We start from the raw sequence: 57,671 nt of genomic DNA, 5'->3' as shown, positions 1-57,671 counted from the left end.
GTGTAATGTAGAAATACAGGTCATCGGAGTCGGTCGGCTCAAGGGTAGCCTTGAGCGCCTCGAGCGACGGAGAGCAGATGGGCGTGGGCGGCAGGCCCTCGTGCTTATAGGTGTTATATGGGCTATCGCTCTGCAGGTCGTCGGCGGTAACCTCGCCGCCGGTGACATACATCATGGTCGCATCGCTATTGAGGTAACGCAGGCCATCGAGCTTGCCCGCCAGACGGTTATAGAAAACCGATGCCACATGCGCGCGCTGATCGGCGTTGAGACCCTCGCGCTCGACAATCGAGGCAAGGTTAACGATGTCGTAATCGGACATCTCCACGCCATAGCGCTCCTTGATCTTGGCCTCGCAGCTGGCAAAGTCAAGCGACTTATACTCAGCGTTGAACTGGTCAAGCATGGCGCGAATCACATCATCGGCGCTTGGGTCCTTGCCCAACGAATACGTCTTGGGGAACAGGAAACCCTCGAGCGAATCGTTCGCGGCGCCCTCAAGGAAGCTATAGTCCTTCACATAGTTGGACGCCTTTGCCTGATTGAGGAAGTCTTCCTTCGAGATACTGCCGTATGCCTTGGCCACGCGGTCGGCGACCTGGTCAACCGTCAGGCCCTCAGGGATAGTCAGCGCATCGGAGCCCGCATTGGGACCTTCCATGAGCTGCTGAACGACCTTCGTGGCATCCATAAGCGTGGTAAACGAATACTTACCAGGCTTAAGCGACATGTCGGCGTTAAGCTTTTTGACCGCCGCGTAATAATCCTTGGGATCATCGACGATATGGTTCTCGGAGAGAATCGAAGCGATCGTATCGCCCGAAGCACCATCGGGAATCGTGATAGTAACTTGCTGGCCAGCAGCGACTTTCGCATCCTCGCCGGCAAAGAAGCCCTTGACGGCCGGCACGACAAATAAAACGATCGCGACAAGCGCAAGCACGGCGGCGACGCCACCGACAATCAAAGGCACCGGGGAGCTTTTCTTTTGGGCACCACGGCGGGCGTGCGTGTTATAGCTCGAACGCGTGGCTGGAGCAACGCCGTGCGAGCCATGAGCATGATGTGCGTGGGAGCGTGATTGCGGGGCCTGCCCCTGCGTGCGCTGGGCAGGAACCTGTTGCTTAAAACGAGCGCCGCCAGCGGGCTGCGCGGGACGAGCGGCGGGCTTTTGAGCAGCACGCTGAGTAGGCTGAGCCGAACGCTGCATCGGCTGCGCCGGGCGCTGGCCAGCCTGAGCAGGGCGCGGCGCGGGCTGCCGTGTACGATTCGGCTGGCGCGGATCGAAAGCGCTAGACATGCGAAACCTCCTCGTTTTTGCGATCGAGCCACGTCTGCAAGAACAGGCTGGCGGCGATCATGTCGATCTTGCCCCTCATCTGCTTTTCGTTGAGCCCCTGCTCTCGCAGGATTCGCTTGGCCTCCTGCGAGGACAGACGCTCGTCCTCAAACTCCAGCGGAAGGTCGAGCTCGTCGGCAATCTTTTGGGCCACGGCGGCGACGCGCTCGGCCTGGGGGCCGGGTTCACCGGCCATGGTCAAAGGACGTCCGCTTACCAGGATATCGGGCTCATAGTCCTCGACCAGGTAGCGAAACGTCTTTGACATACCGGTGACCTCGGCAGCCGGAAGCACCTTGACAGGCATTGCCATCTTGCCATCACGGCTCGAGACGGCAATGCCAATCCTGGTCTCCCCTATGTCCAGTGCGAGCGCGACCACAGCGACTACTTAGGTTCTTAGGCGCCGAGCGCGGTCTTAGCGGCCGCGAGGGCATCGGCGATACCGGCGGCGTTCTTGCCACCGGCCTGGGCCATGTTGGGACGACCGCCACCGCGACCGTCGACCAGGCCCGCAATCTGCTTGATCACGTTACCGGCGTGGAAACCGGCCTTCACGGCGTCATCGGAGCCGGCGGCGAGCAGAGCCGGGGTGCCCTTCTCGGTCACGCTGGCAACAACGCAGGCGACGGGGCCGGCGACCTTCTGGTGCACGGTGTCCCAAACGTTGCGCAGGTCGGCAGCCTCAAGGCCCTGGAGCTCAGCGACGACGAGCTTGTAGCCGTTCAGCTCGACAGCGCCGTCGATGGCACTGGAGATAGCGTCGGAGGAGCCACCGGTCAGCGCCTTCTTGAGCTTGTTAGACGTCTCGCGCAGCTCGGCCTGCAGGTTCTCCACGCGGGCAGGAACCTCGTCGACGCGGCACTTGAGCGCAGCGGCAGCGGCGTCAACGAGTGCCAGGCGGTCGGCCATGTAATCGAGAGCGCCCTTGGAGGTCACGGCCTCGATACGGCGGACATTCGAGCCCGTGGAGGATTCGGAGATGATCTTGAACAGACCGATCTCGGCGGTGTTGGCGGCATGCGTACCACCGCAGAGCTCGCGGGAGAACGGCTGGTCCTCGGCGCCCACGGAGACGACGCGGACGACGTCGCCGTACTTCTCGCCAAACAGTGCGACAGCACCGGCGGCCTTGGCCTCGTCGATGCCCATAACACGGGTCACGACCGGCTTGGAAGCGAAGATCTGCTGGTTGACCAGGTCCTCGACAGCCTTGAGCTGCTCGGAAGACAGGGCCTCGAAGTGCGTGAAGTCAAAGCGCAGGTGCTCGGGCGTCACCAGCGAGCCGGCCTGGGAGACGTGCTCACCCAGGACCTGCTTAAGCGCGGCGTCGAGCAGGTGGGTGGCGGTGTGGTTGCGGCGCAGGAAACCACGGCGCTCGGCGTCGAGCGCGGCAGTCACGGTAGCACCGACGGTCAACGTGCCCTCGGCAACGTGCGCGACAAGGGCATACAGGCCGTTGTGGTTCTTGGTGTCGGCAACAGTCAGCGCAACGCCCTCGGCGGAAAGCTCACCGGCGTCACCCTGCTGGCCACCCATCTCGGCATAGAACGGGGTGCGGTCGAGCACGACCTCGACGTCCTCGCCGGCGGCAGCGGACTCAACGGACTCGCCGTTGCGCACGATGGCAACAACCTTGGCGCCCTCGATGACGTCGTTGTCATAGCCGTCGAACTCGGTCGCGGCAACCTTGTCGGAAAGCTCGACCCACACGTCGTTGAAGCTACCCCAGGCATCGCCCTTGGCGTTGGCACGGGCGCGGGCCTTCTGGTCCTCCATGCAGGCGGTAAAGCCGTCCATGTCGACGTCGTGGCCGGCAGCGCCGGCGATCTCGACGGTCAGGTCGATGGGGAAACCAAAGGTGTCGTGTAGCTTAAAGGCAACGTCGCCCGGAAGCACAGCGCCCTCGGCGAGCGCGGCCAGGGCCTCATCCAGGTAAACGCGGCCGTTGTCGAGCGTCGTGGAGAAACGCTCCTCCTCGGAGGCGACGATGCCCTTGACGAGCGCGACGTTCTTGAGCAGCTCGGGATAGGCCTCGCCCATCTGAGCGTTGACTTCGTCGATAAACTTGGTCAGGAAAGCGCCCTCGATGCCCAGCAGGCGGCCGTGGAACACGGCACGACGGAGCAGGCGGCGAAGGACGTACTCGCGACCCTCGTTACCGGGCAGGATGCCGTCCGAGATCATAAAGTCAACGGCGCGGGAGTGGTCGGCGATGATGCGCAGGGAGCGGCTGACGCCGGAGTAATCGTCGGCGTCATAGGTCTTGCCGCTGATTTCCTCACCGAGTTTGATGAGGTGCTGCATTAAATCGCCGTCGTAGTTAGCGGTCTTGTGCTGCATGATAGCGGCCATGCGCTCCAGACCCATGCCCGTATCGAGGTTGCGGTGCGGCAGCTCCGGCATGGAGCCGTCCTCCTGGCGATCGTACTGGGTAAACACGAGGTTCCAGAACTCAAGGAAGCGGTCGCAGTCGCAGCCGGGCTTGCAGTCGGGACTACCGCAACCAACCTCCTCGCCCATGTCAAAGTAGATCTCGGAGCACGGACCGCAGGGGCCGGTGGGGCCAGCGGCCCAGAAGTTGTCGTCCTCGCCCAGACGCGAAATGTGATCCTCGGCAACGCCCAGGGAGCGCCACACGTCGTGGGTCTCGTCGTCCTCGGTAAAGACGGTGAAGTACAGGCGGTCGAGCGGCAGCTTGAACTCCTTGGTGATGAGCTCAAAGGCCCAGGCGCAAGCCTGCTCCTTGGAGACGCCGCCAAAAGAGAAATCGCCGAGCATCTCGAAGAACGACAGGTGACGGCCGTCCTCGCCGATGCAGTCGATGTCGTTGGTGCGGACGCACTTCTGGCAGGAGATCGCGCCAATCTCCTTCATGGTCTTCTTGCCCTGGTAGTACTCCTTAAACTGGTTCATGCCGGCGTTGGCAAGCAGCAGTGAAGGATCGTCGGGGACGAGGGACGAAGAAGGATAGAGCTTAAGACCGCGCTCCTCAAAGAAGTTGAGGAACTTGGAGCGGATCTCGGCCGTAGTCATTGACGGGTAGTCAGCACTCATAGAGGGAATCTCCTCGGTTTCACATCGAAACAGTTCAAACGTAACGATATTACCATCCCGCCGCGCAAGTGCAAAAAAGAGGGTCGCCAAACAGCGACCCTCCAGCGAAAGTGCACGTTATTTAGTACTGCGCGATCCTTTGAAAAAGGACTGCTGTATAATTGCATATAAGATTCACCCGGAAGGAGCGATCGATGAAAAGCAAACGATTTGTCCTGAATGCACTTCTGGTTGTAGCACTTTTAGCGCTCTTAGCCTTCTCATGCTGGTACGCAAACCAACCATCATTTGGATACGTATTGTATACAGTAATGTCCGGCGATAAGGCTTATTACACTCTACGCGCAATTGACGTTCTCTTTTTCTATGTAGCCGGCCCCTTATCAATCGCTTTGGTCGCGTTTCTTGTCATTTACAACTTCAAGAAACGTTAATAGAACCTATTTAGAATCCGAATCGTCCATGGAGCCGTCGATGCCGGTTTTGGTATCGTCGTCCGAGTTGGAGTCATCGTCCTTGGCAAAGGGGTTCTTGAAGAAGCCCGTGGCATCGGGTTGCAGACCCGAGAGCTTGATCCAGTGGTTATCGAGCTCGGGCTTGGGCATGGCCTTGGCCTCGGGCGCGGTCTCGTTGCCGATGAGCTCGGACTCATAGATGAAGGTGTCGTCGCCGAGCGCGTCGTAGGCGGCGACCGGGTTGCCATCGGCATCGCGGTACGGTGTGCCCTTAAACACGGCGCCGTCATAGGCCACAAGCTGGCGGCCGGTCTCATTCTCGAAGTAGTACACGAAGATACCCTTGAGGGCCGCACAAAGCGGGATGGCAATAATCATGCCGATGGGGCCCATGAGTGCCGAGCCAATAACGAGCGCCGTGAGGCTCATGATAGGATGCACCTGTACAGAGCTCTGCATAACCTTAGGCGAAATCACGTTATCGGTGACGTTTTGCGCGACCATCGTCACGACGAGCGTCCATAACGCCAACATGGGGCTGAACATGAAACCGAGCACTGTGGCGATTGCTGCGCTCACCCAAGGGCCGACGACCGGAACCAAATGCATGATGCCGGTAAAGATAGCCATGAGCGCCGCATACGGATGGCCGATGATCATAAAACCGATAAAGGCGAGGAAACCACCGCAGATGGACGTCACGACCATACCGCGCATGTAGCCGCCGACAGAGCGAGAAAGGATGGCGACCATAAAGCGGTACGAGGTCTCCTTCTCCTGACCGATGATGGTGCAAATCTCGCGGTGCATGCGAGGGTAGTCGCAGGCCATCCAGTATGCAAGCACCAGACCAAGGAAGATCACGAACAACTGCGAGGCCGTATTGGTGATGAGCGGGAACACGCCGCGGCCAAGCTCGGCAGCAATCTGAGACACATACTTCGATGCCACGGCAACCAGCGACGACAGGTTGTCGTCCAAATACTCCTTGAGCGGCGTGTTGTTGAGCGTCTTGGCATGCGAGATCATCTCGTTGAGGTCGCCACCCGCAACACGAAGCTGCTCGGGTAGGCGGCTCAGGACTTCCATGATCTGACCAAAGAGAATCGGCGACAAGATGCAAACGACACCGACGAGCACGGCAACAACAACAATAAGCGCGATAAGCGAACCAATGCCGCGATTCACGCCATGGTGCTCGAGCAAGTTGGTGATCGGGGACATCACAAAGGCAATGATGGAACCAACAGCGAGAAACTCGATAACCGGCGCCAAGATGCCCATAAGGTTAAAGATGACAGCGGCGATGACAATGCAGCCGACAACAGCCCAAATGCGAAGCGTCAGAATGCGGGTGTCGCGCAGCACGCGATCGGTTTGTTGGGGGTGCTCACTCATGAACGAATCATCACTCCGTCGGGGTCGATCTTGTCCTGAATCTTCTTAAGCGTGCGGCGCAGCAGACGCGAAACCTGCACCTGAGAAATACCCAGCTTCTTGGCGATCTCGATCTGGGTCATGCCCTTCACAAAGCGCAGCTCGATCACCTCGCGCTCGCGCGGCGAGAAATCACGGATGGCTTCCTCGATCACTAAGCGGTCATCAGTAAAGTCGAGCTCGTTGTCGTCGTCGGCGTAACGGTCGAGAATCGAGGGGGCATCGTCGGAATCGGACGCACCAGGAGCCTCGATGGGCACCGAGGTATAAGCCGAAGACGATTCCATAGCCTCGAGAACCTCATCGACAGTCACATCTAGATACTCAGCGATCTCCTCAACCTTGGGCGAACGCTGCAGCTCGTTGGTAAGTTTGTCAGTAGCCTGGTTGACCTTGGCCGAGAGCTCCTGCAGACGACGCGGTACGCGCACGCTCCAGCCCTTGTCGCGGAAATGGCGTTTGATCTCGCCCAGGATAGTGGGTGTCGCAAACGTCGTGAACTCGAGTCCGCGCTCGGGATCAAAACGGTCGATAGCCTTGAGCAAGCCCAAATAGCCGACCTGCATGAGGTCGTCGAGCGGCTCGCCGCGATTCTTAAATTTGTTGGCAAGAAACCTTACCAGGTTCATATGGGACATGACGAGCTGCTCACGGGCGTCCGGATCACCGGTCTCCTTGTAGCGACGAAACAGCTCGCGGGTTTTCTCCTTGTCCCAAGCGGTCTTACCGCTCCGGGAACGTTCGGTCATATTAGATATCCGCCTTGAGGTCGAGGGAAAGCGTCAGGGGCGCCGCAGTCTTTTCGTAGGAATCGCACACGCTCGCGAGGATGAGCTCGGCATACACCGCAGCCTGGTCGTCTTCATCGACCGTAGCCTGGTCACCAAAGGTAATAGTCATGCCAACGTGGGTCTCATCGACATCGAATTTGATGGTGATGTCGTCGCAGTCGACCGCGGTGCAACCAAAGATGAAAGCCTCCTCGGCAGCCATGCGGATGTCCTCGATGCGATCGACAGACATAGAGCACAGGGCACCAACGTTGGCTGCCGTCATGCGCACAAGGCGAGCGAGACGCGGGTCACCGGCAACGGTCAGCGTGATAGGGCAGGTTGCTTCGCTACTCATCGCAGGACTCCTCAGAGGTCTCGGCGGGCGTATAGGTGTAATACTGAGCCGGCTTGGCTACAGAATTCTGAGCCACATCCGCGCCATCGGCGGCCTCGTCCTCGCCAATTAGGACGCGCTCGGTAGGCTGCTCGGCCTCCGCAGCGGCAGCGGCGAGCTTGCGATCGGCATCGGCTGCAGGAGCCTTCACCTTATTGAAGAGCTTCTGCACAGCACCAGCGGCAGAGTCAGTCACGCTCGACACAGCATTGCTGGCCTCGGCCATGCTGCCCGTAACCTCGGAAATGTCGCGAACCACGGCTTCGACCTCTACGAGATTGGAGGTAAGGGCATCAACTGCCGTCTTGCTCGACTTAAGCAGCGGCTCCATCTGGGCAAGCGCCGGCGTAAGCTCATCGACAGCGCCATCGAGCTTTGCCACCACAGGCTGAGCCTCGGCGATGGTGTTGTTGAGGTCGTTCACGGTCTTATCGAGCGAGTCGACAACGGTGCGGGTCTTGCGCAGGGTAAGCGCGAGCTCAACGATGGCCCACACGCCGGCAAAGGCGAGCAGCAGCAGGGCAATCTGAATGGGACTCATACAAGCCTCCCAAAGGAATCGATATACAGACGGTTTCCATGGTACCCCAAAGGGGACCGAACATGCCAAGAGCAGCAACGTGGGACAAAATTATCAGCAGCTACTTCGGTGCATTCCCGCTGCGGTCACGTTCACTTTGCTCTACGCGCCATTCTTCCCAACCGCGGCCGGCAGGCTGCCAGAACGCGCCGCGCTCCAGTCCCTCGGGCAAATAGCGCTGATCGACCCAGCCTTCGGGATAATCATGTGGATACTTATACATACCGTATTCATCGCTGCCCGGGCGATGGCGATCGCGCAGATAACTCGGCACCTCGCGAAGCCCACTAGAATGGATATCGGCCAGCGCCGCATCGATCGAAGCCTCGCACGCGTTGGATTTTGGCGCCAAGCACACATAGAGAGCGGCCTGAGCCAGGTTAATGCGGCACTCGGGATAGCCAATGACCTCGGCAGACTTAAACGCGGCATGTGCCACCAAAAGCGCCTGCGGGTCGGCGTTCCCAACGTCCTCAGAAGCATGAATCATAATACGGCGTGCAATAAACTTAGGATCCTCCCCTGCATCGATCATGCGCGCAAGCCAGTAGACCGTGGCATCGGGGTCGCTACCGCGCATGGACTTGATGAACGCACTGATGATGTCGTAGTGCATGTCGCCGTTTTTGTCATACGTAAAGCCGCGACGCGGGTTGGCAATCTTTACGTCATCCACGGTGATGGGATAGCGCTCCCCCGCCGCCGGCGCTGGCGTCCCCTCGGGATCGGGACGCGTAACGGCAATCTCGCTCGCCAGCTCAAGTGTCGTCAGGGCCGAGCGTGCATCACCCGCAGCCAGCGTACAAATGGTCTTGACCGTATCAACATCGGCCGAGAACTTTCCATTCAAGCCCTGCGGTGCCTCAAGCGCACGTTCAATAAGCGTGGCGATATCCTCATCCTTCAGATGCTCAAGCTCCACCACACGCCCACGCGACAACAGTGCCGAGTTAACCTCGAAGTACGGATTCTCCGTCGTAGCGCCAATCATAATGACGGTACGGTTCTCAACTGCATGCAGCAGGGCATCCTGCTGCGACTTAGAGAAGCGGTGAATCTCATCGATGAATAGAATGGTGCGGCGGTCGTAGGTATTCAGGCGCGTCTTGGCCTCGTCAATCACGCGACGCAGGTCCTTCACAGTACCCGTGACGGCGCTGACCTCGACAAACTCGCTCTTGGTATGGTTGGCGATAATGTGGGCCAGCGTCGTCTTACCCGTACCGGCCGGCCCGTACAGAATCACGCTCGAAAGCACGTCGTGCTCGATCGCGGCACGCAACCATGAGCCCTTACCGACGGCCTTTTGCTGGCCCACATACTCGTCGAGCGAATTGGGGCGCATGCGCACCGCAAGCGGCGCATTTTTAAAGGAACGCTCGCGCGTCGAGGCAGAAAAAAGGTCGTCCATAGCCATCCCGTGCATCCATCAAAATCGTTGTTCCTCAACAGTATACCGAAAATATACGAACTACCGTTCGTTAATATAGGTACGATGCGGAAACTTCAGCCCCGGGAACAGCTTGCTCGTCAGCTCACAGAAATAGCCGTCCGTCATGCTCGAAATGTAATCCACTACGGTCTGATCTTTATCATCCTGCCATGCATAGGTGCGATTGTAGTAGGAAAGCTGCCGCTCAATGCGCGAAATGTGATGCTTAAAGATATACGAAGACTCGTCGCCTTCGTTTATATCCTGCAGGCAACGGTCATAGAGCTTTTCGAACGCCTCGCGCAGCTCCGTTTCGGAGTCGCCCTCGATGCCGCCCTTGCTATAGATCTTCTCGTAGTTCTCGCGCTTAGCGCGGCGGATTTCCTCGAACAGGTCCTCGCTCATCTCGATGCGCGGCTTGCCATAGCTGTGCTCGACGATATCGATAGAGGCATGCGTGAGAATCCAGCTGTTGTATGCTCCGCCAAGCCCATCGTCAAAAGCGTCGGGTGACAGCAGGCCCGCCGCAATGGCGTCTTGGCGATCACGCCCCGCATAGGCAAGAATATCCGAGATGCGAACGACACAGCCCTCAAGCGTCATGGGGCGCAAGTGCTCAATTGCGCTATAGCCTGTGGCAATGCAATCCTCGACGGTTCGATCGAACTGGTCAAAGGAACCCATGTCCGAGAGCTCGAACACACGCTGCTCGTACTCGCCGTTGTGGCAGAGCACGCCATCGAGCGTCTGAAGCGACACGTTGCGACCGTACAGCGCATCGAGCACGCGGACCGACTGCACGTTATGGAAAAAATAACGACCCGTGCGCTCGTGATAGATATCGTTGAGGAATCGCTCGCCGGCATGGCCGAAAGGCGTGTGCCCCAAGTCGTGACCCAGACCGATCGCTTCAATCAGATCGCAGTTGAGCCCGAGGGCGCGACCGATATCGCGCGCAATGCGCGAGACGAGCTGCACGTGTAGACCACGACGCGACAAGTCGTCGTTGCTTCGAAAGCTAAAAACCTGCGTTTTGCCTGCATAACGGGTGTACGCCGGTAGATGGAGGATTTTTTCGGTATCGCGCATAAACGTCGGACGCATAAGCGTGCCTTTGTCCGCATCGCGATCGACACGACGAATGACCTGGTCGTCGTTGCAACGATACGGATTGACAGTGCCCGAAGCACGATTGGCGGCAATGCGCTCGACGAGCTCGGGCGACAACGCCGAAGGAATACGGTCCATACACGCCTTGATGGCGGCCGTTTCTTGATTAGTTGCCATGGCATGCTCCTTAAGAACGATGCGCAATCGGTTACAGAGTGCAGCCCACGACCTCGATTATGGCAAAAATCGGCACTAAAAACGGGAGCAATGGCAGGGAGCACGATTTTGTGAAGAGGCAGGAGAGGGCCAGGGCCAGGAGTGCGACGGCAAATGCCACGATGCCACCCATAGGGTCGAGCGTGCAAAGCGCGAAGAGTGCTTTGGCGTCCCCCATGCCAATCCCCGGGGCTTGACGAAGGCGCCGCCAGAGCGACTCAGTAAGCACAAGGGCAAGGTAGACGATGACCGCAAGACCGGCATGATCAAGTGCAGTGTTAACGCCCCTGTCGAGCCAAACGCCTGCTAACGCCGCCACGGCACATGCGCCGGCAAGCTCATTGGGAAACCGCCGCTCACGGGCATCAATCCACGCGCCGGCAAAGATGCAAATCCAAAACGGGATATAGATCATCGAAAACCTCCTTGAGCAGCTGCTCAAAAGCAAAAACCACCACAAAGGTGCCTGTCCCCTTTGCGGTGGTTTTGGTGGTGGTTATTTGGCGCCTTGCATGACCTCGTCAAGGGTAACGCTGACGGCGTGCTGCGTCGGGACCCAGTCGACCTTCAGGAACAGCGCGGCCACCGTGATGGGGATATAGCTGAACATAAAGATCGGGAAGGTAAACAGGTTAGTCACCAGACGCCACTTTTGCGCGCAGTGAATGTGCTTGTACTCAAAGATAGTCGTGAGCAGCGCCAGGATAAAGAAAGTCAGATACATCATGGCGAAGGTCATAATGAGCGAAGCGGCACAGGCCTGCATCTCGACTTCGGTAGCCAAAAAGCCGTGCGAGAGTCCACCCACGATCAGGAACGTCGCATTGGCGAGCATCGAGATGAGCGACAGCAGCATACCCGGGGCGATCGTCATGAACATGTCGTAGGCGGCAAAGCGATGGTAGCGGAAGGTCGACTTGACCAGGTGCTTACCGTAAGTAAAGAACACCTGGTAGAAGCCCTTGGTCCAACGCATGCGCTGTTTCCAGGACGCCTTAAACGTCACGGGTTGTTCGTCAAAGAACTCCGCCGGCGCATAGCCAATGCGAATGCCGTGAATGGCGCAGAACGTGGTGAACTGAATGTCCTCGGTCAGCGTGTGGAACCGCCAACCGTGCATGCCCTCGATAACGCTGGCGGAGATGAGGTAGCCCGAACCCGAAACAGCGCAGGACGTCTTGCAGATATTACGCGCGTTGTTGAGGAAGCGCGCCTCGCGTAGATACCACGTGGCATTAGCAGCCGAGATCCACGAGCTGCCGAAGTTCTTGGAATTGCGATAGCTCGTGACCACATGGAAGCCCTGGTCAAAGGCATCATTCATCTTGGAAACATAATCGCGGGAGATAACGTTATCGGCATCGAAGATAAAGTAGCCCTCAAACGTGTCGGGATACTCGTTGAGAATGCGGTCGAAGCCAAAGTCCATGACCCAGCTCTTGCCCTTGCGGGCCAGGTCATTGCGCTCGTAAACAATGGCACCGGCCTCGCGCGCGAGCTGCGCCGTGTTGTCGGTGCAGGCATCGGCGACCACGAAAACCTCGATAAGCTCGGACGGATAATCCTGATCCTTGATGGAGCGAACGAGGTTAGCGATCACGGCCTCCTCGTTATGCGCCGCGATAAAGAAGGCATAGCGGTGAAGTTTTTTGGCCTTGGGAGGCGCGACCTCGCCACGAAGAGCGCCAATGACAAAGAAGACCACCTGGTACAGAAAGCAGACCGTGAGCAGCGTAACCACAATCTGGTTAAAGATCACGATGGGCGTGTTAGTTTGTAAAAAGGCGAGCATGCAGGCTCCCGAGAACGCGTTACGTAAACAACCGTATATCTTACCGCAGGCTTACCGAGTTCAAGAAACCACCTAATACCGGCTAGGCTTCGAGAAGGCCAAGCTGCGGGACGATGTCGTCGCCGGCGGCGGTGCGGCCAAGCGAGCGCGGGGCCAGGTCGTCAAGAACCGCAGCGAGATCCCAAGGCAGCTCGTCGCGGCATTCGATGAGCTCACCCGTCGCGGGATGGTCGAATGCGACGCGCCAGGAATGAAGGAATTGCCTGGTCAGACCCTGATCGGCGCACGCATCGCACTTACCGTAGAGCGGATCGCCCACGCAGGCGTGGTTGATATGGCGCATATGCACGCGAATCTGATGCGTGCGACCGGTAAACAGGTGGCACTCGACAAGCGTGTAGCCGTCGTCGAAACGCGTGGAATCAAAGCGTTCAAGCACCTTGAAGGTCGTGATGGCCTGGCGCGCAAAGGGGTCATCGGAAACCGCCATCTTCACGCGGTCGCGTGTCGATCGGGCAATACCGGTGTTGATGGTGCCCTCGTCCATGGCGATGTGCCCGTGAACGAGCGTGATATAGCGACGGTCGAGCGTGCGCGTACGGATAAGATTTTGAAGTGCGCGCTGGGTGTCGTCGTCTTTTGCCGCGAGCATAAGGCCCGAGGTATCGCGATCCAAGCGATGCACGATGCCGGGGCGGTCCTCACCCTGCACGGTACCAAGATGATCGATACCGCAGTGGTAGACCAGAGCGTTTGCAAGGGTGCCGCTCTCGTGGCCATGGGCGGGATGGCACACCAGGCCGCGCTGCTTGGAGAGCACGATGAGGTAGTCGTCCTCGTAACGGATATCAAGGGGAATGGCCTCGGGAATCACATCAGTGGGATCGTGCGGCTCGGGCAGGTCGACCGAGATGCGGTCACCGGAGCGCACAGCATACTTTTTTGATAGGCAGGTCTCGCCGTTGACGGCAACGGCGCCGCCCTCGATCAAGTGCGCGCAGGCAGAGCGCGTGGGGCAGCCATCGTTGGCGCCCAGATAGGCGTCAAGACGCTGACCAGTGGAATCGTCGGCAACAAGAATATGGATGTCGGCCATTAGCGCTCATTCCTTTCGCGAATCTTGCGGGCACGCTCCCCACGCTGCTTGGCTTTGCGTTTGGCGCGGGCCTCGTCACGGGCGTTGAGCTCGGCGGTCGCATCGACCTCGCGAGCGGCGGGACTCAAGAACATGTAACCGATAAGAGCCAGCACGACACCGACCGTAATGCCAATATCGGCCACGTTAAAGACGGGGAAATCAATGAAGGTAGCGGCAATAAAATCAGTCACAAAGCCCATGGCCAGGCGATCAATCGCGTTGCCGACAGCACCGCCCGCGACCATGGCCATGCCCACAACCTCAAGACGAGCAAGCTGAGGCGCACGCAGCAAGTACACGGCAATGGCGACAATGACCGCAAGCGCCAGCACGGCGAACGCAACGCCATGGCCCTCGCCCATACTAAAAGCGGCTCCGATATTGCGAACAAACAGAAAGTCAATCACACCGGGGATAACGGTCATATGCAGGGCATCGCCCACGGCACGAACCGCAAGCTTGGTCAGCTGGTCAACAAGCAGCACAACAAGCGCTACCCCACCAGCAACACCTAACCGCCAACGCAAAGGCGGCGTCATATCCGCACCACGACCCAAAGAAATCCCCTACCCTAAGAACATCGAATTGCGTTTAACGCAATTAACCATCTTATATTGCCACACGCAGAACGCACGACATATCCACCAACGCTAGCGAAATAATCAGCATAAAACGAAAGCGACATTCCGAAAAACAGAATGCCGCTTGAATATGACACAGGTAGTCGTTGGGGACGTTCTTGTTTGACTAGTCGTTTAAGAACGTCCCCAACGACTAGGTCCATAGAAACGCCGCATTACCGTCGCCAACAGCGAAAACGTCCCTAAGCGAGCAAGGTGACGTGAAAAAGGAGGGAAGCGTACTTTGGTACGCGACCGACGATTGAACGTCAGATTGCCGCTTAGGGGCGTTTGCAGCGTCGGTAGGTTACGGCGTTCTACGAACGCCGTAACCTACAGCGCATCAGCGCAGCGCTTACAGATATGAGCGTGGCCGTTGTACTCGCCAACGGTGGTGCGGTAGTTCCAGCAACGGTCGCAGCACTCGCCCTCGGCAGCTTCAATGGCAACGGAGAGTTCCTCGCCCTGGGTCAGCTCAACATCGGAGACGATGTAGAACTCGGCCAGGTCGACGGCCTTATCACCGGTCAGCAGCGCGTACATCTCGGCGGGAACGACCGCCTTGACGCGGACCTGCTGGCTCTTAGTGAAGGTGCCGGCAGAACGGGCATCCTCAAGGGCCTTGGTCACGGCGCTACGGAGCTCGAGCGAAGCCTCGAGCACGCCCTCAAACTCATTGGCCTCGTCGACCGTGATGGGCGACTTGTACCAATCGAGCAGCGCGGCGTACTTCTGGTGATCGACGCAGCCGGCGGGCGCATATGCCATGGCCTCGTCGACGGTATAGGACAGGATCGGCTGCAGGTCGCGCATGAGCATCGAGAAGAGCTCGGCCAGCACGGTCTGGGCACTGCGGCGCTCGAGCGAGCCGGGCTTGTCGCAGTACAGACGATCCTTCAGGGCGTCGAGATACACGTTGGAAAGCTCGGTAACCACGAAGTCATAGAGCGCACGGTAGGCGCGCGGGAACTCATAGCTGGCGTAGGCGTCGTCGACCTCGGCCTGGACCTGGGTCAGACGGGCAACCATGAGCTTGTCGAGCGGCAGCAGGTCGGCAAAGGCGACGCCGTCGGTCTCGGGCTCAAACTGACCCTCGAGCTCGGAGAGCAAGAAGCGCAGCGTGTTGCGGAAACGACGATAGGCATCGGACGTACGAGCGAGAATCTCATGGTCGATGGAGACGTCGGAGCTGGTGTCGACGGAGGCAACCCAGAGACGGATGATGTCAGCGCCCATCTCGTCGCAGACCTTGTTGGGGTCGATGACGTTGCCGAGCGACTTGGACATCTTGCGGCCCTGGCCATCGAGCGTGAAGCCCTGCGAGACGACCGCCTTGTACGGAGCATGGCCGTTGGCACCCACCGAGGTGAGCAGCGAGCTCTGGAACCAACCGCGATGCTGGTCGGAGCCCTCGAGATACACGTCAGCCGGGTACTCAAGCTCGGGTCGATACTCGCAGACGGCCTTCCAGGACACGCCGGAGTCCCACCACACGTCGAGAATGTCCTTATCAGCCTTGAGGTGATGGCCGCCACACTTGGGGCAAACGCAAGCCTCGCCCAGGTAACTCTCGGGAGCGTCGGTGAACCAGGCGTCGGAGCCCTTCTCGTGGAAGAGCTTGATGACGGCGTCGAGCGTGGCGTCGTTCATGACCTTCTCGCCGCAGTCGGCGCAAGTGTAGCTGGGGATAGGCACGCCCCAGTTGCGCTGACGGCTGATGCACCAGTCGGGACGCTGCTCGACCATGGCGCCGATGCGGTTGGCCGCGTGGGCCGGATACCACTTGACGTTCTCGCGGACCTCTTTGCCAGCCTGCTCGCGCAAACCGGTCTTGTCCATCGAGACAAACCACTGGTCGGTAGCACGGAAGAGCACCGGGTGCTTGCAACGCCAGCAGTGCGGATAGCTGTGCGTGATCTTCTTCTCGAGGACTAGGGTACCGCGCTCGCGCAGGAACTCGATGATGTGCGGGTTGGCCTCATCGGTGTCCATACCGCTGAAGGGGCCACCGGTGCCAAACTCCTCGCCGGTGTAGAACTTGCCGTCGTCATCGACCGGCATGCAGATGTCGGTGATGCCCTCCTTGAGGCAGGCAAAGTAGTCGTCGACGCCGTGGCCGGGCGAGTTGTGGACAATACCGGTACCGTCATCGACACCGACGTAATCGGCCAGCAGCGCCACGCCCTCGACACCGTCGAAGATCGGCTGCTTGTAGTGGATGTGGTGGAAGGTCTCGGCGGGAACCACATAGGGCTTGCCGTCGACCATAACCGGAGTGTACTCCCAGCCAAACTCCTCGCAGCACTTAGGAGCCAGGTCCTCGAGCATGACCTCGGCGCGGCCGTCGTGCTCAACGGCGACGTAGGCGGCGCCGGGCTTGAAGGAAACTGCCTGGTCGGAGGGGATGGTCCACGGCGTGGTCGTCCAGATGATAAAGTCGACCGGGCCGTCGAAGTTCTCGAGACCGGCGGGCTTGGAGGTCATCTCAAAGCGCACGAAGATGGACGGGCTCGTCTCGTCGGAGTACTCGATCTCAGCCTCGGCCAGCGCGGTGTGGCAGTGCTTGCACCAGTGGACGGGCTTGTGGCCGCGATAGATCATGCCCTTGTCGAACATGGCCTTGAAGACCTCGATGTCGGCGGCGTCATGCTGGTGATAGAGCGTCAGATAGGGGTTGTCCCAATCGCCGAGCACGCCCAGGCGACGGAAGCCGGCCTTCTGTAGCTCGATGTTCTCGACAGCGAACTTGTTGCAAAGCTCGCGGATCTTAGCCGTGGAGGTCTGGTTGAACTTCTCGGTGCCGAGCTTCTCCTCGACCTTATGCTCGATCGGCTGGCCATGGCAGTCCCAACCGGGGACATAGGGAACCTCATAGCCCTGCATCATCCAGTAACGGTTGATCATGTCCTTGGAGATCTTGTTCATGGCGTGGCCGATGTGGATCGGGCCGTTGGCGTACGGAGGGCCGTCGTGCAGCACGAACTTCTTGTGACCCTCGTTCTTCTTCAGAACCTGCTCGTAGACCTTGTTGTCCTGCCAGTCCTTGAGTCGCTTGGGCTCGGACTTGGAAAGACCGGCACGCATGGGAAAACCGGTCTTGGGCAGATTCATCGTCTGCTTGTACTCGTTTGCCACGGTACCCCTTTCATGTCGTGGGCGCGCACGCCCGTTGGGCACCAAAAAAGCGCCCGTCCCTACAAGCTGGGACGAAGCGCCACAAAACGGACTGTACGCCCGCAAAAGCTCTTCGTTTAACCACCCAGCTTAGATGCCCTCGCCCGCGTATTCGCGCGCTCGCATCCGTTACTCGGCTGGCCTGTATCGACGACCATCTCGGCGATATCTACTAAGACGAGCCTGTGCGACGCGTCCGTTGGGACCGCAGCTCCGGGGTGATTTTCATCGGTCGCATGCACGGGTTCTCAGCGCTCCCCGCTCTCTGTAACATGCGTACGGCCGACTACTCGTCCCCATCAACGCTTATGCGGAGTATGCTAGCACGTTCCGCGCCGGCGAAAAACCCTCAACACTGGTTTTATACGTTCGAAATTTCTCGCGGCTGTGGACCTTCTCTAGGAGCAAAATACCTGAAAGCACTTTATCGAAAGAAAGAAGGTTGCCATGCGCACGATTGGAATGAGTGATTATACCGTTGGCGAGGATTGCTTTACCGAGCTGCCCGCCGCACTGGCCGAGTACGGAGCGACCAAGGTCGCCATCATTGGCGGCAAGCGAGCCCTGGCTGCGGCGCTGCCGGGAATCGAGGCGGCACTTGAAGGTACCGATGTCGAGGTCCTGGAGACGCGCGTCTATGGCACCAACAGTACGCGTGCCAATATCGCCAAGGTCGTGAACTCCCCTGCCTGCCAGGAAGCCGACGCGCTCATCGCATGTGGCGGCGGCAAGGCACTCGACACCGTGAAGACCGCAGCCATCGAGCTCAAGAAGATCGTCTTTACCGTACCGACGATTTGCTCCAACTGCTCCGCCGCGACCGCCATTGCCGTCGTGTACAACGACGACGGCTCGCTCGAGGGCTATTCGTACCCCAACCGACCGGCGCACATCTTCATCAACCCCAAGATCATCGCCGAGGCACCGGCGGAGTACTTCTGGGCCGGCGTAGGCGATGCCCTGTCTAAGCAGCCCGAGGTCGAGTACGCCACGAGCGCCGGCAATTTGGAGCACACGGCAGGCCTTGGCTTGGCACTCGCCCACACCTGTTCCGAGCCGCTGTTTACCTATGGCGTCCAGGGTCTTGAGGACGTGCGCCAGGACCTGTCGAGCGAGGCTGTCAAGCAGATCGCGCTCGACATCGTGGTCAACACGGGCTATGTCTCGAACCTGACCAACCAGAACGATTACTACTACAACTCGAGCGTGGCACACGCGTTCTACAACGCCACCTGCAGCATTCCGCGTGAGGGCACCTACCTGCACGGCGAGATCGTGAGCCTGGGCGTGCTCGTGTTGTTCGCCTACACGGGCGACACCGAGAACCTTAAGCGCTACGCTGCCTTTAACAAGCAGATGGGGCTGCCCGTGACGCTTGAGCAGGTCGGGCTTTCCGAGGCCGACATCCCTGCCCTGTGCGAGTACGCGCACGCCACCAACGAGTGGAAGCAGGGCAACCCGGAGCCCTTCACCGACGAGAAGTTCGCCGCCGCCATCAAGACCGCCAACGCCTACGGCCACACGCTCTAGACCCAGGCCAAAACCACCACAAGGGAGCAGTGCCCTTGTGGTGGTTTTTTATTGCTCCAGCATGCTGGGGTCGAACTCGCTTGCCGGGATCACACGGTAGCCGTGGCGCAGGAGCAGGTCGACGAAAACACCGTTGCCCGCGGTGAGCGTACTGCTAAAGGTGCCGTCGTAGATGTGACCCGCACCGCACGAGGGGCTGCGGTCCTGAAGGATGCACGCGACTATCTCTTCCGGTCCGCCTGCCTGCTCGCACATATCGAGCGCACGTTGGGCACCCAGGCGAAATTCACGATCAACCGAGATGCCCTCGCAGGTACGAACCTCGCCGTTCACAATCTCGGACGGCTTGCGCGGCGTGAGCAGGCCGCCAAAGACCTCGGGGCACACGAGGAGGACCTCGGTCCCCGTGCGCTCGCAAGCCTCGACCAACGCGCGGTGGTAGTTATCGAGCCCGTTATACTTGCAGCTCTCGCCCATCAAGCAGGCGCTCACCACGATCTTCATTTCCATCCCTCTCAAGCAAAACGCCCCATTTGAGATAGGCACTCAAATGGGGCGTCGATATTTACTATCCCGAACGCAACGCTACTGCTGCTTAGACATCAGCGGATTTTCGCGCGTGAGGAGGTTCATAAACTCCTCGCCCGTGATCGTCTCCTTCTTGTACAGATAACGAGCCAGCTCGTGGAGCTTGAACTTGTTTTCCTTGAGGATCTGCAGGGCGCGGTCGTGCGCATCCTCAATCAACTTGGCGACAATTGCGTCCACACGCTCGGCCGTACCGGGGGCGCAGGTGAGCGACGTATCCTGGTTGAGGTACGCATTCTGGACGGTACCGAGCGCCATCATGCCAAACTCGTCGGACATACCAAAGCGCGTCACCATGTTTCGGGCGAGCTTGGTGGCCTGCTCGATATCGTTGGCGGCGCCAGTCGTCATCTCACCAAAGATGAGCTCCTCGGCCGCACGGCCACCGCAGTAGACGGCGAGCTTGTCCAGGACCTCCTGGCGTGTGGTCAGGAAGCGCTCATCCTCCTCGACCTGCATGGTGTAGCCCAGAGCACCGCTCGTGCGTGGCACGATGGTGATCTTCGTGACCGGCGCAGAGCCCTTCTGGCGAGCGGCAACAATGGCATGGCCGATCTCATGGTAGGAAACGACCTGCTTCTCGTGGTCGGAAAGCACCGTGGACTTACGCTGTTGGCCGGCAATGACGACCTCCACCGACTCCTCGAAGTCGTCCTGGGTTGCACGCTTGCGACCTTCGCGAACGGCGCGCAGGGCGCCCTCGTTGATGATATTGGCCAAATCGGCGCCCGAGGCACCAGGCGTGGCGCGGGCAATCGCGGTCAAATCGATCGGCGGCTGCGTCTTCACGCTCTTGGCATGCAACTCAAGAATGTTCTTACGGCCGGTCAGATCGGGCAACTCGACGGGGATGCGGCGGTCAAAACGACCGGGGCGTAGCAGGGCCGGATCGAGGCTGTCGGGACGGTTGGTGGCAGCGAGGACAACGATACCCTTGTGGTTATCGAAGCCATCCATCTCGGTCAGCAACTGATTGAGCGTCTGCTCGCGCTCGTCGTTGCCGCTAAAGCCGCCGCCATCGCGCTTCTTACCAATGGTATCGATCTCGTCGATAAAGACGATGCACGGGGCCTTTTCCTTGGCCTGCTTAAACAGGTCACGAACCTTAGCAGCGCCGCGACCAACAAACATCTCAACGAACTCAGAGCCCGAAATGCTAAAGAACGGAACACCGGCCTCGCCGGCAACAGCCTTGGCAAGCAGGGTCTTACCGGTACCCGGAGGGCCAACAAGGAGAGCACCGCGCGGCAGCTTGGCGCCAATCTCCTCGTAGCGCTGCGGCTTCTCCAGAAAATCGACGACCTCCTTGAGGGATTCCTTGGCCTCTTCCTGGCCAGCGACGTCCTTAAAGGTCACGCCCACGTCCTTGGAGGCGATCACGCGCGCGCCGGACTTACCCAGCCCGCCGCCGCCAAAACCGCCGCCGCCAAAGTTCATCGACGGGCCGTCATCGCCCATAGCCTTCTTCATGCGGCGGTTGAGCCACCAACCGATGAGGAAGAAAATCGCCATGGGAAGAATGAGTGTGAGCAGGTAGTAGGTCATCAAACCCGAGTTTTTATCGGGAACGACCGACTCCAGCGAAGCGCCAGACTCAAGCACGCGATCGGTAAAGCCCGCATCGTTCGGCACACCGGTCGTCTTATAGGCGATATTCTCGTCCTCGCCCTTCTTGGTGTAATAAATCGAGTAATCGTCCGTGTTGTACTCGACCTTGTCGACACTCTTCTTATCGAGTGCTTTGACAAACGTCGAGTAATCGGTCTTCGTAATCTGCTGCGTGTGACCGATGTTGGGGAACAGAACGGTCGAGAGCACGAGGTAGACGACGAAGGCGATGAGCACGTAGAGGATCATATTCCGTCTACGCTTGTTGTCATCCATCTCCATCTGCTTGAACTCCATCTACTGGGGTTGATAATGGTTTCTAGAATACCCAACCCGAGCGACGATAAACCGACGCCGGGCACGAAAGGACAGAGATGGCATCACTGTAAGTCGGCAAGGTTCAAATCTATACAGGCGACGGCAAGGGCAAGACGACGGCTGCTTCGTGACGCGCGAGGATGTCGAAGCGCTGATCGCGATAAAGCCCGCCACCACGGAACTCGTGCTCACCGGCCGCGGGCTGCTGCCGTTGGCCGACCTCGCGGACTTAGTCACCGAAATACGTCCCATCAAACACTACTTCGACGAAGGCCTCCTAGCCCGCCAAGGCATCGAATACTAATTGATTCGTTTTCCGCCAACACCTACAGCTCATAAGGAAGTTGCGGTGGAATAGTACTTGTTTGACGGTCCGCAAGGGCTTTTCAGGAACTATTTCACCGCAACTTATCAGGGGTATCTGACGGATGAGCTAGGCGGTGGCGCGGCCGAGCCAGTTTCCGCTGTGATGGTAGACGATGAACATGGTTGCGGTGATTACCCAGGTTACGGGGTAGACAAGCAGCAGGTGCTCAAGCGACGGATCGAACGGCATAATCGCAAACACCCAGATCACCCTGAGCACGACGGTGCCAAAAATCGTGAGCAGCATGGGCTGCAAGCTCACGCCGGCACCACGAATGGAGCCCGACGCGTTCTCGATAATCGAGAAAATCGCGTAGAACGGCGCAATGAAATGAAGAATCGTCGTGGTATACGCCGAAATCGAAGCATCGTCGACAAACAGACGCGACAACGGACCCGAGAATACCAGCAGCACGGCAGACAGGCCGCCAATGAGCATAAAGGACAGCACGAGCGACGTATGGTAACCCTTGCGCATGCGCTCGTAGTTGCGCGCGCCAAAGTTCTGTGCCGAGAACGTGGTGATCGACACACCAAGCGCCTCGGTAACCATCCAGACAATGCCATCCAGGCGGCCCGAAAGACCCCACGCCGTGGTGACATCGGCACCAAACGAGTTGACCGACACCTGAATCAAAACGTTGGAAATCGAATACGCAGCAGACTGAAAGCCAAGCGGCAGACCGCATGAGATCATGCTCTTACAAATGCCCGGATCAATGCCGAGTTTGGACAGTGAAAGCCGCCACGCACCCGGTGCGTGCATCATACGAATCACGATCATCGTGGCGTTGGAGCAAATGGTCAGCGCCACCGCGATGCCGCAGCCAAGAGCCTCCATATGAAGCACGGCAACGAAGATAACATCCAGCACCGCATTAACAAGGCAGCCGGAAGCGATGATCACAGCAGGCCCGCGCGTGTCGCCCACGGCGCGCAGCAGTGCCGTCCCCATATTGAGCAGCAGCGCCGCAACCATGGCGGCAAAATAGCAACGAGCATAGGCCACGCCCTCGGCCAATAGTTCATGCGGCGTGTTCATAAGCACCAGCATGGGCTCAACGAACACTATGCCAAGAATCGAGAAAACGATACCGCCCACCAGCGCGAGCGTCATGGCCGTATGGACCGAACGGCTCAGGCGGTCATCATCGTGCTGGCCAAAATACTGACCGGTAATGACCGCGCAGCCGGCGCCGACGCCAACGCAAAAGCCAATGCAGAGCTCGGTGAGCACCATCGTGGCTTGAATGCCACCCAGTGCGAGCTTGCCACCAAACTGGCCGACGATATAGGTACCGATGAGCGTGTAAGCCTGCTGAAAAAACGAACTAAAAAAGATGGGAACGCACAGCGAAAGCAACTGCTGCCAAATAACACCCTGCGTTACATCGATAGCCGTAGATTTCTTAGCCACACGCCCTCCCCAAAAGCGCACGTCAACCGACAAAACAGCAAATTAAGACCAACGCCAATACCAGCTTAGCACCGACCGGCGTCGACCGAAACACCCCGAATCAGAGCCCGGTGCGAACTATCTGCCTAGTGATACAGCCCCGGCTGGTAGTGGTACTCATTACTCACGTGCGGGCACAGCTGCCAAAAGGCGACGGCACTCGCCGCTGCCACGTTAAGCGAATCGACCCCGTGCGCCATCGGAATGCGCACGGCCCGGTCGCAGCCCGCGATAGTCTTGGCACCCAGGCCGGCACCCTCGGTACCCATAAAGATTGCCAGGCGGTCAATCTCCTGCAGCACGGGATCGTCCAGCGATACGGAATCGTCCGTCAATGCCATGGCAGCACAAGAAAAACCGGCTTCGTGCAGTGCCGCCAGGCCATCGTGCGGCCACACGCGAGCCTCGCTGCCAATGCGCGTCCACGGCACCTGAAACACCGTGCCCATGCTCACGCGGGCCGAGCGACGGTACAGCGGGTCGCAGCACGTAGGGCTGACCAAAATACCGTCAACGTTCAATGCGGCCGCCGAACGGAAAATCGCGCCCACATTGGTATGGTCGACAATGCCCTCGAGCACGCACACACGCACCGGACGCTCCCCCGCCGCCTCGACGACGCCGTCGAGAAACTCATCAACCGGAATCTGCCGCGGGCGACGAAACGCCGCGAGCGCACCGCGCGTCACGTTAAAGCCCGTCAATTGCTCCATGAGCTCCATGGAGGCAACGAACACAGGAACCGGACCTGCGCCCTCGCGCACAACCAGGCGCTCAAACAGCGGCATCATCTGATCGAGCCAGCGTTCGCCCAAAAGAAAGCTCACCGGCTGGTATCCGGCACGCACCGCGCGCTCGATAACCTTGGCACTCTCAGCGATAAAGATACCCTTTTGGGGCTCCAGCACGCAGCGAAGCTCGCGCTCGGTCAGTCGCACGTAGGCGTCGAGCCGCTCATCCGTAAGCGAATCGATTCGCAGAACCTCAACGGCATCAGTCATAGCAGCCAGCCCGCACCCTTCTTAACAGCACATCTATACCAAACGAGGCGACGCGAAGCGCCGCCCCATGCATTCAATCAACCCGATAATACCGTTCACGCTAGGCGATTTACGCCTCAACGCGACGATATGTCACGAACTCATAATCGACACCCTCGTCGCCCTCGCCCGAGGCAATCGTGGCAACACCGCCACGCCACGCAATCTCCCACGCGGGATCGGCGTCCAAATCGGGAAAGTACGTGTCCACGGCATGAGTGCAATGGTTGTGCGTGACCTCGGCCTCGGCGCAATACGGCAAAAACTGCCGATAGACATCGCCGCCGCCGATCACCCACGCAACGGGCTCATCGGCAACCGCGGCGAGAGCCTCGTCGATGCTATGCACCACGTCGACGCCCTCGACAGCAAAATCCTCGTCGCGGGTAAGCACGATATTGCGACGGTTCTTGAGTGGACGCCCACCGGGAAAACTCAGCAGCGTCTTGCGCCCCATGATGACCGGGCAGCCCTTGGTGCAGGCCACAAAATGGCGCATGTCGGCGCGATTGGACACCACCATGTCGCCCTCGCACCCAATGCCCCAATCGTCACACACGGCAACGATAGCAGATAGCTTACACGTCATGAGCACCACCTACACCGCAATGGGAATGTTCTTGACCTGCGGACCGTGCTCGTAGCCCTCCACAATCAGGTCGTCGGTCGTAAACGCATAGAAATCATGCACGTCGGGGTTCAGCGTTACCTTAGGCGCCGCAAACTGCGGACGCTCGATAAGCTCGCGGACGATATCGACATGCCGGTCGTAAATGTGGGCATCGGCAATCACATGCAGCAGCTCGCCAGCGATCATATCGACCGACTGCGCGACCATCATCAACAAAATAGCGTACTGGCACACGTTCCAGTTGTTCGCGGCCAAAATGTCCTGGCTGCGCTGGTTGAGAATCATGTTGAGCGTGGGCTTGTCGTCCTGCGGGCGCTGCGTGACGTTATAGGTCACGCTGTAGGCGCACGGATACAGGTGCATCTCGGACAGGTCGCTAAACACGTACGTGTTGGTCATGATGCGGCGGCTGTACGGCGTATGCTTAAGGTCGTACAGCACACGGTCCATCTGGTCAAAGTCGCCCTCGGCGTAATGGCTCTTCTGGCCAATCTGATAGCCGTAGGCCTTGCCGATGGAACCGGTCTCGTCGGCCCACTCATCCCAAATATGGCTGTTGAGGTCATGGACGTTATTGGACTTCTTTTGATAGATCCACAAGATCTCGTCCATGGCAGATTTAAGCGCCGTGCGACGCAGTGTGAGCGCGGGGAACTCCTCGCGCAGGTCGTAACGTGCCGTAACGCCAAAGTTTTTAATGGTATAGGCAGGGGTGCCATCCTCCCACACCGGTCGGACCTTTTGGCCCTCGGTGGTGGTGCCATGGTCCAAGATATCGCGGCACATGGTTACAAACTGTTGATCAGCCTTGCTCATTGACCCTCCCGTCAGTCGCCTATAAGCGAAATTCATTGTAGCCCAGGCGCACGCGACCCCACAGCCCAAACATAAGCCCTCATTTTCTGACATATGCCAGAAATTCCTTGCGCATATCCGCACGTTCGATATTCTATTGTTGACATATGTCAGATTAGGAGAGTGAATGGCAGGGAGACGAGAAAAATTACGCCGCGTTGGGATCATCCCCGAATATCGCGGTTTTACCCCCGACGGCCTTGCCAGCGGAGATGCCATCGACATGACGGTCGACGAACTCGAGGTCCTGCGCCTATGCGACCTGGAAGGCCTCAATCAGGAGAAAGTCGCCCAGTGCATGGGCATTGCCCGCGCCACGGTGGCGTCAATCTGCAGCCGCGCGCATCGCAAGGTGGCAAACGCGCTGGTCAACGGGCGGGCGCTCAGTATCGAGGGCGGCAATATCGCATACTCCCCCATCACCACGACGACGGCCGCATGGCCAGCAAAGGAGGTCGGCACCATGAGGGTGGCAACGACGTACGACAACGGCAACATCTTTATGCACTTTGGCCGCAGCGAGCAGTTCAAGATCTACGACATCCAGGATGGCAAGGTGCTCAACGAGCAGGTCGTAGGCACCGGCGGCACCGGCCACGGCGCCTTGGCGGGCCTGCTTGCCAACGGTGGCGTTGACACGCTCATTTGCGGCGGTATCGGCGGCGGCGCTATCAACGCGCTTGCCCAAGCCGGCATCACGGTCTATGCGGGCGCCCAGGGCAGCTGCGATGCCTGCGTCGAGGCCCTCATTGCCGGCACGCTCGCACAGAACGGCGAGGCCACCTGCGACTGCCATGGACATGATCACGAGCACATCCACGAGCATGGCGAGTCCTGCGGCTGCCAAGGTCACCACGACCATGACGGGCACGAAGGCTGCGGCTGCCACTAGCGGCAAGCACCTCGTCGAGAACGCGCTTCCACGCGTGCGACAACCAGCGAACAAACGGCGAAGGCCGCCTGGAATACCATCCAGGCGGCCTTCGCCATACACGACTCAACTAGTCGTTACTTCTTGTTGCGCATCTGCGCTTCCATCTGGCGCAGCAGGTCCATATCGGACTTGGGGCCGCCCGTTCCCAGGCCGCCCATGCCGCCCAGCCCCATGGCATCCAGACCGGGAATATTGGGCATGCGCATCTTTTTGCCCTTCTTACCCTTCTTGCCCTTCTTGCCGCCGGCCTGTGCCTGATTGGCCATCGTGCGCATGCGGCCCATCATCTTGTTCATCTCGCCCCACTGCTTCATAAGGCTATTGACCTCGGTGGGGGTCACGCCGGCGCCCTTGGCGATGCGGGCACGGCGCTGGCCGTTGATGATGGAGGGGCGAAGGCGCTCCTCCTTGGTCATCGACATGATGATGGCCTCGTTCTTATCGAAGATACCTTCGTCCAGGTTGCCACCCATCTGGTTAAGCGCACGCTGGCCACCGGGGAGCATGCCCAGAATGCCCTTCATGCCGCCCATCTTCTTGACGGCCTTCATCTGGTCGAGCATGTCGTTCATGGTAAAGCCCTCGCGCAGCATGCGCTCGGCAGCCTCGAGCTGCTCGGCGTCGGCTGCCTCCTGGGCCTTCTCGATGATGCCGACAACATCGCCCATGCCCAAGATGCGCTTGGCCATGCGGTCGGGATAGAACGGCTCCAGCGAATCGGGTTTCTCGCCCATGCTAACAAACTTGATGGGCTTGCCGGTCACCTGGCGCACGGAAAGCGCGCCGCCGCCACGGGCGTCGCCGTCGAGCTTGGAGATGATCACGCCGTCAAAGTCGGTGCGCTCGGCGAAGGTCGAGACGACGTTGACGATGTCCTGGCCGGTCATGGCATCGACGACCATCAGCACCTGATCGGGCTTGACGGCCTTCTTGATGTCCACGGCCTCCTGCATCATCTGCTCGTCGATCTGCAAACGACCGGCGGTATCGACGATGACCACGTCACGCAGGTGGTCAACGGCCTCCTGAATGGCGCCCTTGGCGATGTCAACCGGGTGCTCGCCATCGCCACGGAAGACCGGCACGCCAATCTCTCCGCCAAGCGTGGCCAGCTGGTCGGCAGCGGCGGGACGGTAGACGTCGCACGCGGCGAGCAGCGGTGAGCGGCCCTGCTTCTTGAGCAGGTAGGCCAGCTTTACGGCCGCCGTGGTCTTACCGGAGCCCTGCAGGCCCACGAGCATGATGACATTGGGAATGCGATTGCTAAAGACGAGCTTGCTCTCGGTTGAGCCAAGCATCTCGGTGAGCTCGTCGAGCACGATCTTGACGACGTTTTGCGCCGGCGACAGCGACTCCATGACCTCGGCGGTCATGCAGCGCTCCTTGGTCTTGGCGACGAACTCCTTGACGACCTTAAAGTTAACGTCGGCCTCGAGCAGCGCCATGCGAATATCGCGCATGGCCGAAGTAATATCGGCCTCGGTCAGCTTGCCCTTGCCGCGCAGGCGGTCAAATGTGTCGTTGAGGCGATCGCTCAGGGAATCAAACACTAGTCACTCCTTAATTGGACTCGCCCACCAGGGCGCGGCAGAAATCTTTGGCATTGAACTCCTGCAGGTCATCGACCTGCTCGCCCACGCCGACGCGCAGGATCGGGAGCTTGAGCTTCTCGGCCACGGCCATGGCGATGCCGCCCTTTGCCGTGCCGTCGAGCTTCGTCATGATAATACCGTCCAGGCCCAGCGCCTCGTTAAACTCGAGCGCCTGGTTCAGACCGTTCTGGCCGGTGGCGGCATCGATCACGAGCACGACTGAGACGGGCATGGGGCCGGCGGCCATATTGGCGGCGCGCTTACGCGTCACGTTAACCACCTTGGCAAGCTCGCGCATGAGCTCAGGGCTCGTGTGCAGACGGCCGGCGGTATCGATAAGCACCAGGTCGCTGCCGCGCTTGTCGGCCTCGTCGAGCACGTCGTAGCAAACACTTGCCGGGTCGGAGCCGCGGTCGCGCTTGATGACGGGGACGCCAGCGCGCTGGCCCCACACATCGAGCTGCTCGATAGCGGCAGCACGGAAGGTATCGGCCGAACCGATCACGACGTTCTTGCCGCGGGCGGCCATGACGCTCGCGATCTTACCGACCGTCGTGGTCTTGCCGGCACCGTTAATGCCCACAAACAGCACGCAGCTCGGCGTATCGGAAAACGGATCGCGCTCGATGGGCACAAAGTGCTGCTCGAGCTGCTCGGCCAGGGCACGGCGAAGCTGCGGAGCGGTCTTGAGGTTCTTCTTGGCCGCGGCATCGCGCAGGTCATCGGAGACCTTGATAGCGACCTCGGCGCCCATGTCACCCATGACGAGGGTGTCCTCCAGGTCCTCCCAAAAATCCTCGTCGACCTCGCCGCCAAAGTAGAAGACCTCGTTGAGGGCCTCGCGGCTGCGCTCAAGTCCGCGCGAGAGAGCATCGAAGAATCCCATTATGCATTCACGACCTTTCCGGTTTCGCGATCGAGTTTTTGCGAGACGACGCGACTGACGCCGTCGGCTTGCATCGAGACGCCGTAGAGGACGTCAGCGTCCTCCATAGTACGGCGCTGATGCGAGATAACCAAGAGCTGCGTATCGGAACGCAACACGTCGAGTGCGCCGATGAGCTTGGACAGGTTGGCGTCATCGAGTGCCGCCTCGACCTCGTCCAGCACATAGAACGGCACCGTGCGCGTGCGGTACACAGCAAAGAGCAGGGCGAGCGCCGTCAGGCTCTTCTCGCCGCCCGACATGAGCATCATCTTGGTGATGCGCTTGCCGCGCGGCTGCGCCACGACCTCGATACCCGTCTCGGCAGGATGCTCGGGATCGGTCATCTCCAGATGAGCCTGACCGCCCGGGAAGAGCATGGCGAAGATCTCGCGGAAGTTCGCATCGACCTTCTCAAACGTCACCAGGAACGCCTTGCGCATCTTACGGTCGATAGCCACGGTGATCTTGGTGAGCGCCTTGCGCGCGCTCTCCAGATCGGCCAGCTGCTCCTCGATGTAATCGGCGCGGCGCTTGAGCTGCTCGTACTCCTCCATGGCAACTTGGTTAACGGGACCAAGGTTGTTGATCTGGCGCACAAGCTGGTTGAGTTCGCGCTCGGCGGCATCGCGGTCCGTGGGCGCCGGAAGCATGAGCGCTTCCTCGAGTACCGTGGTGCCATCGGCGGTAATGGCCTTAATGGCGGCCTCTACCTGCACCTCGAGCTTGCCACGCGCGACCTTGAACTCGTTTTGCGCGGCGGAGGCGGTATCGACTCGCTCCTTAGCGCGGGCAACCTCTGCCTTGGCATCCTCGATGGTCTTCTTGAGCGAAGCGGAGTCCGCCTCCTCCAGAGAGGCCTGGTCACGCAGGCGCGCTGCCCAATCCGACGCGCGTTCCAACAGGGCAGAATAGCGTTCGTGCATGGGGTCGACGCGCAGGCGCAGCAGCTCGAGCGAGCGCGAAGCCTGGCGTGTTCCGCGGATACGACGGTCGATGCCCTCAAGACGATGCTCAAGGTCGGGCACGCGGCCCTTCAGCGAACGCAGGCGCTCGCTCGTCTGGGCCAGGCGCACCTTGGCATCGGCGAGCTTACCGGCGGCCTCGGAATCGTCACGGCGAACGCGATCGAGCTCATCGTTGGCCTCGGCAATCTGGAGACCCAGGTCGCTTGCCTGTGCACGCGCCTCGTCACGCGAACGGGTGAGCTCGTCAACGCGCGGGCGCGCGGCACGAACGGCCTCGGCAGCCTGCTCGCGGCGCTTGGAGATGCGCACGCGCTCGACCTCGGCATTGTTGGCGCTTTGCTCCAAGCGGCCGATCTCGGAGAGCAGCGAGCGGCGCTCGCCCTCAAGACGGGCGATCTCACCGGCGGCATCGCCCTCGGCGGCACGGGCCTCCTCGACGGCAACGTTGGCCTCGACGACCTGATCCGACACATGCTCAAACACGGCAGCCAGATCGGGCTCAAGCCCCTCCAGCTCGCGAATGCGACGCTTACGCTCCAGAGCACCCGACGCCTCGCCGGCATCGAGGCCCACACGCACCAGGCCGCCACAGCTTACGCGGGCGCCATCGGGAGTCACATAGGTCACACCGTCAACGACAGGCGCAGCCAGCGCGGCAGCCAAGTCATCGACCACGTAATAGCCGCCGAGCAGCGCCTCGACGACGGGTCCGTAGCCTGCACGCACGGACAGACGATCAACCAGGCGGGTACCGGCAGCGCCCTCAGCGGCGGTAGAGCCGCTCACGCCGCGCGTCACCAGCAGTGCTTCGCCCGAGGCCTTCTTTTGGTCCAGAGCCGCACGACCGGCACGCTCAAGCGTGGCGGCGTCATCAAACAGCAGCGCATCGATATCGCCGGCGAGCAATTGCTCAACCAGGCCCTCAAGCTCGCGCGGGGCCTCCAGCACGTCGCCCAGACGACCCAAGACATCGTCGCCCAGCGCACCCACCAGACGGCTCACGAGCGGCGAGCTGTCGGCCATGCGGGCATCGAGTTTCTTTTGGCTGGCAAGCTCCGAGCGCACCTCGGACAGCTTGTTGCGCGCCTCACTCTCACGATTACGCAAGTCCTTCAGGGCTGCACGGGCGACCTCGGTGGCCTCACGCGCATCGGCCTGGGCCTGGCGCGCTTCCTCAAGAGCACCCTCAAGCTCCTCTGCGCGGTTGCGACGGCTCTCGAGCGAGGCCGTGACCTCCTCGAGCTGCTCGTCAATCTGCTCCAGGCGCGAGGCATACATGTTGTCCTCGACCTCGGCATTGCTCAGCGAGTCCTTCACCTTGGCGAGCTCGAGCGCGGCGTTGTCGGCCACGCGCTGCACATCGCGTTGCTCACGCGTAAGCTGCGAAATCTGATTGTCGAGCGCCACGCGCCGCTCGTGGAGCTCTGCGGCGGCAGGACCAGCGGCGTCAACGTCCTCCTGGGCCTGCATGTGCGCGCCGGTCACTTCCTCAAGCTGCGCACGCGCGTCCTCGAGCTCCTCGACCACGCGACGACGCTGATGCTCGGAGCTCGAAATCTGCCCGCGCATGTCAGACAGGCGCGACACCATGTTGTGGCCCTTTTCCTCGAGCAGGCGCATGTCGGAGTTAATGCGGCCGACCACATCTTGCATATGGCGGCGCTGCTCGCCCAGATCGCCCACAAACAGGCCCTTTTCCTCGAGCATGACCTGGAGCTTCTCGAGCTCGCGCTCCTTTTCGCCCATGCGGTACTGCGCAAGCTCCAGCTCGGCGGCACCTTCCTTGGAGCGGCTCTCCAGGTCGTTCCACTGCGACTGCAGCGAACGCAGCTCGTCGACAGCCAGCATCTGCGTAAGCTCGTTCGCGCGCGAGGACAACTCTTTGTACTTGCGCGCACGATCGACCTGACGCTCCAGCGGTCGCAGCTGACGGGCGATTTCCTTATTGATGTCGCGGGCACGCGTCAGGTGCTCGTCCATCGACTTAATCTTTTTGAGCGCACGCTCCTTGCGGCGCTTGTGCTTGGAGATGCCGGCGGCCTCCTCGATGAGGGCGCGGCGCTCCTCGGGGCGGCTCTGCAAAATGGCGTCGAGCTTGCCCTGGCTGATGATGGAATGCGTATCCTTGCCCAGGCCCGAATCGTGCAAGATGTCCTGAATGTCCATCAGGCGGCACGGGCTCGAGTTGATGAGGTACTCGCTTTCGCCCGAGCGATACATACGACGGGTGATGGCGACCTCGTCAAAATCGACGGGCAGCATATGGTCCGAGTTATCGAGCACAAGCGTGACCTCGGCGACACCCACCGGCTTGCGCGCTGACGAGCCCGAGAAGATGACATCCTCCATGGCCTGGCCGCGCAACTGCTTGGCGCTCTGCTCGCCCAGGACCCACAGGATGGAGTCGGAGATGTTCGATTTTCCCGAGCCGTTGGGACCGACGATGACGGTCAGGCCCGGCTCAAACGTCATATGGGCGCGGTCGGCAAACGACTTGAACCCTTTGAGCGTGAGGGACTTGAGATACACGGTTCCTCGCTTACACGTGCTTCTTATTGAGAATCACGCCGTTGGTGGTGTAACCCATACGGTCGAGCGCCTCAAGCGCGGCGGCTCCCTCGGCTTCCTTCTTAGAGGAACCGGAGCCGCGACCCTGGCGAATACCATCGATCAAAACCACAGCGGTAAAGGTGGGCGCATGCGCCGGGCCCTCGGAGCCAACGAGCTTGTACGCCGGAGGTTCGTGACCGTCGGCTTGCACACACTCCTGCAAAAACGACTTGGGGTTCGCGGGGTGCTCGGCACGCTCGGTGGCCAGGTGCGGCTTAAGCGTACGGTGAATGAACTCCGCCGCCGTATCCCAGCCGGCATCCAGGTACAGCGCGCCCACGAGCGACTCATAGACGTTCTCGAGGGCCGAATGCAGGCCGCGCGCACCGGTACCGGTCTCGGAGGCACCAAAGATGATGATGTCGTCAATGCCCAGCTCGTGAGAAACCTCGGACAGCGTAGCGCCCGAGACAAGCGACACCTTCAGGCGCGTGAGCTTGCCCTCGTCAAACTCCGGATAGGACTCAAACAGGGAGCGTGCGACCACAGCGCCCAAAATGGAATCGCCCAAGAACTCAAGGCGCTCATAGCTGGCAGAAACCGGCTGGCCCTCGACTGCCGAGGGATGCGTAAGCGCCGCGCGCAGCAGCACCTTATTGTTGAACTCGTGGCCCAAGATTTCCTGGGCGCGCGTAAGTCGTTCGGATAAAGCCAAGACTTAGGCCTCCTTGGCAGCTTCGATAGCGTCGACGGCGTCGGCGACAGAGTTGAGCGAGAGCAGAGTCTCGTCATCGATCTCGAGGTTGAACTCGTCCTCGATAGCCGTAACCAGCTGCAGGCGCTCGAGCGAGTTGGCATCGAGGTCGTCAAAGGTGGTCTCCTCGCTAATTTCGGCAACATCGACGCCCAGAACGTCAGCAGCGACCTCGGCGATCTTGTCGAAGATTTCGGAGCGGTCCATAGCGCTTCCTCTCATAGTGCATGAATACCAAAAGAATGGTACCGCCCGGGCGGTACCAAGACACGGTTCTGATTCTACCCCACGACGTGCGCCGCGAAGCACATAACAGCGCCCTAACTCGCTCTTATAAAACGATACCGTCCATAGAGTTGGCGACATTCTCAACCAGCCCGGCGCGCACGGCTTCGGCCGCCGCGAGCGTACCGTTTTTGACAGCCTCGACTGAGGTGGCGCCATGGCCGATCAGGACCACGCCGCGCAGGCCCAGAAGAATCGCGCCGCCCTTGGCGTCGCCAGAGAGCTTGGCCTTAATCTCGCGCATCTGCTTTTTAATGAGCAGCGCGGCGATCTTGGTGCCGAGCGAGGCCATAAAGGCGCCCTTGAGCTCCTGCAGCAAAAACTTGGCAGCGCCCTCGGTAGCTTTGAGAGCGATATTACCCGACATGCCATCGGCAACGACGACATCGAAGTTACCTGAGGTGAGGTCGGTGCCCTCGCAGTTACCAACAAAGCCGGGAACGGCGGCCTTCATAGCAGGGAAACAGGCCTTGGTAAAGTTGGAGCCCTTCTCATCCTCGGTGCCGTTGGCAAGCAGGCCCACGCGAGGATGCTCGATGCCCAGGACGACGCGGGCATAGGCGCTACCCATCTGGGCAAAACGCACCATGTCATCGACCTCCACATCGGGGTTGGCACCCATGTCGCACAGCACCGTCAGACCGCCGGCGCGATTGGGCAGCGCATTGGTCAGACAGGGGCGCACCGGCTGCTTCTTGCCTTCGGCCTGATACCTAAACGGCGTCACATAGGCGGTGGCGGCGGCGGTCATGGCACCGGTGGAGCCGGCGGAGAAGAACGCATCCGCGTTGCCCTTCTTAATGGCGCGGCAAGAAAGCACGATCGACGACTTACGCTTGGTCATCACGGCGCGAATGGGATCGTCATCCATGGCGATAACGTCAGGCGCCTCAAGGGCCTCAACACGTGCATGGGAAGCTGCAAAGGGATTGACGATTTCGGCGGGACCAGCTGCCAAGACCTCGATATCGAGATCGGCGGCAAGCGCAGCCTCGATACCATCAAGAACAACCTGAGGTTTCTCGTCTCCGCCCACAACGTCTACACAAACGCGAACGTTACTCATAATACATGCTCCTTATACAAAAATGGCCGACTCATTGAGCCGGCCATTGTGGTTCCATTTGGAACGGCATCGCATCCAGAGTATACCGTTACTCGGTAACGATAACCTCGCGGTCCTTGTAGAAACCGCAGCTGGGGCACACGTGATGCGGGAGCTTGACAGCACCGCAACGGGGGCACGTGGACTGAGCCGCAGCCGAGATCTTCATGTTGGCGGAACGACGGGTGTGAGTGCGGATACGACCCTGCTTTTGTTTAGGTACGGGCATAGTGACCTTCCTTATGAACTATCCAGTGTGGCGATTACGCGCAAGTAGCGATACTACCACAGTTTTACTCATCAAGCTTGAGATTCTTCAATGCTGCAAATGGATTTTCCGTGGCAGCGGCCCATTCTGCCTCTGCCTGGGCGGCGCAATCGCATTGCTCGACGTTGAGATTGCAACCGCATGTGGGGCACAGACCACGGCAATCGGGCTTGCAGAGCACCACAAACGGCGTGTCCATAACGACCGCGTCATTGATAGGCTCACCCAGATCAACGATACGGTCCTCACCCAGGAGCTCGTAGCCGTCCTCGTAGGCCTCGGGATCCTCGGGCTCCTCAAAGAGGTAGAACTCCTCGATCTCGCCGGCGATATCAAACGAGGCGGGCTCCAGGCAACGGTCGCACTCGCCGGTGGCGTGCGCGCGAACCATGCCCGTGAGCAAGACACCGGTACCGGCATTGGTAAAGACAACGTCGTAGTCGATGCCGTCCTGTAGCTGGTACTCCTTCTCGCCCACCGTGTAGGTGGCGACATCGACCTTACCGGTCAGCGGATACGAATCTCCAGGAAACTCGAGCTGCTCGGAAAGATCGACGGTAACGCTCGGGAACTCAGCCATTACCACTGACCATTCTGCTGGGCGGCACCCTCGTTGAGCTGCTGACGGCAACGGGTAACGGTGCCGGTCAGGCTCTTGAGGTTCTCCTCCAGGTGCGTAAAGACCTGCTCTGCGTAGTCCTCGGCAGCATAACGCGTCTCGCGCTCGTACTGCTGGGCACGATCGCGGATGTCGTCGGCCTGCTGCTGCGCAAGGCGGACGATCTCCTGCTCACCGGCAATGGTGAGGGCCTGCTGCTGAGCGTCGGCGATGATGGAATCGGCCTGAGCGGCGGCGGAAGCCATAAGCTCCTCGCGCTCCTTAAGGATACGGCGGGACTTCTGCCACTCCTCGGGATAGCTCATGCGGATCTCGTCGAGGATGTTGAAGAACACGTCGGCGTCGATGACCTTGAACTGAGCGTTCTTGCCGAAAGGCGGCTTGGCTTCCTCGATCAGCCCTTCGAGCTCATCGACCAAGCTGACGATCCTATCGCCAGGAAAATTCTCGCCCGGCATCCGGTCTCCTTTCATAGGTAACATATCATCGTGCTAGTTTACCACATGCCACCAGGCAATAAGAAACGTCACGAAAAGCGATGTTTGAGCGCTTCGACCACGTTGGACGGGACAAACGTCGATACGTCACTGCCGAGCGAGGCGATCTGGCGAACGACCGAGCTCGAGATATAGCCGTACTGCGGCGCACTCATGACAAAGATGGACTCCAGCTCACTATCCAGGCGATAGTTAAGGTCGGCCTGCTGCAGCTCATACTCAAAGTCGGTCATGGCGCGCAGACCCTTGACCACGGCCCCCGCCCCCTGCTCACGAGCGAAGTCGACCAAGAGGCCGGTAAAGGGCAGGACCTCGACGCCGTCGATATCACCGAGCGCCTCGCGGGCCAGCGCCACGCGCTCATCGAGCATAAACGTGGTGCCCACACCGTTTTTACCCTGCGACTCGGCAACAGCGACGATCACGCTGGGAAAGATGCGTCGGGCGCGGCGGATCACATCGATATGGCCAAACGTGATGGGATCAAAGGTGCCCGGGACGATCACGCGGTTGATGGTGTCATTCATGGGCGTCCTCCTGAAACGTCGTGGCATCGTTGTTATCAGCATCGGTGACGGCACTATCGCCCTCACCGTCGTCATCGCCGACCCAACGGAGCAGGTCGACCGAGGTAATGCCGTAGCGCTTCTCACGTACAGTCTCAAAGCCTACCGGATGCGCGCCCGCATCGGCGGCGGCATGCTCAAACAGGGCAAAAGCGCCAGGTGCAAGCAGACCCTGCTGAGCCAGGTTCTGCAGCAGTTCCTCGACCGGCTCGGCACCAAAAGCATAGGGCGGGTCGAGCAGGACCAGATCAAAGGGGCCGCCCGGTACACGACCGCGCGAGGCACTCGCCAGCATGTCGCCCGTGACCACGCGCCAACGCGCACGGTCACGGCAGAGCGACTCGATATTCTTGGTAATGAGCCGCGCGGCGTTGCGATCGATCTCAAACGTCGTGAGCGAGCGGGCCCCACGAGAGAGCATCTCTAACCCTAAGGCACCGGACCCGCCAAAGGCGTCCAGCACACGGACCTCGTCCAGATCGAAATCGAATGCCGACATGACCATAGATGCGCACGCCTCGCGCACGCGATCAGTCGTGGGGCGGGTGACATCGCGACCACGGGGCTCCTCGATCTTACGACCGCGCCATTCGCCGCCGATGATTCTCATCCTCCGCTGACCTCCTTAAAGATATGTCGATAACGCATGGCGACCGCGTCGCGCAAGGGGCGCGTCGCCACGGAGTCAAGGGCGCTAGCATACCGCAAGAGCTCGACCGCGTCCAAATGGGCCCACTCGATCAGTTCCTCGTCGGCATCCAGGTCGACAAAGCGCAGGGTCACGCCGCCGTGCTGGCGGTACCCCAGGATTTCGCCCTCGTGACGCAGACGCAGGTCCATCTGGGCGAGTGTAAAGCCGTCCGAGGTCTTTTCGAGCGATTGCAGACGATCTTGCGCCGCCGATGCGCCGCCGTTGCCCTTGGAGTGCGTCATGACCAGGCAGGTGCCCGACACGCTGCCACGGCCCACGCGGCCGCGCAGCTGGTGCAGAGCCGCCAAGCCAAAGCGCTCGCCGTTCTCGATGACCATAACGGTGGCGTTAGGCACGTCGACGCCCACCTCGACCACCGTAGTCGAGACGAGCACGTCGATCTCGCCACGCTTGAAGGCATCGATGACCCGATCCTTCTCCCCGGCTGGCATGCGGCCGTGAAGGCGCTCGATGGCAAGCCCCGGCAACGCCAGACGCAGGCGGTCGAGCTCGGTTGCCGTATCGTGCAGCGGCACGGGGACGGTTACGCGGCCCTCGTCGTCGCGGGCAATACCGGGCACGTCTTCCAGCTCATCGGCCGAGTCACTCGGCTCAACGAGCGGGCAAATCACGTAGGCCTGCTGACCCTTTTCATGCGCCTCACGGATGGCGCCATAGGCGAGGTCGCGGCTCGACTCGGTGAGCACGCGTGTCGACACGCCAGCGCCAGGGACGGGCCGATGGCGGATGATGCTCGTATCCAGATCGCCGTAGACCGAAAGCGCCAGCGTACGCGGGATGGGCGTTGCCGTCATAACGAGCAGATCGGCACCGGGGCCCTTCGCGCGTAGGGCGTTGCGCTGGCCAACGCCAAAGCGGTGCTGCTCGTCGATGACAACAAGCGACAGATGCTTGAACGCAACGTTATCCGAAAGCACCGCATGGGTGCCAAAGAGCACGTCAAGCTCGCCCGATTCCAGCTGGGCATGGATGCGCTCGCGCTCTGCGGCCGGCGTGGCGCCCGTCAGAAGCGCCCAGGACATGCCGGCCTGCGAGAGCAGAGGGCCGGTCTTATCGGCATATTGGCGCGCCAGCACGCCCGTGGGCGCCATAACGCAGGCCTGCGTGCCGCTATCGGCAGCCACAGCCAGCGCGCAGGCGGCAACGGCGGTCTTACCGGTACCGACATCGCCCAGCAGCAGACGGTTCATCACGCGCCCGCCATCGCACATGTCATGCAGGATGTCTTGGAATGCGGCCTCCTGCTCGTCGCTCAGCGAAAACGGAAGGGCCTGTTTAAGCGCGCCCAGATGCTCGCCCGCAGTGTGGGCATAGGGCACCACATCGACCAGGCCGCCGTCGTTGCGCAGACGCAGCGCCAGCTGCAGGTAGAGGCACTCCTCGTAGGCAAGACGCCGGCGTGCGATGTCGCGCTCAGCCATGCTCGAGGGAAAGTGGATCGAACGCAACGCGCGGGCATTGCTCATGAGCTTCCGCTTTGCGCGCAGCGGCGCGGGAATCGGATCGAACGGATTGCCGACGACCTCGAGCGCGCCGCTTACGATGCGGCGCATCCACGCCTGGCTCACGCCATCGCTCACGTAATGGACCGGCAGAATGGTGCCTGCGGCGCGCCCGTCCTCGAGCTTTTCAAAGTGGGGCGAGGCCATCTGCTTAAAGCCGTAGGCAAACTCGACCTTGCCCATCACGGCCAGGCGGTCGCCCTGCTTAAGCTGCTGGGCAATCCAGGGCTGGCGGAAAAAGGCGACCTGCAACACGCCCGTCTCGTCCACCAGCGATACCTCGGTCACCTGCATGCGCGGACGCGGCTGCTTTTGGACGATGCGGTCGACCGTGGCGATGATGGTGCACACGGTACCGATGGGCGCCATCTCGATGGACCACGAACGGGTAAAGTCGAGGTATCGATGAGGGATATGGAGAAGGAGGTCCCCCACCGTCCGAATTCCCAGACGGCGAAGGGCCTCCTCACGTTTACCCGAAACATATTTGAGTCGCGCGATATCCTCGTCGAGCGCATTGCTCTGGGCAAAGCGCTCCGAGACGCGCGGCACGGAGCACAGCTCGGACATGGGCAGTTGCCTACTCGATCGAGAAGATCACGGGATAGAGCGGCTGCTCGCCACGATGGGCGTCAATCTCCAGATCGGGCTGAGCCTCCTCGATAGCGTCGACGATCTCCTGGAAGGCCTCATCGGACAGCTCCTCGCCGGCCAGAATCGTCAGCGCGTCGCCCTCCTCTTCCTCCTGCATGCGGTTGATGCAGTCGAGCGTGACCTGCTTCACGTCGGAGCCGACCACGTCGATGGAGCCGGCGATGATACCCATGACGTCACCGGAGTGAATCGGAGAACCGTCAGAGGCACTGGAGTCGCGCACGGCGCGGGTGACCTCGCCATCGCGGACCTCGCTGATGGCGTCGACCATGGCGGCGACGGCATCCTCGAGCTCGGAATCGGGCAGGACCGCGAACAGCGCGGAGAAGGCCTGCGGGACGGTCTTGGTGGGAACGACGGCGACCTTCTTGTCGGTGCAGGCTGAGGCAGCAGCCTCAGCGGCCATGCGGATGTTGCCGTTGTTGGGCAAGATGATGACCGAGGTCGCGTTGACCTGGTCCACCGCGCCCAGCAGGTCGGCGGTCGAGGGATTCATAGTCTGGCCACCGGACACGATCACGTCGACGCCGAGGGACTTGAGGATGTCGGCCTCGCCGGAACCGGCGGCAACGGCGACAAAGCCCAGCGCCTTGGCGGGCTCGGCGGCCTTTTCCTGATCCTCGTGGATCTTGGCGGTACGGTCGTGGGCCTCCATCTCCATGTTGTGGATAAAGACCTCATAGATCTGACCGAGCTGCAGCATGTGCTCGAGCACCAGGTTGGGGGTGTTGGAGTGCACATGGATCTTGTAGTCGGGATAGGCGCCCACGAGTAGCTCGCAATCGCCCATGGAACCCAGGAACTTAAGGCACTCGTCCTCGTCAAACGGGGCGTCGGCCTTAAACAGGAACTCGTTGCAGTAGCGGAACTCCGAGCCCTCCCAATCGTCGTTGGCCTCGATCTCAACGCGACCAAGGGCCGCGTCGCGGGCAGAGCCAGCGGAATCAAACGTGGCGGAGAAATCCTCGACAACGGTACTGCGGCCAAGTGCTGCAGCCACAAAGTTCTCAAGGAAGATGGCGAAGCCAAAGGCGCCGGAGTCGACCACGCCGTTCTCCTTCAGAACGGGCAACAGATCGGGTGTGCGGGCGACGGACTGGTACGCCTCAACGACGATGGCATCGAGCGCATCCTCAGCCGAGAACTTCTTCTTCTCGCACTCATCGGCCTTGGTCGAGACATCGCGCAGGACCGTGAGGATCGTGCCCTCGATGGGCTTGCGGACAGCCTGGAAGGCGACCTTGACGGCGCGACGGAAGGCGAAGGCAATGTTGGCGGACGTAATGGGCTCATCGGCAGAGACAAGGCCCTCGGCCACGCCGCGCAGAATCTGCGAGGTGATGACGCCGGAGTTACCGCGGGCGCCCATAAGGGAGCCGTGGGTGATGGCGCCTGCGATGGCCTCCATGTCGGCATCGGCAGGAAGGGCGGAAAGCTCCTTGGTCACCGAGGCGAGCGTGAGCGACATGTTGGTGCCGGTATCGCCATCGGGTACGGGGAAGACGTTGAGCTTGTTGATCTCCTCGGCCTTGTCGGAAACGGCAGCCGCAGCGATCGGAAAACAGGTGCGAATGGTCTTTGCAATCATGGGTATTTGAATCTCCGTTTTCGGATGCTAGTTCAGACGGCTCTTGAGCGCGTCGATGTGGATGCCGATCTTAAGGCTAGCGGGATCGATCTGGGCGACCTCCTGCAGAGTGAAGGCAACGGAACTCGAAAGATTGTGGCAGACGGACTTCATGTTGACGCCGTTCTCGAGCACGACGTGAAGATCGACCGTAAGGCCGTTCTCGTCGGCGGAGACAAGCACGCCCTTGCGGAGGCGCTGACCGGCAAGCAGGCGCACGCTCTCGGCGCCCTGGAGCTGCTCAGCCATACCGACGACGCCATAGCACGTCATCGCGGCATAACCGGCAATATCGGCAATAACGTCGTTCGAGACGCTCAGGCTGCCGTTAATGGTCTCAGACACAAGAATCTCCTTATCTGGTGCTCGCGGCACCATGTCGTGGGAGCAATCATTGCAATATTCTACAACGAGCGCGCCGTGTTGAGGTGGTGGGTCGCGGGATTACATCCTCGACACGAAATGTTGATATGGTAACGTTCGCGAACGGCGACCGCGACATGAAAAAACCCGCCGCATAAGCGACGGGTTTTACAACCTGGCTCCCCGGGTAGGACTCGAACCTACAACAGCGCGGTTAACAGCCGCGTGCTCTACCATTGAGCTACCGAGGAATTTAAAGCCCAACGGAAAGGGCTGAAAAATTCTGGCTCCCCGGGTAGGACTCGAACCTACAACAGCGCGGTTAACAGCCGCGTGCTCTACCATTGAGCTACCGAGGAATAGGTGCGTGCTCTCAAGCAACGAAGTTTATTATACGGACGAATCAGCTCAGGGCAAGAACTTTTTTAAGAAATTTTCCGACCTAGTCATTGGGGACGTTCTTAAACGACCAGTCATTCAAGAACGTCCCCAACGACTACATGAAAGCGCCCTCAAGCGGATGTGCTTGAGGGCGCTTCTTGCTTGACTAGCTCTCGATATAGTCCTTCAGCTTGCTGGAGCGACTGGGGTGGCGAAGCTTGGCCAGAGTCTTGGACTCGATCTGGCGGATGCGCTCGCGCGTGACGCCAAACTCGCGGCCGACTTCCTCGAGCGTACGGGGATGTCCGTCGACAAGGCCAAAGCGCAGCTCAATAACCTTGCGCTCACGATCGGCAAGCGAATCGAGCACCTGGGTGAGCTGCTCCTGCAGCATGGAGAAGCTGGCGGCATCGGGCGGAACGATGGCCTGGGAGTCCTCGATGAAGTCGCCCAGCTGGGAATCCTCTTCCTCGCCGATGGGGGTCTCGAGCGACACGGGCTCCTGCGAGATCTTCTGGATCTCGCGGACGCGGTCGGCACTCATGTCCATCTCGGCACCGATCTCCTCGGGGGTCGGGTCGCGGCCCAGGTCCTGAAGAAGCTGGCGCTGCACGCGGACGAGTTTGTTGATGGTCTCGACCATGTGCACGGGAATACGGATGGTACGGGCCTGGTCGGCGATAGCGCGCGTGATGGCCTGACGGATCCACCACGTGGCGTACGTGGAGAACTTAAAGCCCTTCTGGTAGTCGAACTTCTCGACGGCGCGAATCAGACCGAGGTTGCCCTCCTGGATCAGGTCAAGGAACAGCATGCCGCGACCGACATAGCGCTTGGCGATGGAGACGACCAGACGCAGGTTTGCGCTGATGAGTGCCTGCTTGGCTTCGAGGCCCACGTTCTCAATGCGCGTAAGACGACGTATCTCGGCACGCGTGAGCTCGAGCTCGCCTGCCTCGGCAGCCTCGAGCTTCTCGGTGGCCTCGAGACCGGCCTCGATCTTCATGGCCAGATCGACCTCTTCGGAGGCGGTCAGCAGGTCGACCTTGCCGATCTCCTTGAGGTACATACGGACCGGGTCGCCGGTCAGCATCACCGTGGAGGCATCGATGCCGCGCACGCGCGAACGCGAACGGGACGTGCGCACGGTGCGCTTCTTCTTGCTCTTGGAAGAACCCATCTCGGCGTCGGCCTGACGGGCCATCTTGAGCTCGTGATCGTCGAGCGAGCCGGAATCGTGCTCGTCGTCGTCATCGAAATCGTCGGTATCGGTATCGTTATCGTCATCGTCGACGTCCATGGGGGCGTCGTCGTTACCGCTCGCGGAGATAATCTGGATGCCGCTGTTGCGCAGCGCGGAATATACCGCAGTGAGCTGCTCGTCAGAAACATCGATATCCTTCAGGGCGACCTGAATCTCGTCCTCGGTTACCGAAGTCCTGTTTGAGCCGTTGCCCATGAGCTTTGCAACGTAGGATTCCAGCCCAGTACCCGTGCTCTCAGTCTTTTTTGGCACAGATTCTCCCTTCATAGTCCACAGGACTCAATACTTTAGCACACACATTGACGTCTATACCCAAAAAGAGGACTGGATATAGGCGAGAATACGCTGGTTGACCACAACATCTAGGCTTGTTCGGTGCCCGCGGCCTCCAGGCCGATCAAACGGAACGGGTCCGCCACGCCGCCGATCGACTTTTGCAGTTCGCGTTGACGCTGCGAATCCTGCGCGGCCTGAACGGTCAGCGCGCGACGGGCCTCATCATCGAGGGAACGGTCCTGGCGCAGCTTGGCCTGTGCAGCACGCATGCGGCGCTTGATGGTGTAGAGCTCGAGCGTATCGAGCATAAACACGATGTTCGTCTCGGTGGGGTGCTTGCTCGTCGCCGAGATGCGCCCGGCGCTCACAAGCGTTGCCGCATCGGGACACACCGAGCGCGCCGCATCCATGCAGGCTGCAGGATCGGTTCCCGGCGGCGTTGCCAGAACGGCCCACGCGATGGACTCGTGACGTGAGTCAACCCACTCGATGGAGCAGATGCGGTCGGCATACGTGCGGAACAGGTCGGGATAGCTCGTGAGCATGGTCAGCAGCTCGCGCTCCCCTGCCAAGGACTTGCGCTCCAGATCGGTAAGAACCATCGGCGCCGCCGCAGCCGGTGCGCCCAAACCATCAGCCACAGGCACAGCGCCCACACCATCGGGCACATCGATTGGCGGCAAGTCGTCAACGACCTCCACTGGTGCAGCGCCATAGGCATCGAGCGGGACGCAGTCGTACGGTTCTTCCTCGACCGGCGCCGCTACGGCCGGAGTCGCGCCCGAAGCCCAAGCACCACGAGATGTCCCCTGCGAACCAGACGCCCGACCGCCCGCGCTACCGGACCGCTCAGCCTGTGCCCGCTGGCGCTCATAGTTCTGCTCACGACGTCGTTCCGCATCCTCGCGCTTGGCGACATCGCGAAACACACGGCCCGAGCTCGCACGCACCGTCTCCAGATCCAAACCCAGCAGATCGGCAATCTGGATAAAGTACGTATCGATCATATAGCTATCGCGCAGCGGATAGATGAGCGTGAGAGCGTCCTCCAGCGCCTTGGCGCGACCGCCCGGCGTGGTGATATCGCTCGACTCCTGCAGCGAACGGTACACGAAGTCCATGAGCGGCTCGGCAGCGTCGATGCGCGCCTGCAGTGCCTCACCACCATGCGCCGTGATGAACTCCATGGGATCGTTACCGTCGGGCAGCACCACGCAGCGCAGGTCCATAGAATCCTGCTCGATAAACTGAATCGCACGGCGAGCAGCCTTTTGACCGGCGGCATCGCCGTCAAACATATACACGATGCGCTTGGCAAAACGAGTGAGCGTCTTGACGTGATGCTCCGTGAGCGCGGTGCCCAGCGTAGCGACAACGTTTTTAATCCCCGCCTCCCAACAGGCGATGCAGTCGGTATAGCCCTCCACCACGATGGCAGTATCCTGCGCGACGATAAACTCCTTGGCCCAATTAAAACCGTAGAGGTTTCGTTTTTTATGAAACACGCTCGTCTCGGCGGTATTGAGGTACTTAGGCTGGCCGTCGCCCATAATACGACCGCCAAAGGCAATATTGTGACCCTGCTCGTCAAAGATGGGAAACATCACGCGGTCGTAAAAGCGGTCGGCAAGCTGCCCGCGCCCGCGGCTTACGGCAACGTTGGCATCGATCATCTCCTGCGGGGTAAAACCCGCCTGGGACAGGTGCGACACCAGCGCGTTACGGCCCGGTGCAAAGCCCAGGCAGTAGCGGCGGCAGACGTCGCCACCCATGCCGCGGCTGGCAAAGTACTCGCGCGGACGGCCGTCCTTACCGCGCATAAGCATGGTGTGGTAGAACTGGGCGGTCTCGGCGCACAAATCGTAGATGCGGGCACGCTTGGTGCCGCGCTCGCGGCGATCTCCGGTGTCATGCAGCTCAATACCCGCGCGATCGGCCAAATAACGGATTGACTCGGGAAAGCTCAGGTTCTCGCGCTTCATGATATACGTGAAGACGTCGCCACCCTCGCCGCAGCCAAAGCAATGCCACACCTGCGTGGCGGGAATAATGTGGAAGGACGGCGTCTTTTCGCCATGGAAGGGGCAGCATCCCCAAAACTCATGGCCGCGGGGCTTGAGCTCGACCGTTTCCTGCACGATGGCAACCAGGTCAGACGCAGCGCGTACCTGGTCTTTTTCCTCATCGCTAATCACGGATGCTCACCCCCTGCTTGCCCAAGTTGTGACGAATGTCCTCGATATTACCCTCGACGGTCGCGATCAACTCATCCAGCGAATCGAACACGCGCGACGGACGCAGCCAACGCGTAAACGCCAGCGAAACAGAAGAGCCGTACAGGTCGCCCGTATAACCAATTAAATTAGCCTCGAGATGCGCCGAAGCGACATCGTCGGCATACGTCGGCGGCAGTCCGACGTTCACGGCAGCGGGCCACGCGGTGTCATCGACCAGCACCAGACCCTCATACACGCCATCGGCAGGCACCTGAATACCGTCGGGAACCTGCAGGTTTGCCGTGGGAAAGCCCATGCCAGAACCCTCGTGACGGCCGCGAATAACACCGCCACGCACCATATACGGACGGCCGAGTAACTCAGCAGCAAGCTCCACATGGCCCTGTCCCAGCTCATGACGAATGCAGGTGGCGCAAATGGCCTCACCGCCCTCGCAAAGCAGGTCGTGACCATACACGTCAACGCCGTGCTCGGAACCCCAGGAGCGCATCTCGGCAACACCAGAAGCACCGCCACGACCCAGCCTAAAGTCACTGCCAACGCGAATCGATCGAATGTCGACCAGGCGCGACACCAGCGAGAGAAAATCAACATGGTCAAGCGCCGCAACCTCAGGCGTAAAGGGAACGGCCACCACCGCATCGACTCCGGTTTGAGCCAAGGCATGCAGACGGTCGGCCGTCGTCATCAATTTTTGAGCGGGCGAAGGGCTCACCACAACGTCCGGGTCGGGATCGAAGGTAACCACGACCGCCTTACAGCCATGGGCACGGGCATCACGGACAAGCGCTTCGATGAGTTCCTGGTGTCCACGGTGAACGCCGTCGAACACGCCAATGGCGATTGAAGCGGCACCCAAGTGCTCACACTCATCAAACGTATCGGCAGCAACGATGCGAGCCTCGTCCGACTCGCCCGCGAAAAAGACACGCGCGAGCTCGCGAGCGGACAACATCATCGAACACCGCCGATTGCCTGCGGAAACACGTGCTCCATGACAAAGCGGCCGCCCTCAATGCGGGCGAGCGCCTTGAGTCCCCCATCGAGCACCAACGCAAACGGCGCCTTCGAGGAATCGAAATCGGCAAGCGCACGCTCAACGGGAATGCGTCGGCCGCAGAGCAGGTCGTCGGCAAGATTGCCCGGCAAGTCAACACGTGTGGCGCCCAGGGCCGCAATGGGATCCAGGGCAAAGCCAGCCGCGGACTCGGGAGAAAGCTCCTCGGCCGCATGACAAGCGCCAATGGAAACAACACCGGAAGCCGTGCGGCGCAGCGCGGAAATATGCGCGGCGCTATCGCAAGCGCGGCCCAGGTCGCGAGCGAGCGCACGAATATAGGTGCCCTTGCTCACCGAGAACGCCACGGTCCACACACACGTATCACCTTCGCCGCCCACGGCGATCAGGTCGGCGGCATAGACCTCGACGGGGCGCGGAGGTAGGTCCACCGCATTGCCCTCGCGAGCAGACTTGTAGGCGCGAACGCCATTGACCGAGATAGCAGAAAACGCCGGCGGCACCTGCATCTGCGGGCCCAGCATGGCGGCCAAGCGCTCACGAGCATAGGCAGGATCGCGGAGCTCGTTGGCAACAGCCACCGTGCGGACCGCCTCGCCCTCCGCATCATCGGTATTGGTCTCGGCGCCAAACGAAATATCGGCGACGTAGCTTTTGGTATCGAGCGTGAGCATGCCCAGCAGACGGGTGGCCTGGCCCACACCCACCACCATGACGCCAGATGCCATGGGGTCGAGCGTGCCGGCATGGCCGACACGCCGCTCATGGAGGGCGCGTCGGCATTGCGAGACCACATCGTGGGACGTGCAGCCCACCGGCTTATCGACGGCGAGCAGCATATTCAGTTGAGAAGGCGTACGACGAGCCATGTACCATCCAAAAAGTTAAAGCTCGACGGTCACCGAAGCGGGATCCTCCCCCACCAGCTCGGCCAGCATGGGAAGTGCCACGGCGAGCGTCTCGCGAATCGTTCCGTTGTTGGAAAAGCCGGCGGCGGCATGATGCCCGCCACCGCCAAAGTTGGCAGCAATCTCGGACACATCGAGGTCGCCCTTGGAGCGCAGGTTGCCACGCACCTTGGTATCGCCCTCAATGCCCTTTAAGAACATGCAGACCTCGACGCCCATCACCGAACGCACCACATCGACCAGGCCGTCGCACTCGTCCGAGGTGACGCCGCAGGCCTCAAGGTCACTCTGGTACGCGTAGCTATACGCGACGCGCCCGTGGGCCACTGTCTTGATGCGGCCCATAACGATGGACTTGAGGTGCAAAAACTCAACGCGCATGCTCTGATATACCTCGAGTGCCACTCGCGCCGGATCGGCACCGTGGGCAACCAGGCGCGAGGCCGCATGGAACGCGGCGGCATCGGCGTTTTGGTACTGAAAACGGCCGGTATCGGTAACCAAGCCACACAGCAGGCAGGTCGCAACGCCATCACGTGCGACAATGCCGCAATTGTCCAAGAAACGGTCGATGATCATGGCGCAGGCCGCGGCATCGACGCGCCTCAGACTCAGCTCGGCAAACTCCTCGCGCGCCGGATGATGATCGAAGCACACCACATGCTTGGAGCGACGAAGCACCTCGGCGGAATTATTGAGGCGCTCGACGACCGGTACGTCCACCGAGATGAACAGGTCAGGATTGCCGGCGTACGCAGATGCCGGCACCAGACGGTCGGAGCCTTCCATAAAGCGGTAAATGCGCGGAACCGGGTCATCGTCTGCCAGCAGAAGCGCAATGTCCTTGTTGGGGAAAAACTTCATGAGCGAAAGGCCCAGACCCAATACGGAGCCCAAGGCATCGCCATCGGGAGAAGTATGTCCCGAAATCGCAATGGAGGACGCACCCTCGATGAGCTCGAGGATGCGTCGCTGAATATCTGCAGACTCGCACGAGGCGAGGTCGGCGGAATTAGTCATCTAAAGCTGCCTCCTGGGCGGCATCCGCTATCGGATAGCCGTCCTCGTCTTTTTCGATCGCAAGCGTGGCGGGAACGTTTTCCAGCGCACGCGTGATGCGCTCGGCCTCATCGGTCGAGCGATCGATACGAAAATCGAGCTCGGGCGTAACACGCCAATCGAGCGAGCGAGCCAACAGGCTGCGAATACGGCCCTTAGCGCTTGCGAGCGCCTCCATGACCTCGTCGTATCGGCTCGCATCGCACGACACGTACACGCGCGCGAACGAACGGTCCACCGCGACCTCGACCGCAGTCAAAGTAACGAGGTCGAGACGCGGATCGGAAACCTCAAAGAGCAGGATATAACCGAGCTTCTCGCGAAGCTGCTCGCCCAGACGGCGGGTTGCCTGCGTTTGCTTCATAGCGCTACCCCCTACTCGGTACGGGCAACCTGGTCGATGCGGTAACCCTCGATCTGGTCGCCGGGCTTGATGTCCTGGAAGTTCTCCAGGCCAATGCCGCCCTCGGAACCGCTCTTGAGGCTCTTGGCCTCGTCCTTGTAGTGGCGCATCGAGGCGATCTTGCCGTTGAAGACCACGATGCCGTCGCGCACCAGGCGCACGGAATCGGTCGCGGCGATCTCGCCCTCCTCGACGCGGACACCGGCGGCGATACCGACTTTGGGCACCTTGAAGGTGTCCAGGACGGTCGCGGTACCCGTGGCGACCTCGACCTCGGTGGGCTTCAGCATGCCGATACGGGCGGCGTCGAGCTCCTCGAGGCACTTGTAGATGACGTCGTAGCAACGGATCTCGACGCCCTCGCGCTCGGCGGCGGAGCGGGCCTTACCGTCGGGACGGACGCCAAAGCCGATGATGATGGCGTTGGAGGCGTCGGCCAGGACGACGTCGGTCTCGTTGATGGCGCCAACGGCGGAGTGGATCGTGTTGATGCGAACCTCGGACTGATCCATCTTGTCGAGTGAGTCCTGAAGAGCCTCGATGGAGCCCTGGACGTCGGCCTTGATAATCAGGTTGAGCTCCTTGACCTCGGCGTCGGCGATGGTCTCGAAGAGGTTCTCGAGCGTGACGTGCTTGACGCGGCTCTGCTCCTCGATACGGGCCTTCAGCGAACGCTCGTCGGCCAGGGCACGAGCCTCGCGCTCGTCCTCGAACACGCGGAACTCGTCACCGGCGTTGGGCACGGACTGCAGGCCCAGGATCTCGACGGCGTCGGAGGGACCGGCCTCGGTGACGGCGCGACCCTTGGGGTCGAGCATGGCGCGGACGCGGCCGTAGGTAAGGCCGGCGACCAGCGTATCGCCCACGTGCAAGGTACCGCGGGTCACGAGCACGGTAGCGACCGAGCCGCGGCCCTTGTCGAGCTTGGCCTCGAGGACGTTGCCGGAGGCAAAGGTGTCCGGGTTGGCCTTGAGCTCGAGCACGTCGGCCTGGAGCAGCACAGTCTCCAGAAGGTCGTCGATACCGATCTTCTGCTTAGCCGAGATGTTGACGAACATGTTCTGTCCGCCCCACTCCTCGGGGATGACGCCGTACTCGGTGAGCTCCTGGCGCACGCGATCGGGGTTGGCGCCCGGCTTATCGATCTTGTTGACGGCGACGACGATGGGTACGCCGGCGGCCTTGGCGTGGTTGATCGACTCGACGGTCTGGGGCATGACGCCGTCGTCGGCGGCGACAATCAGGATGACGATGTCGGTCACCTTGGCGCCACGGGCACGCATGGCCGTAAAGGTAGCGTGACCCGGAGTATCGATGAAGGTGATCTTGCGGTCGTTGATCATGACCTGCGAAGCGCCGATGGCCTGCGTAATGCCGCCAGCCTCGCCGGCAGCAACGCCGGTGTGACGGATGGCGTCGAGCAGCGACGTCTTGCCGTGGTCGACGTGGCCCATGACGGTGACGACCGGGGCGCGCGGCTTAAGGTCGGCGGGATCGTCGTAGAACGAGAAGGTGTTCTCCTCCTCGGGGGTGATGATCTTGATCTGACGGCCCAGGTCGTCGGCAACGAGCTCGACAAGGTCGTCGGACATGGACTGCGTCATGGTGAGCGGCGTACCAAGCAGGAACAGGCGCTTGATGATGTCGTTGGCCGGAACGTCGAGCGCCTCGGCAAGCTCCTGGACGGTAACGCCCTGGGAGACCTTGATGGCGTCGAGGTCCTCGGGGTTCACGCCCTGGGCCAGCGCCTCCTCTATCTTGCGCTCCTCCTGCGCCTTGGCAGCCTCGCGCTCGCGCTTCTCCTTGCGCTTCTTGCGGCGACCGGTGGACTCGCGAGAGGCCTCCTCGACGGCGGCACGAGCCTCCTCGAGCACCTTCTCGCGGCTGTACTCCTCGGCCTCGCGAGCCATGCGGCTGTAGTGGTCCTCTTCGTTGTTGTGACCGCCCTTGCGCTTCTTGCCCTTGCCCTGCTTGTCGGGGTTGGGGAAGTCCATGCCGGCAGCGACGTTGTTGCTGGCGTTGGTACGATGGCTGTGCGGACGGCTCTCGGAGGCGTTGCGCTCGGAGTTGTTGTCTGAGGCGTTGCGATCGTTACGACGGCCACCGCGGCGGTCGTTGTTGCCGCCACGACGGTTACCGCGCTCGGCGGCGCGCTCGGCCTTGGCCTTGTCTTCGGCGTCCTTCTTCTCCTTGAGCACGGTCTCCTGTGCGGCGATCTGGTCGAGCAGCGAACGGAAACGCGAACCGGAGTCGGAAGCGGGAACGGCGCGGCGCTGGGCCTCGCGGGCAGCCTCCTCCTTCTCGCGGGCAAGGCGCTCCTGCTCGGCCTTCTTCTTGGCCTCGGCCTCGGCGCGGGCAGCCTCCTCGGCAGCCTGGGCTGCGGCAAACTGGCGACGCTCCTCCTCGCGGGCCTTCTCGGCGGCGATGCGCTCGCGCTCGGCCTCGGCGGCGCGAGCGGCCTCCTCGGCGGCAGCTGCCTGCTCCTCGGCCTGCTTGGCGGCCTCGACTTCCTGGGCGCGGGCCTCGATCACCGAGGCGAGCTGCTTGCGGACCATGGCGACATAAGCGTCCTCCAAGGTGGAGGAAGCGGACTTAGCGGGAATCTTCATATCGGCGAGATGACCCATCAGTTCCTTGGAGGTCATGCCGAACTCTTTGGCCAGGGTGGACACACGGACTTTTGCCATATGACTTCACCTACCCTTTCTGGCACCTTGGGTGCCTAGAGACTGAACGAGCGTGGGAGACGCGCCGGGACCCGCCCGGCGCGACCGCGCGCTAGATCAGGTCCTCCGCATCATCGAAGGCGTCGGTGTCGTGGACACCGCAGAAACGGGAGCCGGGACGAGCCTGGTTGCGGCACTGGATGCCGTCCTCGGACACGAACTCGCAGCGGCGGACGTCCTCGTCCTCCTCGTCACCGATCAGGTCGGCGGCGGGCTCCTCGTGAACGGGAACGTTCTTGAGGATGTCGGCGGCAAGGGTCTCGGACTTGATGTCGATGTGCCAGCCGGTCAGGCGCGCGGCGAGGCGGGCGTTCTGGCCCTCCTTGCCGATGGCGAGGGACAGCTGGTCGTCGGGCACGATGACACCGGCGTAAGCCTTCTCCTCGTCGATGAGGACGCGGGTGACCTTGGCAGGCGAAAGGGCGTTGGCAACGTAGACGGCAGGATCGGCATCCCACAGGATGACGTCGACGCGCTCGCCACGGAGCTCGCCCACGACAGCGCGAACACGGCTGCCCTTGGGGCCGACGCAGGCGCCCACGGGATCCAGACGGTCGTCGAGCGAGTGGACGGCGACCTTGGAGCGCTGGCCGGACTCGCGGGCGATCGACTTGATCTGGACGGTGCCCTCATAGATCTCGGGCACCTCCTGCTCAAACAGACGACGCATGAGCTCGGGGTGGGTACGGGAGATGACAATCGGCGGACGGCTGTGCTCGCCACGAACCGGCTGCAGGTTGGAGTTGGGGTCGCGAACGTCGATGATCACGGCCTTGATGTGCTGGTTGTGCAGGTAGCGCTCGCCCATCGGACGCTCGTTGCGCTCGTTCTCGTAACGACGCTGATCGAAGTGCGGCAGCTCGGCCTCGACGCCCTCGCGAATCTTGACGATCGTGAAGTCGGGCGTGGACTGCAGCACGGTACCGCTGATGAGGTCACCGATGCGGCCGGAGAACTCCTCGTAGATCTGCTCGCGGGCGGAGTTGCGCACGATGGCGTTGATCTCGGCCTTGGCGTGCTGGGCGGCGATGCGGCTCGTGTTCTTGGGGGTAACGTCGATCTCCTCGAACTCGGTGAAGTTGCCCTCCTCGTCCATGGAATCGTCAATCGGCTCCAGACGGTAGACGTAGATCTTGCCGGTGGTGCGGTCGATGGTCACCTTGGCGCCCCACTCAAGATGCAGGATCTCGGCATAGCTCTTGGCGAGCGACTGCTCCAGGCGGTCGATCAGGTAGAGCTGGTCGATGTGCTTCTCCTGGCAAAGCTCCATCAGGGCGGACATCATGTCGGATGCTGCCATCTTACTTTCCTTCCTTCGCGGGCTTGAAGTCGTAGGTGGGCTTCAACTTGCACTTTTTAACATCAGAGAAATCGAGGGTAACGGACTCGCCGTCCTCGAGCTCGAGGGTAACGTTCGCCTCGGTGGCGGCGGCAATCTTGCCGGCGTACTTGCGACGGCCCTCGGTGGCGGTGGAGGTGAGCTCGCAGTTCTCGCCCACAAAGCGGGCAAAGTCGCACGGGCGGCGCAGCGGGCGCGCCATACCCGGGCTCGACACCTCGAGCGTATAGCTCGAAGAGATGGGGTCGAGCTCCTCAATCACATCGCCGACCCACTTGGTGTTGGCCGTGACGTCGTTGAGCGAAAGACTCTGACCCTCGGCACCCTCGATACGCACGCGCACGCAGGGGGCCTTGGTGGCACCCACGAGCTCGACGTCGACGATGTCGATATCGTGCTGGGGAGCGACGGCCTCGAGCGCGTCGATAATCGCCTGCTCGGTCTTGGTCTTGATCATTGCGGCACCTCCATCCATACAAAAAAGAAGCGGGGCCGAAACCCCACTTCTTTCAATTACAACTTCATTTGCAAGCAAACTATACCAATAGCTGCGGAAACGTGCAAGCACAACGCAAACTTGCAGATGAGTGCAAGCACAGGTTCTCCACAAGAAACGGATAATTGGGCGAGAACCCCCATATGGCGCTCCCCAAAAGGGCCAAAACGGGCCAAACGTCCCAACCCGCCAAGCGAATCGGGCCCTATGGGCATTCCGCTCTTGGGTGCACATCGGCCAGACTACAGCTAGGGACATTCTGCAGCAAAAGGCCGGCCGCGCGCATTGGCCGCACAACCTTCCAAAACCCTACGGCAAGGAGGCACCCATGAAACGTCTCGGCACCCTCTGCACGACCGCGCTCGCCATCGCAGTCTGCTCGTTCGCCCTGATGGGATGCAGCAATATCGATGGCAAAACCGGGCCATCTGAGCCGACTCCCGGAAGCACCGAAGCTGCCGAGGAAACGACGCCACAGGGTAGCTTCGATAAAATCAACGAAGACGAAATCGATCCCCAGGGCCTGGGTCCCGATTCCCAAGAACAGCTCCCCATCGACCTTGAGGTAGACGATAACGTCCATGTAACCTGCGTGGGTAAGGACACCGACGGCTACGGCGACGCCGCGCTCGTCTTTACGGTGACCAACAACACCGGTGCCGACATGATGTTTGGCGATGTGGACTCCTATGCCTACGTCAACGGCGTGGTCCGCGATGTGCGCATGCGCCAGCAGGTCGCAGCGGGCGAGGAAACGCGCGCCATGCTCACCTTTGTGGGCACCTTTGACGATCCGGACTTTGATGTGAACAAAGACCCCAACGACATCTACCTCAACATCTGGATGTTCGAAGAGGCAACGGGCAACGTTTACTTTAGGGACCTGGTACACATCCCGTAGAAGACGGTGCGGCGCAATGATTAAGCAGGGCATACAACACAAAACGAGGGACGACCCAACCGGGCCGTCCCTCGTTTATTGCATGTCAGCTTTGCGCGCAGTGCTTACTTGACCACCAGGTTGACCAGCTTGCCGGGAACGCAGATGGCCTTGACGACCGTCTTGCCCTCGAGCCACTTGGCGACGGCGGCCTCGGCGGCAGCCTGCATTTCCTCGTTGGAGGCATCGCGGGCCACGTCGATGCGGCCACGGACCTTGCCGAGTACCTGGACGACGATCTGCACCGTGTCCTCGATGGACTCGGCCAGGTCGAACTCGGGCCAGGCGGCGGTGTAAGCGTTGCCCTCGCAGCCGAGCGCCTCGTGCCACAGCTCGTCGGCCCAGAACGGGCAGATGGGCGCCAGGACGCTCACGATGTCCTTGGCCACGCCGTAGCACAGGGCCTTGTCGCGGTCAGCACCCTCGGTGGCGTTGAGGTAGGCGCTCGCCGCGTTGACGAGCTCCATGACGGCCGAGATCGCGGTGTTGAACTGGCCGCGATCGAAGTCCTCGGTGCACTTGGCGATGGTGCGGTGACGCTCACGGTAGAGCTTCATCGCAACCTCGTCGAGCACGGACTTGTCGAAGGCCACGTTGGCGTCACCCGACTGGACGAGCTGCCACACGATACGCCAGGCGCGCTTGATAAAGCGGTTGGCGCCCTCGACGGCCTTGGGATCCCAGTCGAAGTCCTTCTCGGGCGGGGCGATAAACAGGATCGCCAGACGCATGGTGTCGGCGCCGTAGGGCTCGATAACCGAACTCGGGGGCACGACGTTGCCTTTGGACTTGGACATGGTGTCGCCGTTCTCGTCCTTGACCATGCCCTGGCACAGCAGGTTGGTGAAGGGCTCGTCAACACTCAGCAGACCCAGGTCGCGCAGCGCCTTGGTAAAGAAGCGGCTGTAGAGCAGGTGCAGAATGGCGTGCTCGATGCCACCGATGTAGTTATCGACGGGCATCCAACGGTCGGCTGCCTCGCGGGAGAAGGGCAGCTCGGTGTTGTGCGGGTCGGTATAGCGCAGGTAATACCAGCTGGAGCAGGTGAACGTGTCCATGGTATCGGTCTCGCGCTTAGCCGGGCGGCCGCAGACCGGGCAGGTGGTCTCGTAGAAGTCCTTGCACTCGGCGAGGGTCTCGCCGGCGCCCAGGTCCAGGTTCTCGGGCAGCGTCACCGGCAGCTGATCCTCAGGCACGGGCACGATGCCGCAGTGCTCGCAGTGGATGGCCGGGATGGGGTTGCCCCAATAGCGTTGACGGCTGATGAGCCAGTCGCGCAGGCGGAACTCGACCTTGCGACGGCCGCAGCCCATGGCCTCGAGGTCGGCCACGATGGCAGCCTCGCCCTCGGAGTGCTTACCGCCGCGCATGCCGGTGTACTTGCCGGACTGGACAAGCGTGCCCTCGGCAGCGTGGGCGCAATCCCAGTCGACGGTCTCGGCATGGAAGGTATCGATGGTCTCGCCGGTGGCCTCGACGGCAGCGCGATCGTCATCGTCCAGGATGATCGGCACGATCGGCAGGTCGTACTTGCGGGCAAACTCAAAGTCGCGCTGGTCACCACAGGGAACGGCCATGACGGCGCCGGTTCCATAGTCGGCAACGACATAATCGGCAACCCACACGGGGACCTTCTCGCCGTTGACGGGGTTTACCACGTAGCGGCCGGTAAAGGCACCGTGCTTCTCGAGGGTGCCCTGGGCACGCTCGACGGCAGAGATATGCTTGGAGTCCTCGACGATCTTGGTGACGGCCTCCTCATACTCCGTGCCCTCGACGAGCTCGTGCAGACGAGCGTACTCGGGAGCCAGGACAAAAAAGGAGACGCCAAAGAGGGTGTCGGCACGCGTGGTAAAGACGGTGATCTTGCCCTCGTCGCCCTCAATGGGCTCGCCATCCTGGTCGCACAGGGTAAAGTCGACCTCGGCACCCTCGGAGCGACCGATCCAGTTGGCCTGCATCTGCTTGACGCGCTCGGGCCAGCCGGGGAGCTTCTCCAGGTCGTCGAGCAGCTCCTGGGAGTACTCGGTGATCTTGAAGTACCACTGCTCAAGGTCGCGCTTCTCGGGCTCGGTGCCGCAGCGCCAGCACTTGCCCTCGGTGACCTGCTCGTTGGCCAGAACGGTCTTGCAGTTAGGACACCAGTTGACCGGGTTCTTTTTGCGGTAGACCAGGCCCTTTTCCCACAGCTTCTCAAAGATCCACTGACCCCAGCGGTAGTAGTCGGGGCTGCAGGTCTTGACCATGCGATCCAGATCGTAGGAGAAGCCCATGCGCTTCATCGTGGCGAGCGCCTGGTCCATGTTCTTATACGTCCAGGCGGCAGCTTGCGTGTTGTGCTTGATGGCGGCGTTCTCGGCAGGCAGGCCAAAGGCGTCAAAGCCGATGGGGTGCAGCACGTCGTAGCCGCGCATGCGGGCCTGACGGGCCATGGCATCGCCGATGGTATAGTTGCGAGCGTGGCCCATGTGCAGGTCGCCCGACGGATACGGGAACATCTCGAGCACGTACTTCTTGGGCTTGCTGTCGTCGGTGTCGACGGCAAAGAGGTTGGAGTCCTCCCAGGCCTTCATCCACCGGGACTCAATGGCCTGCGCGTCGTAGGCAGGAATCTCGTCCTTATGATCTGTGCAATCGCACATATCAGCTCCTTTGTTATCTCGGTTGGGGCGGGGCGTTCTTACCTTTGCTCGCTGCTGCGGACAGTCCTGCGCAAGACGAAGAGCACATTTAGTGCTCTTCTTTGCGTGCGGAACTTGCGGCGAGCAAAGGTAAGAACGCCCCGCCACATCGT

49 protein-coding genes and 2 tRNA genes (1 of these 51 only partly in view) are annotated in these 57,671 nt (G+C 60.8%); 5 read left to right on the top strand and 46 right to left on the bottom strand.

The window, feature by feature from the left end; genetic code table 11:
* The 14 genes from mltG to ileS form a co-directional block, all read right to left on the bottom strand.
* A protein-coding gene (mltG, locus tag DXC52_RS02720) for an endolytic transglycosylase MltG (RefSeq protein ID WP_233504750.1) crosses the window boundary here: on the bottom strand, window positions 1–1,300 show its 5' portion. Its footprint begins 56 nt before the window's first position; the window shows 1,300 of its 1,356 coding nt (coding positions 1–1,300); the start codon lies at window positions 1,298–1,300; the stop codon falls past the left edge of the window.
* Window positions 1,293–1,721 (bottom strand): Holliday junction resolvase RuvX, encoded by a 429-nt coding sequence (ruvX, locus tag DXC52_RS02715; RefSeq protein WP_117746034.1) that lies wholly within the window; start codon window positions 1,719–1,721, stop codon window positions 1,293–1,295. Before ruvX ends, mltG begins: the two co-directional genes overlap by 8 nt.
* A gap of 17 nt (window positions 1,722–1,738) precedes the next feature.
* Window positions 1,739–4,396, bottom strand: coding sequence for an alanine--tRNA ligase (gene alaS / locus DXC52_RS02710; protein ID WP_117746033.1), 2,658 nt, complete (start codon window positions 4,394–4,396; stop codon window positions 1,739–1,741).
* A 440-nt stretch (window positions 4,397–4,836) separates the two neighbouring features.
* On the bottom strand, window positions 4,837–6,249 hold the full coding sequence (locus DXC52_RS02700; RefSeq protein WP_117746031.1) for an AI-2E family transporter: 1,413 nt from the start codon (window positions 6,247–6,249) through the stop codon (window positions 4,837–4,839).
* The gene (locus tag DXC52_RS02695) at window positions 6,246–7,037 is read right to left on the bottom strand and encodes an RNA polymerase sigma factor SigF (protein ID WP_022094589.1); all 792 of its coding nucleotides are present in this window, start codon (window positions 7,035–7,037) and stop codon (window positions 6,246–6,248) included. Before DXC52_RS02695 ends, DXC52_RS02700 begins: the two co-directional genes overlap by 4 nt.
* Before the next feature lies 1 nt (window position 7,038).
* On the bottom strand, window positions 7,039–7,416 hold the full coding sequence (locus DXC52_RS02690; protein ID WP_117746030.1) for an ATP-binding protein: 378 nt from the start codon (window positions 7,414–7,416) through the stop codon (window positions 7,039–7,041).
* Complete coding sequence (locus tag DXC52_RS02685; RefSeq protein WP_117746029.1) at window positions 7,409–7,996, bottom strand: hypothetical protein; 588 nt, start codon at window positions 7,994–7,996, stop codon at window positions 7,409–7,411. The genes DXC52_RS02690 and DXC52_RS02685 overlap by 8 nt, the downstream gene beginning before the upstream one ends.
* Before the next feature lie 100 nt (window positions 7,997–8,096).
* Window positions 8,097–9,446: a replication-associated recombination protein A gene (locus DXC52_RS02680; protein ID WP_199409423.1), complete on the bottom strand. Its 1,350-nt coding sequence runs from the start codon at window positions 9,444–9,446 to the stop codon at window positions 8,097–8,099.
* Window positions 9,447–9,506: 60 nt separating this feature from the next.
* The gene (locus DXC52_RS02675) at window positions 9,507–10,754 is read right to left on the bottom strand and encodes a deoxyguanosinetriphosphate triphosphohydrolase family protein (RefSeq protein ID WP_117746027.1); all 1,248 of its coding nucleotides are present in this window, start codon (window positions 10,752–10,754) and stop codon (window positions 9,507–9,509) included.
* 31 nt (window positions 10,755–10,785) lie between these two features.
* Window positions 10,786–11,208: a prepilin peptidase gene (locus DXC52_RS02670; protein WP_117746026.1), complete on the bottom strand. Its 423-nt coding sequence runs from the start codon at window positions 11,206–11,208 to the stop codon at window positions 10,786–10,788.
* Window positions 11,209–11,289: 81 nt separating this feature from the next.
* Window positions 11,290–12,585, bottom strand: coding sequence for a glycosyltransferase family 2 protein (locus DXC52_RS02665; RefSeq protein WP_117746025.1), 1,296 nt, complete (start codon window positions 12,583–12,585; stop codon window positions 11,290–11,292).
* An 82-nt stretch (window positions 12,586–12,667) separates the two neighbouring features.
* Window positions 12,668–13,681, bottom strand: coding sequence for an RluA family pseudouridine synthase (locus DXC52_RS02660; protein WP_117746024.1), 1,014 nt, complete (start codon window positions 13,679–13,681; stop codon window positions 12,668–12,670).
* A complete protein-coding gene (lspA, locus tag DXC52_RS02655; protein WP_233504748.1) occupies window positions 13,681–14,208 on the bottom strand; it encodes a signal peptidase II in 528 nt (175 codons plus the stop codon). Before lspA ends, DXC52_RS02660 begins: the two co-directional genes overlap by 1 nt.
* 468 nt (window positions 14,209–14,676) lie before the next feature.
* A complete protein-coding gene (ileS, locus tag DXC52_RS02650) occupies window positions 14,677–17,454 on the bottom strand; it encodes an isoleucine--tRNA ligase (RefSeq protein WP_233504753.1) in 2,778 nt (925 codons plus the stop codon).
* A 510-nt stretch (window positions 17,455–17,964) separates the two neighbouring features.
* Here ileS and DXC52_RS02645 point away from each other — a divergent pair.
* Window positions 17,965–19,047: an iron-containing alcohol dehydrogenase family protein gene (locus DXC52_RS02645; protein ID WP_117746022.1), complete on the top strand. Its 1,083-nt coding sequence runs from the start codon at window positions 17,965–17,967 to the stop codon at window positions 19,045–19,047.
* Between the two features lie 48 nt (window positions 19,048–19,095).
* On the opposite strand, the gene DXC52_RS02640 is transcribed toward DXC52_RS02645, so the two are convergent.
* On the bottom strand, window positions 19,096–19,551 hold the full coding sequence (locus DXC52_RS02640; RefSeq protein ID WP_117746021.1) for a DUF523 domain-containing protein: 456 nt from the start codon (window positions 19,549–19,551) through the stop codon (window positions 19,096–19,098).
* Between the two features lie 81 nt (window positions 19,552–19,632).
* Window positions 19,633–21,525: an ATP-dependent zinc metalloprotease FtsH gene (gene ftsH, locus DXC52_RS02635; RefSeq protein WP_199409422.1), complete on the bottom strand. Its 1,893-nt coding sequence runs from the start codon at window positions 21,523–21,525 to the stop codon at window positions 19,633–19,635.
* A 122-nt stretch (window positions 21,526–21,647) separates the two neighbouring features.
* Between ftsH and DXC52_RS10385 the strand changes: the two genes are divergently transcribed.
* Window positions 21,648–21,692 carry a hypothetical protein gene (locus DXC52_RS10385; RefSeq protein WP_117746045.1) on the top strand — a complete coding sequence of 15 codons (45 nt, stop codon included), beginning with the start codon at window positions 21,648–21,650 and terminating at the stop codon, window positions 21,690–21,692.
* Window positions 21,689–21,865: a cob(I)yrinic acid a,c-diamide adenosyltransferase gene (locus tag DXC52_RS02625; protein WP_233504746.1), complete on the top strand. Its 177-nt coding sequence runs from the start codon at window positions 21,689–21,691 to the stop codon at window positions 21,863–21,865. Before DXC52_RS10385 ends, DXC52_RS02625 begins: the two co-directional genes overlap by 4 nt.
* 129 nt (window positions 21,866–21,994) lie before the next feature.
* Here the strand turns inward: DXC52_RS02625 and DXC52_RS02620 are convergent, their stop codons facing one another.
* From DXC52_RS02620 to thyA, 4 genes are all read right to left on the bottom strand, one after another.
* Window positions 21,995–23,344, bottom strand: a complete 1,350-nt coding sequence (locus tag DXC52_RS02620) for an MATE family efflux transporter (protein ID WP_117746020.1) — start codon at window positions 23,342–23,344, stop codon at window positions 21,995–21,997.
* Between the two features lie 125 nt (window positions 23,345–23,469).
* A complete protein-coding gene (locus tag DXC52_RS02615; RefSeq protein WP_117746019.1) occupies window positions 23,470–24,384 on the bottom strand; it encodes an RNA methyltransferase in 915 nt (304 codons plus the stop codon).
* Window positions 24,385–24,493: 109 nt separating this feature from the next.
* Window positions 24,494–25,012, bottom strand: a complete 519-nt coding sequence (locus DXC52_RS02610) for a dihydrofolate reductase (protein WP_117746018.1) — start codon at window positions 25,010–25,012, stop codon at window positions 24,494–24,496.
* A gap of 9 nt (window positions 25,013–25,021) precedes the next feature.
* Window positions 25,022–25,870, bottom strand: coding sequence for a thymidylate synthase (thyA, locus tag DXC52_RS02605; protein ID WP_117746017.1), 849 nt, complete (start codon window positions 25,868–25,870; stop codon window positions 25,022–25,024).
* Between the two features lie 166 nt (window positions 25,871–26,036).
* Between thyA and DXC52_RS02600 the strand changes: the two genes are divergently transcribed.
* Window positions 26,037–26,801 (top strand): NifB/NifX family molybdenum-iron cluster-binding protein, encoded by a 765-nt coding sequence (locus DXC52_RS02600; protein WP_117746016.1) that lies wholly within the window; start codon window positions 26,037–26,039, stop codon window positions 26,799–26,801.
* 116 nt (window positions 26,802–26,917) lie between these two features.
* Here DXC52_RS02600 and ffh read toward each other — a convergent pair whose 3' ends face one another.
* From ffh to rimP, 25 genes are all read right to left on the bottom strand, one after another.
* The gene (gene ffh, locus DXC52_RS02595) at window positions 26,918–28,393 is read right to left on the bottom strand and encodes a signal recognition particle protein (protein ID WP_022093830.1); all 1,476 of its coding nucleotides are present in this window, start codon (window positions 28,391–28,393) and stop codon (window positions 26,918–26,920) included.
* 10 nt (window positions 28,394–28,403) lie between these two features.
* The gene (gene ftsY / locus DXC52_RS02590; RefSeq protein WP_117746015.1) at window positions 28,404–29,321 is read right to left on the bottom strand and encodes a signal recognition particle-docking protein FtsY; all 918 of its coding nucleotides are present in this window, start codon (window positions 29,319–29,321) and stop codon (window positions 28,404–28,406) included.
* Window positions 29,321–32,857: a chromosome segregation protein SMC gene (gene smc / locus DXC52_RS02585; RefSeq protein ID WP_117746014.1), complete on the bottom strand. Its 3,537-nt coding sequence runs from the start codon at window positions 32,855–32,857 to the stop codon at window positions 29,321–29,323. The genes ftsY and smc overlap by 1 nt, the downstream gene beginning before the upstream one ends.
* A 10-nt stretch (window positions 32,858–32,867) precedes the next feature.
* On the bottom strand, window positions 32,868–33,593 hold the full coding sequence (rnc, locus tag DXC52_RS02580; RefSeq protein WP_117746013.1) for a ribonuclease III: 726 nt from the start codon (window positions 33,591–33,593) through the stop codon (window positions 32,868–32,870).
* 3 nt (window positions 33,594–33,596) lie between these two features.
* Window positions 33,597–33,839, bottom strand: a complete 243-nt coding sequence (locus DXC52_RS02575) for an acyl carrier protein (RefSeq protein ID WP_055286398.1) — start codon at window positions 33,837–33,839, stop codon at window positions 33,597–33,599.
* A gap of 124 nt (window positions 33,840–33,963) precedes the next feature.
* A complete protein-coding gene (plsX, locus tag DXC52_RS02570) occupies window positions 33,964–34,983 on the bottom strand; it encodes a phosphate acyltransferase PlsX (protein WP_117746012.1) in 1,020 nt (339 codons plus the stop codon).
* An 88-nt stretch (window positions 34,984–35,071) separates the two neighbouring features.
* Window positions 35,072–35,251 (bottom strand): 50S ribosomal protein L32, encoded by a 180-nt coding sequence (gene rpmF / locus DXC52_RS02565; protein ID WP_022094017.1) that lies wholly within the window; start codon window positions 35,249–35,251, stop codon window positions 35,072–35,074.
* A gap of 64 nt (window positions 35,252–35,315) precedes the next feature.
* On the bottom strand, window positions 35,316–35,870 hold the full coding sequence (locus DXC52_RS02560) for a DUF177 domain-containing protein (protein WP_055309521.1): 555 nt from the start codon (window positions 35,868–35,870) through the stop codon (window positions 35,316–35,318).
* Window positions 35,870–36,367 carry an ATPase gene (locus DXC52_RS02555; protein WP_040358176.1) on the bottom strand — a complete coding sequence of 166 codons (498 nt, stop codon included), beginning with the start codon at window positions 36,365–36,367 and terminating at the stop codon, window positions 35,870–35,872. The genes DXC52_RS02560 and DXC52_RS02555 overlap by 1 nt, the downstream gene beginning before the upstream one ends.
* 68 nt (window positions 36,368–36,435) lie before the next feature.
* The gene (gene coaD / locus DXC52_RS02550) at window positions 36,436–36,933 is read right to left on the bottom strand and encodes a pantetheine-phosphate adenylyltransferase (RefSeq protein ID WP_055286393.1); all 498 of its coding nucleotides are present in this window, start codon (window positions 36,931–36,933) and stop codon (window positions 36,436–36,438) included.
* Window positions 36,926–37,582 (bottom strand): 16S rRNA (guanine(966)-N(2))-methyltransferase RsmD, encoded by a 657-nt coding sequence (gene rsmD / locus DXC52_RS02545; protein ID WP_117746011.1) that lies wholly within the window; start codon window positions 37,580–37,582, stop codon window positions 36,926–36,928. The genes coaD and rsmD overlap by 8 nt, the downstream gene beginning before the upstream one ends.
* Window positions 37,579–39,756 carry an ATP-dependent DNA helicase RecG gene (gene recG, locus DXC52_RS02540; RefSeq protein WP_117746010.1) on the bottom strand — a complete coding sequence of 726 codons (2,178 nt, stop codon included), beginning with the start codon at window positions 39,754–39,756 and terminating at the stop codon, window positions 37,579–37,581. The genes rsmD and recG overlap by 4 nt, the downstream gene beginning before the upstream one ends.
* A gap of 10 nt (window positions 39,757–39,766) precedes the next feature.
* Window positions 39,767–41,428, bottom strand: a complete 1,662-nt coding sequence (locus DXC52_RS02535) for a DAK2 domain-containing protein (RefSeq protein ID WP_006234030.1) — start codon at window positions 41,426–41,428, stop codon at window positions 39,767–39,769.
* A 27-nt stretch (window positions 41,429–41,455) separates the two neighbouring features.
* Window positions 41,456–41,845: an Asp23/Gls24 family envelope stress response protein gene (locus tag DXC52_RS02530; protein WP_195919456.1), complete on the bottom strand. Its 390-nt coding sequence runs from the start codon at window positions 41,843–41,845 to the stop codon at window positions 41,456–41,458.
* A gap of 161 nt (window positions 41,846–42,006) precedes the next feature.
* Window positions 42,007–42,081: transfer RNA gene (locus tag DXC52_RS02525), tRNA-Asn, on the bottom strand.
* 33 nt (window positions 42,082–42,114) lie between these two features.
* Window positions 42,115–42,189, bottom strand: a tRNA-Asn gene (locus tag DXC52_RS02520).
* 188 nt (window positions 42,190–42,377) lie between these two features.
* Window positions 42,378–43,727, bottom strand: coding sequence for an RNA polymerase sigma factor RpoD (gene rpoD / locus DXC52_RS02510; protein ID WP_117746008.1), 1,350 nt, complete (start codon window positions 43,725–43,727; stop codon window positions 42,378–42,380).
* A 110-nt stretch (window positions 43,728–43,837) separates the two neighbouring features.
* On the bottom strand, window positions 43,838–45,946 hold the full coding sequence (dnaG, locus tag DXC52_RS02505; RefSeq protein ID WP_117746007.1) for a DNA primase: 2,109 nt from the start codon (window positions 45,944–45,946) through the stop codon (window positions 43,838–43,840).
* The gene (gene ribF, locus DXC52_RS02500; RefSeq protein WP_233504744.1) at window positions 45,939–46,946 is read right to left on the bottom strand and encodes a riboflavin biosynthesis protein RibF; all 1,008 of its coding nucleotides are present in this window, start codon (window positions 46,944–46,946) and stop codon (window positions 45,939–45,941) included. The genes dnaG and ribF overlap by 8 nt, the downstream gene beginning before the upstream one ends.
* The gene (gene truB, locus DXC52_RS02495) at window positions 46,943–47,875 is read right to left on the bottom strand and encodes a tRNA pseudouridine(55) synthase TruB (RefSeq protein WP_117746006.1); all 933 of its coding nucleotides are present in this window, start codon (window positions 47,873–47,875) and stop codon (window positions 46,943–46,945) included. The genes ribF and truB overlap by 4 nt, the downstream gene beginning before the upstream one ends.
* A 15-nt stretch (window positions 47,876–47,890) precedes the next feature.
* The gene (locus DXC52_RS02490; RefSeq protein WP_117746005.1) at window positions 47,891–48,934 is read right to left on the bottom strand and encodes a bifunctional oligoribonuclease/PAP phosphatase NrnA; all 1,044 of its coding nucleotides are present in this window, start codon (window positions 48,932–48,934) and stop codon (window positions 47,891–47,893) included.
* Window positions 48,927–49,337, bottom strand: a complete 411-nt coding sequence (gene rbfA / locus DXC52_RS02485; RefSeq protein WP_006234038.1) for a 30S ribosome-binding factor RbfA — start codon at window positions 49,335–49,337, stop codon at window positions 48,927–48,929. Before rbfA ends, DXC52_RS02490 begins: the two co-directional genes overlap by 8 nt.
* An 11-nt stretch (window positions 49,338–49,348) precedes the next feature.
* Window positions 49,349–52,063, bottom strand: coding sequence for a translation initiation factor IF-2 (gene infB, locus DXC52_RS02480; RefSeq protein WP_006234040.1), 2,715 nt, complete (start codon window positions 52,061–52,063; stop codon window positions 49,349–49,351).
* A 91-nt stretch (window positions 52,064–52,154) separates the two neighbouring features.
* Complete coding sequence (gene nusA, locus DXC52_RS02475; RefSeq protein ID WP_117746004.1) at window positions 52,155–53,402, bottom strand: transcription termination factor NusA; 1,248 nt, start codon at window positions 53,400–53,402, stop codon at window positions 52,155–52,157.
* A gap of 1 nt (window position 53,403) precedes the next feature.
* Window positions 53,404–53,898, bottom strand: coding sequence for a ribosome maturation factor RimP (gene rimP, locus DXC52_RS02470; RefSeq protein WP_117746003.1), 495 nt, complete (start codon window positions 53,896–53,898; stop codon window positions 53,404–53,406).
* Between the two features lie 367 nt (window positions 53,899–54,265).
* On the opposite strand from rimP, the gene DXC52_RS02465 reads away from it, so the two are divergent.
* The gene (locus tag DXC52_RS02465; RefSeq protein WP_117746002.1) at window positions 54,266–54,838 is read left to right on the top strand and encodes a hypothetical protein; all 573 of its coding nucleotides are present in this window, start codon (window positions 54,266–54,268) and stop codon (window positions 54,836–54,838) included.
* A gap of 104 nt (window positions 54,839–54,942) precedes the next feature.
* On the opposite strand, the gene leuS is transcribed toward DXC52_RS02465, so the two are convergent.
* Window positions 54,943–57,519, bottom strand: a complete 2,577-nt coding sequence (leuS, locus tag DXC52_RS02460; protein ID WP_117746001.1) for a leucine--tRNA ligase — start codon at window positions 57,517–57,519, stop codon at window positions 54,943–54,945.
* Window positions 57,520–57,671: the final 152 nt, after the last annotated feature.

The organism is Collinsella sp. TF05-9AC (assembly GCF_003438495.1).
In the GTDB taxonomy this organism is placed as follows: domain Bacteria; phylum Actinomycetota; class Coriobacteriia; order Coriobacteriales; family Coriobacteriaceae; genus Collinsella.
This window is presented reverse-complemented; position numbering and strand designations above follow the sequence as displayed.

Excerpts from the sequence above, each read along its gene's own strand:
- alaS (WP_117746033.1), bottom strand. The coding sequence starts at position 4,396 with ATGAGTGCTGACTACCCGTCAATGACTACGGCCGAGATCCGCTCCAAG.
- plsX (WP_117746012.1), bottom strand. The coding sequence starts at position 34,983 with ATGAGTAACGTTCGCGTTTGTGTAGACGTTGTGGGCGGAGACGAGAAA.
- DXC52_RS02600 (WP_117746016.1), top strand. The coding sequence starts at position 26,037 with ATGGCAGGGAGACGAGAAAAATTACGCCGCGTTGGGATCATCCCCGAA.
- DXC52_RS02615 (WP_117746019.1), bottom strand. The coding sequence starts at position 24,384 with ATGACTGATGCCGTTGAGGTTCTGCGAATCGATTCGCTTACGGATGAG.
- rimP (WP_117746003.1), bottom strand. The coding sequence starts at position 53,898 with ATGATCAAGACCAAGACCGAGCAGGCGATTATCGACGCGCTCGAGGCC.
- recG (WP_117746010.1), bottom strand. The coding sequence starts at position 39,756 with ATGTCCGAGCTGTGCTCCGTGCCGCGCGTCTCGGAGCGCTTTGCCCAG.
- nusA (WP_117746004.1), bottom strand. The coding sequence starts at position 53,402 with ATGGCAGCATCCGACATGATGTCCGCCCTGATGGAGCTTTGCCAGGAG.
- DXC52_RS02670 (WP_117746026.1), bottom strand. The coding sequence starts at position 11,208 with ATGATCTATATCCCGTTTTGGATTTGCATCTTTGCCGGCGCGTGGATT.
- DXC52_RS02465 (WP_117746002.1), top strand. The coding sequence starts at position 54,266 with ATGAAACGTCTCGGCACCCTCTGCACGACCGCGCTCGCCATCGCAGTC.
- DXC52_RS02665 (WP_117746025.1), bottom strand. The coding sequence starts at position 12,585 with ATGCTCGCCTTTTTACAAACTAACACGCCCATCGTGATCTTTAACCAG.
- DXC52_RS02685 (WP_117746029.1), bottom strand. The coding sequence starts at position 7,996 with ATGAGTCCCATTCAGATTGCCCTGCTGCTGCTCGCCTTTGCCGGCGTG.
- rpmF (WP_022094017.1), bottom strand. The coding sequence starts at position 35,251 with ATGCCCGTACCTAAACAAAAGCAGGGTCGTATCCGCACTCACACCCGT.
- leuS (WP_117746001.1), bottom strand. The coding sequence starts at position 57,519 with ATGTGCGATTGCACAGATCATAAGGACGAGATTCCTGCCTACGACGCG.
- DXC52_RS02660 (WP_117746024.1), bottom strand. The coding sequence starts at position 13,681 with ATGGCCGACATCCATATTCTTGTTGCCGACGATTCCACTGGTCAGCGT.
- rbfA (WP_006234038.1), bottom strand. The coding sequence starts at position 49,337 with ATGAAGCAAACGCAGGCAACCCGCCGTCTGGGCGAGCAGCTTCGCGAG.
- ftsY (WP_117746015.1), bottom strand. The coding sequence starts at position 29,321 with ATGGGATTCTTCGATGCTCTCTCGCGCGGACTTGAGCGCAGCCGCGAG.
- DXC52_RS02690 (WP_117746030.1), bottom strand. The coding sequence starts at position 7,416 with ATGAGTAGCGAAGCAACCTGCCCTATCACGCTGACCGTTGCCGGTGAC.
- DXC52_RS02490 (WP_117746005.1), bottom strand. The coding sequence starts at position 48,934 with ATGACTAATTCCGCCGACCTCGCCTCGTGCGAGTCTGCAGATATTCAG.
- DXC52_RS02535 (WP_006234030.1), bottom strand. The coding sequence starts at position 41,428 with ATGATTGCAAAGACCATTCGCACCTGTTTTCCGATCGCTGCGGCTGCC.
- DXC52_RS02530 (WP_195919456.1), bottom strand. The coding sequence starts at position 41,845 with ATGGTGCCGCGAGCACCAGATAAGGAGATTCTTGTGTCTGAGACCATT.
- DXC52_RS02645 (WP_117746022.1), top strand. The coding sequence starts at position 17,965 with ATGCGCACGATTGGAATGAGTGATTATACCGTTGGCGAGGATTGCTTT.
- infB (WP_006234040.1), bottom strand. The coding sequence starts at position 52,063 with ATGGCAAAAGTCCGTGTGTCCACCCTGGCCAAAGAGTTCGGCATGACC.
- DXC52_RS02680 (WP_199409423.1), bottom strand. The coding sequence starts at position 9,446 with ATGGACGACCTTTTTTCTGCCTCGACGCGCGAGCGTTCCTTTAAAAAT.
- DXC52_RS02695 (WP_022094589.1), bottom strand. The coding sequence starts at position 7,037 with ATGACCGAACGTTCCCGGAGCGGTAAGACCGCTTGGGACAAGGAGAAA.
- DXC52_RS02675 (WP_117746027.1), bottom strand. The coding sequence starts at position 10,754 with ATGGCAACTAATCAAGAAACGGCCGCCATCAAGGCGTGTATGGACCGT.
- coaD (WP_055286393.1), bottom strand. The coding sequence starts at position 36,933 with ATGAATGACACCATCAACCGCGTGATCGTCCCGGGCACCTTTGATCCC.
- truB (WP_117746006.1), bottom strand. The coding sequence starts at position 47,875 with ATGGCTCGTCGTACGCCTTCTCAACTGAATATGCTGCTCGCCGTCGAT.
- DXC52_RS02575 (WP_055286398.1), bottom strand. The coding sequence starts at position 33,839 with ATGGACCGCTCCGAAATCTTCGACAAGATCGCCGAGGTCGCTGCTGAC.
- DXC52_RS02560 (WP_055309521.1), bottom strand. The coding sequence starts at position 35,870 with ATGGCTGAGTTCCCGAGCGTTACCGTCGATCTTTCCGAGCAGCTCGAG.
- DXC52_RS02610 (WP_117746018.1), bottom strand. The coding sequence starts at position 25,012 with ATGACGTGTAAGCTATCTGCTATCGTTGCCGTGTGTGACGATTGGGGC.
- DXC52_RS02640 (WP_117746021.1), bottom strand. The coding sequence starts at position 19,551 with ATGAAGATCGTGGTGAGCGCCTGCTTGATGGGCGAGAGCTGCAAGTAT.
- thyA (WP_117746017.1), bottom strand. The coding sequence starts at position 25,870 with ATGAGCAAGGCTGATCAACAGTTTGTAACCATGTGCCGCGATATCTTG.
- rsmD (WP_117746011.1), bottom strand. The coding sequence starts at position 37,582 with ATGAGAATCATCGGCGGCGAATGGCGCGGTCGTAAGATCGAGGAGCCC.
- ileS (WP_233504753.1), bottom strand. The coding sequence starts at position 17,454 with ATGAATCTGCCCAAGACCGGTTTTCCCATGCGTGCCGGTCTTTCCAAG.
- DXC52_RS02555 (WP_040358176.1), bottom strand. The coding sequence starts at position 36,367 with ATGCCGGGCGAGAATTTTCCTGGCGATAGGATCGTCAGCTTGGTCGAT.
- ftsH (WP_199409422.1), bottom strand. The coding sequence starts at position 21,525 with ATGGAGATGGATGACAACAAGCGTAGACGGAATATGATCCTCTACGTG.
- ribF (WP_233504744.1), bottom strand. The coding sequence starts at position 46,946 with ATGATGTTGTCCGCTCGCGAGCTCGCGCGTGTCTTTTTCGCGGGCGAG.
- DXC52_RS02700 (WP_117746031.1), bottom strand. The coding sequence starts at position 6,249 with ATGAGTGAGCACCCCCAACAAACCGATCGCGTGCTGCGCGACACCCGC.